Raw genomic sequence first — 57,671 nt, forward strand, 5'->3', positions numbered from 1 at the left:
GGCGGGAATGTCGGGCGTGATGAGCTCCCGGTGAAAGATAGCGCGGTGCGGGCCGACGCCCTCTCCATGCGCGAGATTTTCGGCGAATTCGACCGGCACGGCGGTATATTCAAAACCGAAGCGCGTCGGATAACGCCCCGTCATCATCGCGGCACGCGACGGCGAACAGGTCGCATTCGCGGCGTAGGCGGTGGTAAAATTGACGCCTTCGTGCGCGAGCGCGTCGATATTCGGCGTCTTGACCACGCCGTCCGCGACACCACCGCCGTTGAGGCTGATATCATTATACCCAAGGTCGTCGGCGACGATCAGGATGATATTCGGCGGAGGTTTACCGTCGGCTGCCTTTGCAGGCCCCTGCTGCCACGCGACTACGCGGTTCGGCTGCACGGGGTCACGCCAGTCCTGAAGAATGCCCGGGATGCGGTATTTATTCGCCTCGAACGCCCAATATCCGCCAGCCCCTGCCAAAGCCAGCACGCCGAGTGCGACCCATTTTTTCTTCATCCTCGTCCCCTATCGCGTCCTGTCGGCTTGTATCGAAACTATTGACACTATATGTGTCACTATATTGGTCGATACGCAAGATTGTTTGACCCCGGCGTCAAGCCGGGCCAGCAGGGACGCCATGGCGACAGGGTTAGGGAAATCGAACGCGCAAAAGGTCGAGGCCGATCGGGTCGACGGCCGGCGCGAGCGTGGGCGGTCGAGCCACAAGCGCATTGTCGAGGCGATGATGGAGTTGATCGTTGCCGGCGACCTGTCGCCGAGCGCGGCGCGCGTCGCCGAAGAAGCGGGCATCGGCCTGCGCACCGTATTCCGGCATTTCGACGATATGGATGCGCTCTATTCCGAGATTACCGGAATGATAACCGAGCGCGTGATGCCGATCGTCATGGCGCCCTATCCCGACCAGCCCTGGCGCGCCAATGTCCGCGAACTCGTTCGGCGTCGCGTCCGGGTGTTCGAGACGACCCTGCCCTTCCGGCTCGCCGCCAATATCAAACGCTATCAGTCGCCCTTCCTGATGGGCCAGTACAGCCGGGTCGTTATGCTCGAACGCGAACTCATCCTGCGCCTGCTTCCGGGTTCGGTGCTTACCGATCGGATCGCAGTCGAGGCGCTATGTGCTGCGCTGTCGTTCCACACGTGGCGCACGCTGCGCCACGATCAGAGCCTGTCCGCCGAAGAAGCCGGAACGGTGATGGGCCAGATGGTCGAGGCGATAATGGCGACGATCGCCGAAGACGCCTGATGCGGAAAGGATCGGTTCTGCTCTCGCTGGTACTGCTCGGCGCGCTTGCCGCGTGCGGCGGGGCGGAGGACGCGAAGGTCGCCGAAGCAAAGGCGCCCGAATGCCCGGCGATGCCGGCACAGGATTATGTCTGGATCCCGGGCGCGACCTTCGCGATGGGCGCCGACGCGCAATTGCCCGAGGAAGGGCCGGCGCGCGATGTCACTGTCGCGGGTTTCTGGATTGCGACGCACGAGGTCACGAACGCCGAGTTCGCCGAATTTGTGAAGGCAACGGGATATAAGACGCTCGCCGAGCAGGATCCGCCGAAACTGCCGGGCGCTCCGCCCGAGATGCTGATCCCCGGGTCGGCGGTGTTCACCGCGCCGAACGACGGCAATCCGAACTGGTGGCGCTGGGTCGTCGGCGCTGAGTGGCGACATCCGGCGGGGCCCGAGACGAACATCGACGGACGCGACCGCGATCCGGTGGTGCAAATCGGCTATGATGATGCACTCGCCTACGCCAAGTGGAAGGGCAGAACGCTGCCGAGCGAGGAGCAATGGGAGCTAGCCGCGGCGACCGGCGGAGCCGATCGTAACGTTCCGGTCGGCAAGGACGGCAAACCCCGCGCCAACTATTATCAGGGCAGCTTCCCGGTCCGCGACATGGGCACCGACGGCTTTACCAGCCGTGCGCCGGTCGCCTGCTTTCCCGCCGACGAGCATGGCGTCCACGATTTGATCGGCAATGTATGGGAATGGACGACGAGCAAGGCGGGCGGTGAGAATAATGTCATCAAGGGCGGCAGCTTTCTGTGCGCAGCCAATTATTGCGCGCGCTATCGTCCTGCGGCGCGCCAGTTCCAGGAACGAGGCCTAGGCACCGACCATATCGGGTTTCGCCTGATCGACACGGCGCGCCCGGCGCCGGCGGCGCCAGTGCCAGACAAGGGCTGACAGCAGCACGGCGATCCCGCCGACCCACAGGCCGAGGCGGATCAACCGCGGCTTGCCCTGATGTTCGAAGGCATAGGCGTTTATCTGCTCGTCGGCCGTGTAGCCCGCGGGCATGTCGAGCACACCATTCGCTTTCGCATAGGCGCGATAATCGGCCATCATCGCGGTGAACCGGTCGGGCTCGGCGGCGGCAAGATCGCGCGTTTCCCCGGGGTCGGTCTTGAGATCGTAAAGCCGCCATTTGCCGTCGCCGGTCGGCGCAAGGTTGCGCACCAGCTTGTAATCGCCGCGAAACAGCGCCGCATTGCCTGACAGTTCATAGCCGAGCGGCGTGTCGCCATGGACGCTGCCCGCTCCGCCCTGCAGCATCGGCACGAGGCTGCGCCCGGTGACAGGCTCGACCGCCTTACCCTGCCAGCTTCCGCCATGGCCCGGTACGCCCGCAAGCTCGGTCAGCGTCGGCAAGATGTCGGTGACATGAGCAAGACCGTCGTTGATCGTCCCCGCGCGAATGCCGGCGTGCCCCGGCCATGCGATGATGAGCGGCACCCGCAGGCCGCCCTCGGTCGCGCTGAATTTATATCCCGACAGGGGCGATGCTGCAGCGCTCGCCCAGCCCGGCCCGATCGCGGCAAAGCTACCGCGCCGGCCGATATTGGCGGTCGCGAGGTCATATTGCATACCGAGGAACAGCCGGTTGCGCAGGCTGCTGAACGGATTGGTCGGCTCGGCACCATTGTCCGAGAGGAAGACGAAGATCGTATTCTCGTAATCGCCCGTGGCTTTAAGGTGAGCGACGAGACGTCCGACCTCACGATCCATCGCGGTCGCCATACCGCCATAAGCCTGCATCACGCGCACGGCAGCGGCGCGCTCTTCGGCGTCGAGTTTCTGCCAGTCGGGGGTTGTCGCCATCGTCACGATCGGCATGCCCGCGGGGACGATGCCGAGCGCCGCGGCCCGCTTCGCCCGCGCTTCGCGGAGCGCGGTCCAGCCGTCTTTGTACATAGCCGAATAGCGCGCGATGTCGCTGTCGGGCGCCTGCACCGGGATATGGTTGGCAAGGAAGTTGATCGACGCGAGGAAGGGTTTGCCGCTTTTGCGGTCGGCCTCGATATAATCGATCATCCGCTGCACGACGAAATGCGACGAATAATAATCCTTGGGCAGGGTCGCCGGCCTGCCATTCTCGGTCCAGGCGGCGGTGTCGTACATGCCCTCGATCGGGCGTTGTTCGAAATTGTCGGCGCCGGCATCGGCAAGGCTATAGGCACGGTCGTAGCCGCGTGCATGCGGCAGCCGCTTGGCATCGCTGCCGAGATGCCATTTGCCGGTGAGGTAAGTGCGGTAGCCCGCGGCCTTGAGCAACTGCGCGATCGTCACGACGCGAAGGTTCATGACCGTGTCGTAGCCCGGCTTGCCACGATGTTCGTCGGGGATCGTCTCGGGCATGTTGCCGAGGCCGTTGCGGTGGTTCATCACCCCCGTCTGGAGCATCGCGCGCGTCGGCGAGCAGGACCCCGCGACGTGGAAATTGGAAAAGCGCGTCCCTGCATTTGCGAGCGCGTCGATGTTCGGCGTCGCGATTTCGGAGCCGAAAGAGCCCACGTCGGAGAAGCCCCAATCGTCGGCGAGCAGGATGACGATATTTGGGTGCTTCGGCACCGGTTTGACGGGTTGCGCCTGCGCGGGCGCCAAGGCGGTCAGGGCGCCGATTGCGATGATGGCAGCACGCCGGGACCCGCCTAAGCGACCCGGCATTTAGTGGTCCTCCTGCGCACTGCCATCACTCCCACCCCCTCGGGATGTGACACTTACTATGTCAATATATTGCCGAGTCAATGGGGGCGATACACAGGTCTTTAACCTTAACGTTCGCGATATTCCGGCGCGCGTTTTTCGAGGAAGGCGGCGAGCGCCTCGCGATGGTCTGCGGTCGCCGAAAGGATCACCTGCTGGCGGTCCTCGATAGCCATCGCCGCTTCGAGGCTCGGCGCGTCGATGTTGAGATTGAGCGCCTGTTTCGACAGCCGCAAGCCATAGGGCGACGTCGCCAGCATTTCGTCGGCGAGCGCGAGACCGCGATCGAGCAACGCCTCTTCCTCGACGATCTCGCTGACGAGGCCCGCGCGCAGCGCGCGGTCGGCGTCGATGAAGCGGCCGGTCAGGATCATCTCGGACGCAAGGCTTGCGCCGACGAGGCGCGGCAGAAAATAGCTCGACGCCATGTCGCAGCCGCCAAGGCCGATACGGATATAGGCCGCGTTCGCCTTGAACGACGGCGCCGCGTACCTGACGTCCGAAGCGAGCAGCAACGACAGCCCGCCACCGCAGGCAGCGCCATGGCCAAGCGTGACGATCGGCTGCGGGCACGCGCGCATCTTGCGATAGATATTGCCGATGCTGGTCTGGGTGCGCAGCGTTCGAAGCACCGGAGTTTCGTCCGACGACCGGTCTTCCTGAATGTCGAGCCCCGCGCAGAAACCGCGCCCCGCGCCGCGCAGGACAACGACGCGGACGTCGGTGCGGTCGGCAAGCCCCCCGAAATAGGCGTTGAGCGCGTCGACCAGCCCCTCGTTCAGCGCATTGAGCCGTTCAGGTCGGTTGAGTGTCGCAATCTCGACCGCGCCGCGGCGTTCGACCAGCAGCTCGCTCACAGCGTCTGCCCGTCGTCGACGGTAATGACGCTGCCCGTGATGCCGAGCGCGGCATCGGAGCAGAGGAGGAGCAGCGGCGCGTGAAGATCGCTCGGCGGCCGCATCCGCTGGCGCGGGAAGCTCTTCACCATCGCCGCGCCGGTCTCGCTTTCGAAGAGCTCGGCGGTCATTTCGGATTCAAAATAGCCTGGCTGGATCACATTGACGCTGATCCCGCGCCGCGCCCATTCGCGCGCCAGTGCCTTACCCAGATGCCGCACCGCCGCCTTGGTCGCGCCATAGACCGAGGTCGCCGGAAAGATTTTCTCGGCGGTAATCGAACCGATCAGGACGATGCGGCCATGCTGTTTCTCACGGCTTCCCGCCTTGTCGAGCCGCTTTGCACCCTCGTTCGCGGTCAGGAAGACGCCGCGGACGTTCGCGGCGAGCAAGAAATCGACGTCGTCCACCGTCAGGCTCATCGCCATCTTCTCGGTCGCGACGCCCGCGTTGGCGACGATCGTGTCGACGGGTCCGAACGCCGCTTCGGCAGCGTCATAAGCAGCGATCGTCGATGCCTCGTCGGTAACGTCCATGCTAACGGCAATCGCCTGCCCACCAGCCGCCTCGATCGCGGCAACCTGCTCGGCAAGCTTGTCGGCACGGCGCGCGGCAAGCACGACCTTTGCGCCCGACGCCGCCAGTGCCTTGGCGAAACCGGCGCCAAGGCCCGAGGACGCCCCGGTCACCAGCGCCACGCGTCCGGTGAGGTCAAACTTCGGTTGCTCCGCCATCATTATCCCTTTCCTTCGTTTCCTATGCATTGACCCTGATTGACGTTCACGTCAACCGGACGCGCGGAGTTCCTGAAAAACCGCAAAAATGCTGTTGACGAGATATATTTGTTCTCCTATTGTTCTCATGTGCACACCAAACCTCATCCCCCGTCGCGGCTGCCGAGCGCGGCGGGCGGGGGATAAAGGGTCCCTTCCTTCTGCATTCACCGACCATTGTGTTTTGGACCGGTGGCAAGGGCATTCAAGCTTTCGGGCTGACACAATCTCCATCATTGATCGCGGGCTCAAACACCGTCACAAAAGGCCTTGTGGGATTGGACGAGACAGGGGGCCTTCAAATGACACCATCGTTCGACCTAGGCATGGACCGGAACTGATCCGATGCACGCCGTCGAAGCCTTCGAACTCGTCCTCGGGCTGCTCGCACTTGTCATCGGGCTGCACTGGCTTGCGCTGAAATTGCGTTGGCCGCCCGCGACCGCGCTGCTCGTCGGCGGCGGCGGCCTGGCCTTCATTCCCGGCCTGCCTGCGATCTCGCTCGATCCTGAGCTGGCGCTCGTGCTGTTCCTCCCGCCCCTGTTGATGGACGGCGCCTATTTTACCGCGCTCGGCCGCTTTCGTCGCCACCTTCCCGGCATCCTGTCACTCGCCGTCGGGGCGGTGGTGTTCACGACGCTCGTCGTCGGCGTGGTCGTGCACCTAATCCTTCCCGACCTGCCCTGGGCCGCCTGTTTCGCGCTCGGCGCGATTGTATCGCCCCCCGACGCGGTGTCGGCGCGCGCGGTTCTGAAAGGCGTCCACCTGCCGCGGCGACTGGAAGCCCTCCTCGAAGGCGAAAGCCTGCTCAACGACGCCACCGGCCTGATCCTCTTCCGCTTCGCCGTCGCCGCAACGCTCAGCGGGGTGTTCCACACCGGCGAGGCGATCCAGAGCTTCGCGTTCGTGGCAATCGGCGGCGTGGTCGTCGGCGCCTTGGTTGCCGCAGGCTGGATATTCCTCGCCAAGCGCCTGCAGGATCGCATGCTGATCATGCTGATCACGATCCTCCTCTGCTGGGCCGCCTATATCGCCGGCGAAGCCGTGCATGTGTCGGGCGTCATCGCGACCGTAACCTCGGGTCTCGCGATGGGGTGGTACCAACATCAGATATTGTCCGCCGACGTCCGCCTTCGCGCCAATTCGGCGTGGTTCATCATGGTGTTCGTCCTCGAAGCTCTCGTGTTCATTCTGATCGGCTTTTCGCTGCGCGGCGCGATCGAGCGGATCGGCGGGATCGGGGCGATGCCGCTGTCGTGGACCATCGTGATCGCCGCCGTCGTGATCACTCTTACCATTGCCCGCTTCGTCTGGATTTTCGGTTCGGAAGCCCTCCTCGGAATCGCGCGCAAAGTGGGGCTGGAACGCGCGCGACCGTTGGGGTGGCGGCAGGCGACGGTTCTGAGTTGGACTGGGATGCGCGGCGTCGTTACGCTGGCGGTTCCGCTGACCCTGCCCGTCGACATGCCCGGCCGCGACCTGATGCTGATCTGCGCCTTCGCGGTGATCTTTGTGACCGTGGTCGTGCAGGGATCCAGCCTCGGCATGCTGATTCGCGCGGTGAAGCCGGTCGACTCCGACCCGCCCGCAAAAATGGCGATGCCCGCCGCTGAAGCCGCGATGGCGCGCGCGCGGTTCGCTGTCGTCGAAAGGCTCGCGTATGACGAGAATGGAACGCTGATCCATCCGATGATGCTCGAAGAACATCGCAAGCGGATGAATTTTATGGAGCGTTACGAGGCAGATGCCAGCACCGCGATGGACGGGCTACGGTCGCATTTCGACGTCCTGCTCCAGGCGATCGCGGCGGGGCGCGCCGAACTGATCCGAATCCATCGCGCCGGATTGATCGAAGACGAGGTCATGCACGAACTCGAACGCGACCTCGACGTCGAGGAACTGGCGATGACGCTGCAGCGCGGCGAGCCAACCTAGCGCGCCGTTGACTGGGAGTAGGGGCGTGTGGTGGGGGCCGTGGCCCATGCTGTGTCGGGCTTTGCCTGCATTGTGAAGCGAAGCGTGCCGCCGCTGCGGATTTCGGCGTCGGAAATCCAGCTACGCGTCAGCGGCTTGCCGTTGAGTTCGACCTTGCCGACATAGCGGTTCGCGTCGGACAGCCCGGCGGTCTCGACGGTGAAGCGCTTTCCGCCCGGCAGGTTCAATACCGCGCGGTCCACGAACGGCCGGCCGATCACATATTGGTTCGACCCCGGCGCGACCGGATAGAAACCGAGGCCGGTGAAGACGAGCCATGCCGACATCTGGCCGAGGTCGTCATTGCCCGACAGCCCGTCCGGGGTCGGCTTATACTGGCTGTCGACGATCTGTTTCAGCCGCTCCTGCGTCCGCCACGGCGCACCGGCATAGGCATAGAGATAGGCGACATGGTGGCTCGGCTCGTTGCCATGGATATATTGGCCGATCAGCCCCGCGATATCCTCGGCATGGCTGTAATCGAGTTTTGAATTGTCGTAATCGAACATGGCGTCGAGCTTCGCGACCGTCTTTGCGTCGCCGCCGAGAATGCGGAAGAGCGCGGCCTGATCCTGCGGAACGAACCAGCTATATTGCCAGGCATTCCCCTCGGTATAGTCGGAGCCATAGTTGATCGCCGTCGGGTCGAACGGGGTGCGGAAGCTGCCGTCGGCCTTGCGCGCGCGCAGCCACCCGGTCTTGGCATCGAAGCTGTTCCGCCAGTAACCGGCGCGCTTGTAGAAGCGGTCGGCAATGTCCTTGCGGCCCATCTTTTCGGCCATCCGCGCGATCGTCCAATCGTCATAGGCATATTCGACCGTCTTCGACGCCGCCTCGGGCTCGCGGTCGATCGCGACATAACCGAGCTTCATATAGTCGCCGAGCCCGCCGTAGGGCGCATATTCGGCGCTCGCGACCATCGCGTCCAAAGCCTCGTTCGCGTCGAAATCGCCCACGCCTTTCATATAGGCGTCGGCAATGACCGGGACCGCGTGATAGCCGATCATCGTCCAAGTCTCGCGGCCGTGGAACTGCCACACGGGCAGAATGCCATGCGGGCTGTGCTTGCGGCTCGCGACGAGCGATTTGACGATATCGCTGTTGGTTTCGCCGGGCTGGACGAGCGTCAGCAAGGGATGTTGCGCGCGGAACGTATCCCACAGCGAAAAGGTCGAGCGGAAAGTGAAATCCTTTGCGGCGTGGACCTGATCGTCGGGACCGCGATAGCGCCCGTCGACGTCGCTCCACACGCTGGGCGCGAGCAAGCTGTGATAGAGCGCGGTGTAGAGGTTGGTGCGCATCGGCGCGGGCGCTTCGATCTGGAGCGCACCGAGCGCCTTGCGCCATTCACCTTCGGTACGCGCGCGGACGGCGTCGAAGCCCGCACCTTCGGCATCGAGGTTGGCGACCGCGCCGGCCTCGTCGACCCCGGAGAGCGCGACACGGACTTCGAGCGGGCCGGTCAGCGCGCCGAAATCGAGCCGTGCTTCGAGCGCCTTGCCGAGCTTTTCGGCAAGCGCGTCGCTGCCGCGGCCAGGCGCCTGAAAGCCCTTATACGCGACCTTCTCGTCGCGATCGAGGAGGGCGTGGGATTTGAGCGGCGCCGAGAAGCGCATCGCGAAGAAGAGCTTGCGCCCCGGCGCCCAACCGCGCGTCTCGCGAAAACCGGTAAGCGTGCCGTCGGGACGGAGATGCAGCCCCGACCAGAGAATCTTGCCCGGATAATCATAGAGCGACGAACGGAGGTCGAGCAGCAGATGCGCGTCCTTGCCCGCTGGGAAGCTGTAACGGTGGATGCCGACGCGCGTCCCCGCAGTGAGTTCGGCGCGGATTCCGCTGTCGGCGAGCGTGACCGCATAATAGCCGGGGCTCGCCTTTTCGGTCGCATGGTCGAAACGCTGGCGATAGCCCGAACCCGGAACTTTGGGATCGCCCGGATCCAGCTTGACCTCGCCGATCTGCGGCATCAGCAGCAGGTCGCCGAGGTCTGAATGGCCGGCACCCGAAAAATGGGTGTGGCTGAACCCCTGGATCGTCGTGTCGTGGTAACTGTAGCCGGCCGCATGATCGTAGCAGTCGCGGATCTGGCACGTCGCGTCGGTGTCGGGCGATAGTTGGACCATACCGAACGGCGCAGTCGCGCCCGGGAAAGTGTGGCCTTCGGGGCCGGTACCGATCATCGGATCAACGAAGCTGAGCGGATCGGGCGCCGGCTGCTCGGCGAAGGATTGGATCGGCAGAAGGGCGAGCAGCGCGGCAGCGGTGGCAAAGCGTTTCATCGTCCCTTTGTGCCGCGAAGGTCCGGTGCTGTCCAATCGCGAAAGGGGCGGCAGCGCGGCTTTGCTCATGCCGGCGCGCCCACCGCATCCATCGCGAGCGCAATCGCGCCGAGCGGCCCCGCCATCGTTCCGAGTTCGGGCGCGGTAACATAAGCGCCGTCGCCCGGAATCTGCATATATCCCGAAAGGCTTTCCTCCAGCCGCGCGTTGATGCGCGGCAGGAGTTGCGGCTGGCCCGCGAGGACGCCGCCGCCCATCGCGACGCGCATCGGGCCGGTCGTGCAGGCGAGTGAATGGACCATTGATGCCAGCGTGTGCACGATCGGTTCCCACACCGGGTCGTCCTTTGCGATGTCCGCAAGCGGGCGGCCGCCCAGTCGTGCATTCAATGCGGTGCCCGAGGCGAGCCCTTCGACGCAATCGTCGTGAAAGCGGCACGCGCTGGACGCCTTGTCGCTGGCAAGGCGCGGCACAAGGATATGACCGATCTCACTGTGGCTGAATCCGCGCGTCGGTTTGCCGTGGACGATCAACCCCACGCCGACGCCGGTGCCGACGGTGACATAAGCGAAGTCGTCGAGACCGCGCCCGCTGCCCCAGCGGATTTCGGCGAGCGCGGCGCCGTTGACGTCGGTGTCGAAGCCGATCGGCACCGCGAACGCAGCCTTCAGCGGACCGAGCAGATCGGCGCCTTCCCAATCGGGTTTGTTCGTCGCGCCGACCTGGCCATAATCGGCGGCGCGGGGGTTGAGTTTGATCGGGCCGAAGGACGCGATGCCGAGGCCGCAAAAACCGTGCTCCGCCGACCAGCCGTCGAGCACCGCCTTGATGGCCGGCAGCGTTTCCCACGGCGCGGTCGTCGGGATCACCTGCCGGTCGCGGATATCGTCGGGCCCCGCGGCAAGGATGCAGACGCATTTGGTACCGCCGAGTTCGACGCCCGCGAAGAGTCGCTGGTCAGCCATCAGCACCGCCCCCCCGCGCAGGGAATGGGCTGGCCATGCTGGGTCGGTACGCGCCGGATCACGGGGAGAATTCCAATCTTTTCTGTCTTTTTGGGCATAGTGGCTGTTTGATGAAATCATCCGGGCGTCGAGCCGAACGAAGGCGGACGGTCGGCCTTGGCGGTGCCGAACTGCGAAGGCTTGGCACCCATTTCGAAGACGAGTTCGCCGCCGCCGATCAGGTCGGCGTGCGCGATCCAGTTCTTGCTCCAGGGCTTGCCGTTCCAGCGGACCGACTGGACATAAGGATGGTCGGGCGCATTGCCCTCGGCACGGACCGTCAGCGTCTTGCCCGCGCCCACCGTCACCTCGGCAACGTCGAACAGCGGCGATCCGAAGACGTAGATCGCGCTGACCGGATCGACCGGATAGAAACCGAGCGCCGAGAGGATGAACCAGGCGCTCATCTGACCGCAATCGTCATTGCCGATCACCCCGTCGGGGTCGTTCCTGTACATTTCGACGAGCAGCCGCCGGACCATTGCCTGCGCCTTCGCGGGCGCGCCGCAATAGGCGTACATATACGCGACATGATGGTTCGGCTCATTGCCGTGCGCATATTGGCCGACGAGCCCCGAAATGTCGGGCGGCGCATTGTCGGGCAGGGTCGAGGGCGCGTTGAACAGGGCGTCGAGCTTTTCCTCGAACGCCGCGTCGCCGCCGAAATGCTCGATCAGGCCGTAGATATCGTGCTGGTTGAGGAAGGTCGCCTGCCAGCCGTTCGCCTCCGTATAGTCGCGCCATTTCTTGACATCATGGCCGATCTGGACCGGATCATAATCCTTCCACCAGCTTCCGTCCTTGAAGCGCGGGCGTGCGAAGCGGGTTTCCGGGTCGATCACACCGCGATAGTTTTGCGCGCGCTTGCGCAGCGCCGCGGCATCGTCCTTGGCGCCCACGGCGTCGGCGAGGTGCGCCATCGCCCAGTCGTCATAGGCATATTCCTGCGTCCGGCTGACAGATTCCCACACTTCTTCGCACGGGATGTAGCCAAGGTCGTAATAGAAACCGCGGCCAAGCGTGCTGTCGATATCCTTGAAATCGCGGTCGAAGGCGCGGCGGCGGATGTTCGGCCAGGCGGCGGCATAATCGGCCTTGATGCCCTTTGCATGCGCCTCTGCGAGCACCGAGACGGCGTGCCAGCCGATCATGCATGCGGTCTCGACGCCCTGCAGCGGCCATACGGGCGGACCGGCGGGGCTCTGCGCGGTCTGGCGACAGAGATCGCGCGTCAGAAGCGCGGCCCGCGAGGGATCGATCAGCGTCAGCAGCGGGTGGAGTGCGCGATAGGTATCCCACAGCGAATAGGTGCTGAACGCTTCCTCGCCCTTCGCCGCCTGATGGAGTTCGCGGTCGAGCCCGACATAGCGGCCGTCGCGGTCGGTGAAGAGCGTCGGCGCGAGCTGCGCGTGATAGAGCGCGCTGGTCATGATGACGCGCTGCGCCTCTGTACCGCCCGACACGCGGATGCCGCCGAGCGCCTTGGCCCAGGTTCCGCGCGCGGCCTTGACCGCGCCGTCGAAATCCCAGCCCTTCGCTTCATAGGCGAGCGCGTCGCGCGCGCCCTGCACCGCGACCGCGGAAAGGCCGGTCTTGATCAGGATCGGATCGCCGCCAGCCTCGTCAAAGAAGAAGGCGACCTTGAGCCTGTTGCCCTTGATCGACGTCGCGCCATCGGGGGCCGATTTGCCGTCGTCGCCGAAAAACTGAACACGGTCGGGACGGCGCGACATCTGCATCGCGAAATGGATATGACGACCCTTGGCCCATCGGTTGACCTGCCGGCTGCCGGTCAGCGTGCCGTCCTCGCCCAAATCGAGCGAGGCCTTTTCGACGACGATACCCTTGTCCCAATCATCCTCGATCGCATGGGCGAAATCGATCAGGATGTGCCCCGCGCCCCGCCCGAAATGATAACGGTGCAGACCGCAGCGTTCAGTGACGGTGAGTTCGGCGAGCACGCCGGTTTCAAGCTTCACGCGGTAATAGCCGGGCTCGGCATGTTCGTCCGAATAGCGCTGACGAAAACCCTCGCCGGGCTTTTCGATCGTGCCGGGATCGAGCTTCAGTTCGCGCCGCGTCGGCACCACCAGCACGTCGAGCATATCGCCGATGCCGGTGCCCGAAAGATGCGTATGGCTGAACCCCATGATCGAGCCATCTTTCTGGTGATAGCCCGAGCAGGCGTCCCAGCCATGGGTATTCGTATCGGGGCTGAGTTGCGCCATCCCGAACGGCAGCGACGCGCCTGGGAAGGTGTGCCCATGCCCGCCGGTGCCGATGAAGAGGTTCGGCTTGCCGATGGCGAGGAGATCGCCCCCGCCCGCGGCGCGCGAGCAGCCGGCGGGGATCGCCCCGCCGAGCGCGAGCAAGCCCGTGGTCGCAAGAAGCCGGCGGCGGCTGGTCGTGATCATTGCCCCCTCCCCGCTCACAGCGGCCGCGCCAGCAGCGCGGGACGCTTGTCGGCGACCTCGACGATCAACTGGCCGAACAGCGCGTTGGCCCACGCGAACCAACTGCGCGTGAAGTTTTTGGGGTCATCCTTGTGAAAGCTTTCGTGCATGAAGCCGGTGCCGCCGTGCGTCGTCTTCAGCCAGCGCAGGCATTGCAGGATCGTCGCATCGTCGTCGGCGTTCATCGCGCGGGTGATGATCGACATCGGCCAGATCATGTCGAGACCGATGTGCGGCCCGCCGATCCCCTCGGCCGCGGTGCCCTTGAAGAAATAGGGGTTGCGGTCGGACCAGGCGAGCGCCGCGGTGCGCAGGAAGATCGGGTCGTTTTTGTCGACGACGTCGATCAGCGGCAGGCCCGACAGGCTCGGCACATTGGCGTCGTCCATGAAGACATAATTGCCGAAGCCGTCGATTTCATAGGCCCAGACCTGACCGCCCTTGCCGTCGTCGATCAGCGCATGCGCTTTCAGCGCGGCCTCGACCTCGGCGGCGAGGGCCTCGGCGTCGGTGGCCGCCGCATTGTCGCCGCGCGCTTCGCGGTGGACGGCGGCAATCTTGCGCATCACCGATACCGCGAACAGGTTCGACGGGATCAGGAAGGGATAGAGGCAGGCATCGTCCGACGGGCGAAACATCGAGTGGATCAGCCCGACCTTCTTCGTCGGCGCGCCATAACCGCCGAGCATCAGGCTGTCGGTCGGCTGGAGCGCGGGGCGCTGGAAACTGTATGGCCCGGGGCCGTCCTTGCGCTGCTGTTCGCGGAAGGTCGCCACCGCGAGCTTCATCGCGCGCGACCATATGTCGTCGAACGGCGCCTTGTCCTTGGTTCGCGTCCAATATTCGTGGGACAGCCGCATCGCGTAGCAGAGCGAGTCGATTTCCCATTTCCGCTCGGCGACGCCGGGCTTCATCTCGGTCTTGTCTGTCTGCGACCATTCGAGTTTCGACGGCGCGGTCGGATCCTTGTCGAACGCATTGGCATAGGGGTCGATCAGGATGCAGCGTGCCTGCCGCTGGATCAGCCCCTGGAACAGGCGCTTCAGCTTCGCGTCCTTGGCGACGAGGTGGATATAGGGCTGCACCTGCGCCGAGCTGTCGCGCAGCCACATCGCCTCGATATCGCCGGTGATGACGAAGGTATCGGGACGGCCATCGAGGATGCCCGTCTGCACCGTCGTGTCGAGCGTGTTCGGGTAACAATTCTCGAACAGCCAGGCGAGTTCGGGGTCGGCGATCTTCGCCTTTACGCGCGCGATCTCGGCCTCGATCGCGGGGCTGGTAAAAGCACGCTGCGCGGGCGCGGGGCGCTTGCTGACGAAGCCGCCAGCAGCGGCGCGTGCTGCGGCGGGCATTGCGGCCGCCAGCGCGAGCGCGCCGGCGCCGGCCATGATCTCGCGGCGGTTTGGGGTCATGGTCATCCTATTTTCCACCTGCGCTGATCGAGAAGGGCGCATCGGCGGGGGCGCTGCCCCATTGCTTGTTCGGCTTGGCGCCCATCACGAAGTCGACCGTCCCTCCTTGCGACAAAGCGCCGTGGGTGAAATAGGTCTTGCTCTGCGCCTTCCCGCCGAGCGCGACCGACTGGAGATAGACGTTCGTATTGCTGTTGTTCGCGGCATTGATCGTCAGCGTCTTGCCGTTCGGCATCGTCAGCACCGCCTTCTGGAACAGCGGGCTGCCGATCGCATATTCGCCCGTCGCCGACGCGACCGGGTAGAAGCCCAAGGCGGAAAAGACATACCAGGCCGAAGTCTGGCCGTTATCTTCGTCGCCCGGATAGCCGTCGGGCGCCGACGAATAAAGTTTCGCCATGATGTCGCGCACATGATGCTGCGTCTTCCACGGCGCACCTGCCCAATTATAGAGATAGGGCATGTGCTGGATCGGCTGGTTGCCATGGGCATATTGGCCCATGTCGACGATCTGCATTTCGCGGATCTCGTGGATCACCTGCCCATAATAGCTTTCGTCGAAGATCGGCGGGGTGGTGAAGATCGCGTCGAGCCGCTCGACGAACTTCTCGCGCCCGCCCATCAGGGTCATCAGCCCCTGGACATCCTGCATCACCGCCCAGCTATAATGGAGCGCGTTACCCTCGGTGAAGGCGTCTCCCCATTTGTAGGGGTTGAACGGCGTCGACCACGACCCGTCCTGATTGCGGCCGCGGATCCAGCCGCTCTGATTGTCATAGAGTTTGCGGTAGTTGAGCGCGCGCTCGGTATATTTCTTTGCATCGGCATCCTTGCCGAGCAGCTTGGCGAGCTGCGCGATCGAGAAATCGGCGGTCGCATATTCGAGCGTGCGCGCGGCATTTTCGTTGATCCCGACGTCATAGGGGACATAGCCGAGACGGTTGTAATATTCGGCGCCCTCGCGTCCGACCGCGGCGATGACCTTGCCCGCCTTGTCCTTCGGGCGGCCCTCGCTCGTCGTCGCATTCTTGATCATCGCTTCATAGAGCGTCTCGACGTCGAAGCCGCGCACGCCGTTGAAATAGGCGTCGGCGATCAGGTTCGCCGAGTTCGACCCGATCATCACATTGCGATAGCCGGGGCTCGCCCATTCGGGCAGCCAGCCGCCTTCCTTGTAGGTGTTGACCAGCCCCTGCATGATCTGGCTGTCGAGTTCGGGATACATGAGCGCGAAGAAGGGAAAGACCGCGCGCCACGTGTCCCAAAATCCGTTGTCGGTGAACATGTAGCCGTCGTGCACCTTGCCGTCGTACGGACTGTAATGAACGATCTTTCCGTTCGCGTCCTTTTCGTAAAAGACGCGCGGGAATTGCAGCATCCGGTAGAGCGACGAATAGAAGGTGCGAACCTTCTCGGGGTCGGGATCGGTCACGCGGATGCGCGACAATTCCTTCTCCCACGCCGCCTTCGCCTTTGCCTGTGTCGTGTCGAAGCTGTCGGTGCCGATTTCGCTGCGCAGGTTCAGCAGCGCCTGTTCGGGGCTGATGAACGACGAGGCGACACGGACATGGACCTTGTCACCCTTCTTGGTCTTGAAGCTCAGCACCGCGCCGACATGATCGCCCTCGCGCGCCAGCTCGTTCGTCGGCGCGTTCTCGCCCGCCCAGGTGCGCGCGAGCGTGAAGTCGCGGTCGAATTCGGCGACGAAATAATTGTGGAAATTGTCAGGTACGCCGCCGTTGTTGTTGCGGACATAGCCGGTGATGCGGCGGTTCTTGACGTCGACCTTGACCATCGATCCGCCCGCGAGACCATCGAGCAAAATATGCGCGTCATTGCTTTCGGGGAAGGTGAAGCGGAACTGCGCGGCGCGCTCGGTTGGCGCGACCTCCGCGGTCACGTCATAGTCGGCGAGATAGACTTTGTACGAATAGGGGCGCGCGACCTCCGCCTTGTGGCTGAACCAGCTGCCGCGCTCCTGCTGCTTGACCTTTACCGGGCCGGTTTCCGCCATCAGTGCGAAGGCGGCATAATCGTTCATCCACGGGCTCGGCTGGTGCGTCTGCTTGATGCCGCTGATCTTTTCGCCGTCATAGGTATAGCCCCAGCCGCTGCCGGGCTCGCCCGTCACGGGGGTCCAGCTATTCATGCCGAACGGCACGGCAACCGCGGGATAGGTGTTGCCGTATGACAGGCGATAGCTGGAATCGGTGCCCATCAGCGGGTTGACGTAATCGACCAGCGCGGTCTGGTTCGCGCCCGATTGCGCGAGGGCGACGGGCGTACCCATGCTGCTCAGCACGAGCGCGCTTGCGGCGGCGCTCAGCATCATCTTGCGGATCGTCTTCACTTGGTCTCTCCCCTGTTTGCCGTTCGTGTCGGCAGCGGGCGCGCTGCGACGCCCTTGTTCGTCATTATCACCGGCGCGATCGTGCCGTCGGCGTTGAAGGTCATGCGGTCGATCGCGAGCTGACGGCGCTCGCCGCTCGTCTGATCGAGCGGGCGGCGGTGGTAAGCAATGTACCAGTCGTCGGTGCCGGGCACATTGACCACCGAATGATGCCCCGCGCCGCGCGCGATCTTGAAATCCTGTTCCAGAATCTTGCCCATCGGCTTGAACGGGCCGGTGGGAGACGGGCCCATCGCATAGGCAACCGAATAGTCGGGGCCGGTCCAGCCGCCCTCCGACCACATCAGATAATAGACGCCCTTCCGCTTCACCATGAACGATCCCTCGACATAGCCGGGGGGCGTGATTTCCTTATAGGTCGTGCCGTCGGCAAACGGCTTGATCGACGTGAGGTCGTCGCCCAGCCGGACGACGTTGCAATGCTTCCAGCCGCCATAATAGAGGTAATGCTGCCCATCGTCGTCGCGGTAGACGAACTGGTCGATCGGCTGCGCGCCATTGTGGAAGGCGTCCACCAGCGGCTTGCCGATCGCATCCTTGAACGGCCCTTCGGGGCGGTCGCTGACCGCGACGCCGATACCGCCACGCTGGTCGTCCGACTGGATGTCGTTCGCGCCGAAGAAGAGATAATATTTGCCGTCCTTCTCGATCGCCGATGGCGCCCACACGGCATAAGCGGCCCATGCGACATTCTCGACGTCGAGCGCGTGGCTGTGCTTCGTCCAGTGGACCAGGTCGGGCGATGAAAAGACGTTGAAGAAGGTCTGGAAATGATAGGATGGCCGGACCGTCTTCTGCTTGCGCAGCTTTTTCTGCTGCTCATTGAAATGGTGCGAGACGTCAGGCGTCTCGCCATGATCCGAATAGGTCGGATATATCCAGTAACGGTCGCCGAAGACGCGAATTTCGGGATCGGCGTACCAGCCGGGGACGATCGGATTTTCTGCCGCGGCCATTCCGCCCGTCAGCAGTGCCGTACCGAAAACCAGCGATTTCAACCAGACACGCACCCTGCGCCGCTCCCCGTTTCGTCGATCATCATAATCTTACCCGCTCGCCCGGAAAGAGGTGGGTGGCTCCTTGCGGAGCCACCCAAGTGGGAGAGCTGGGGTATGGGCCCCATCAGAACTTGTACGAAATGCCGACGTAAGCGCGGCGCCCGAAATAATTGCTGCGGACGAAACGGTCCTTGGTGTCGTTCCCAAGATGCTGGCGTTCTTCCGACTTGGTCAGGTTGATGACCGAAGCGGTGAGCATCAGCCCGTCCATCAGCTCGTACGAAGCGTTGATGTCGACCTGTTCATAGGGGTCGGTGTAGATGTTGAGGCCCGAAGAGAGTCCTTCGACGACTTCGCCGCGGCGGTTGTACGACGCGCGCACCAGGAACTTGTCGGTTTCATAGAAGACCGACGCGTTGACCTGCGTCTTTGCGCTGCCGACGAGCGCCGACTTGCCGACCGTCTGTCCGTCGAGCGTGATGTCGGCGACCGAAGTGTCGTTATAGGTGAAGTTCACCTGCGCGCCGAGACCGAAGTCGAACGTGTGCTGGGCGTAGACTTCGACGCCCTGCGATTTGGCGTTCGAGCCGTTGGCGACGGTCGAATAGGGCTGGATCAGCACCTGTTCCCCATTCACTTCGCGCGTCACGTCGAGCACGAGCGGTACGACGAAGTCCGACACGTCCTTGCGGAATAAGCCGACGCCGAACACCGAGCCGCGCTTGAAATACCATTCGACGCCAATGTCATATTGCCAGGCCGAGAAGGGCTGGAGGTCGGCGTTGCCGCCGCTGCCCGACCAGCCTTCGAACTCGCCGAACTGGCCGCGGTCGAAGGCATATTCCGCCGAACGATAGGTCAGCGAACGCTGTGATCCGAGATCGTTGAACGACGGACGCGCGATGACCTTGGCGACGGCGCCGCGAACGACGATGTCGGGCGTGACTTCATAGACGACGTTCAGGCTGGGCAGCCAGTCGGTGTAGCTTTTCGACTGGTCGACCTGCGTGTTCACGATCACCTCGCGCTCGTCGAGCGGCCGCACCTGACAGTTGCCGTCGGCGCCGACCGGCACATTCGGATCGAACGGTCCGCCCGGACCATCGACGCAATAATCGTTGAGGAACTGGAGGCGGTCCGACGTCAGACCCGATTGCTTGGTATGTGCGACGCGGAGGCCGATGTTGCCGCGCAGCGGACCAGCCTCGAAGTCGGCCTGCACATAACCCGCGAACACCTTTTCCTTCAGGTCATAGGTGTTGTTCGGCTCGGGCACGCGCACCGACGGGCCGTAGGTGTCGTTGATATAGTCCAGATAGTTGCTGAAATTGATGCCGGGGAACAGATTTGCGTTGAACCCGCCGGCGATGTTGCCGATCGGCTGGTCATAGAAATATTCGGGCCGAGCGACCGCGCCAGCGGGCGTGTCCTGATAGCGGCGCTTGGTCGCCGGATCGGCATACCATTCGTTGCGGCCGGTTTCTCGGTGGATGCTCATTTCGCGCCATTTGCCGCCGACGCGGAACGCGCTCAAAACGCTGTCGAAACGGCGGACGAGATCGAGCTGCGCATAGCGCTGCGCGATCGCGCTGTTGGTGAAACCCGAGCCGGTCGAACCGACGTCGATCTGGGCGATCCCGTTCTTGATATTCTCCTGAAGCTCGGGCGAGAATTCCATGTTGAGATTGCCGCCGGTGAAATCCCACGAGCTCAGGAAGTTGCCGTTCTGCTCCTGACCCGTGACGGTCAGGCGCGGCTTGGCGGCGACGCCGAAGCGCATCGACGGGCCGCCGGTCGCCTTCGTCTTGCCGAATTTCAGCACTGCGTCGAAATTATCCTGGTTCCAGGCGACCTCGGTCTCGAACGTATTCGAAACCTGCTTTTCGCGGCTGTAGGAACCCGCGATCTGCGGCGTTTCCATCGTGCACGGCGGCGTATTGACGAGGCATCCGGTCCCGGCCGCAGGCACCTGGAAATTCGCCGACTGGAAGATCGTGCCGCTTTCGTCGAACGTCGGTCCGGTGAAGAAATTGCCATAACCCCATTCGGGGATCTTCAGCACATTGCTCTGCCAGTTGCTCTTATAGTCGAAGCGGAAATAATTGGCGGTGACGGTCAGATTTTCGATCGGACGCATCTGCGCAGTCGCCTGGATGCCAAGGCGTTTGCGCTGCTGCGAAAAGACTTCCGCATTGACCGACTGGGGCGCCCAATATCCCGAATAATGCTTGCCGTCCTGGCCCGTCACGCCGGTGCCGGGCCAATAGGAAATCGCGTCGTCATTCTCGAACGGATTACCGTTGACGTCGGTCGCGGGGGTGATGATGTCGTTGTTTGCGTCGCGGTCGCTCCACCAACGCCAGGTTTCGGTCGAGCCGCGGAGCTCGCGGTTTGCGCGTTCCTGATATGTCACGCCAACCAGGAAGCCGAGCCGTTCTTCGGAATCTTTCCACGAAATCTGGCCGGCGATCTGCGGGTCAAATTTCTTGGTCGTGTCCGAATAGGTACCCTCTGCGGAGACAAAGCCCGACCAGGCAGGAAGATCGAACGGACGGCGGGTGTTGAGGATGACGGTGCCGCCGACGCCGCCCTCTTCGAGCCGCGCCTCGGCCGACTTGTAGACTTCGGTGCTGGCGATGAAGTTCGACGGCAGCAGGACATAGTTGAACGAGCGCGATGGATCGCCGCTGTCGGCTCCCGCGATGAAATTGCCGTTGAGTAGCGTCAGCGTGAGGTCCGACTGAAGGCCGCGGATGCTGACGCGGCTACCCTCGCCGCCGTCGCGGGTGATGATGACGCCGGGCACCCGCTGCAACGCATCGGCGACATTCTTGTCAGGGAATTTGCCGATGTCCTCGGCGGTGATGACTTCGATCAGCGAGTTCGCTTCGCGCTTCTGCTCGAGGCTCTGCTCGATCGACTTGCGATAACCGGTCACAACGATGGCGTCGCCCGGCGCCTCTGCCGTTTCGTCCGCCGGCGGCTGCGGCGTCGGCGCGGGCGTCGCCTGCGCATGCGCCTGCCCGGCGATGCACAGCGCCGCGAGCGTGCCCGCGCTCAGCATCAGTTCGCGCACAAAACGATCGCGCCGCGCTGCTTTCGCTGAATGGATTTGTCCTGCCTTCATCACATCGACCTCCCTGTTCGAGGGGCTGTTCGCCCCCACTCGTTATTCGGCGCCTTCGGAGTCACCGAGCAGCGGATCATCGGACCCGTTGAGCCTCTATCAGAATATAAAAAACAATTTGTCAAAATAAATTTTTCGAGCCGGTGGCGAGGCGCGACGAACCGTTACAAACCCGTCACAAATGCGCATTTTTCCGCAGTTTTCCGTGGATATCGACTCGCAGCCAAAGGCAAACGGGCCCGCCATCCCCTCCTCCGGGGACGGCAGGAGCTGTCACGCTTTCTCCCGCTTCCGGTCAGTCCGGAGTCGGGGTGTTCCAAAGCGGCGCGGCGATCTTGGCCAGCGCCTCCGCCGACGCCTTCGGCACCGCGCGATCATAGGTCAAAAGACCGTTGATCTCGTCCTCCACGTCGGTCGTTTGGGTGTATACCGAGGCGCTGAGTCCATTCTCCTTCGCCTGCCGGATCACGCCCTCCATCTTGCGGCGGAAGCGCGCGAGATATTCCTTCTCGTCTCCTGCGACCTGATAGCTCCAATTGCCCTTGCCCGGTTTCCAGATATGTCCCGGCACGGGGAAACCGACCCCGCCATATTCGCCGAGCACGACCGCACGGTCGGCCTGGAGCGGCGGCGTCCTCGGCACATCCTCATAGGTGTGGATGTCGAGCATGTCGGAGTCCTTCGGCGCGACGTCCAGCCAGCCCGAATTGGCGTCGACCAGCCGTGTCGGGTCGATCCCCTTCACAAAGCGCGTCAGGGTCGCCGAATCATATTGCCCCCACCCCTCATTGTTCACGACCCACGTCACGATCGAGGGGAAAGCGCGCAGTTCGCCGATCATCTCGGACAATTGCTTCTGCTGCTCGGCCATCGTCTCCGACGGGAAGATCGCCTGATATTGGCTGGTGCCGGCGAGATATTGATCCTCCCCGCCGCCCGAGGGCATATCCTGCCAGATCAGCATGCCGAGCCGGTCGGCGTCGTGATAATAGCGCGCGGGTTCGACCTTGATATGCTTGCGCAGCATGTTGAAGCCCGCCTTTTTCAGGAAAACGATGTCGCTCTTCATCGCCTCCTCCGACGGCGGCGTATAAAGGCCGTCGGGCCACCACCCCTGATCGAGCGTGCCGTGCTGAAACAGCGGCTTGTTGTTGAGCAGGATCGCAGGCTGTCCCGCGACGCGGCCGGGCCCGACCGACACTTTGCGCATCGCGAAATAAGCGGCGACGCTGTCGCGCGGCGCACCCTCAACCTTCGCCTTCGCATAGACGCGGCGCTCATGGTCGGTGAAGCGCGAGTCATAGGCCTTGCGATCGCGCTCGGCTTCGCCCGCATAAGGATCCTCGATCGTTACCAGTTCGGCCTTGAGATCGTAGAGATAGGGGTCGCCGGGCGACCAGAGATGCGCGTTCGGGATTGCGAGCGTCGCCTGCCGGTTGGCGCGGATGATCGTCGAGGCGATCGCCTTGCCGCCCGCGCTGGCGGTCAGCCGCACCGCGTCATTGTCGTTCGCCCAGCCCGAGAGCGCCACCGCGACATCGACGGTGCCGCGGTCGATATCGGGGGTCGCACGCACCTCGGCGATGTGGAGCTTGGGCACCGGTTCGATCCACACCGTCTGCCAGATGCCGCTGACCGCAGTGTACCAGATGCCGGCGGGGTCGAGAATCTGCTTGCCGCGCGGCTGCGTGCCCGCGCTGTTCGGATCGGTGACCTCGACGATCAGTTCGTTGGCGCCGGGTTTCAGATAGGGGCTGATGTCGAAGCCGAAGGCGTCGAAGCCGCCCTTGTGCGATCCGACGACCGATCCGTTGACGCGCACCGTCGCTTCATAATCGACCGCGCCGAAATTGAGCATGACATTCTGGCCGCGCCAGTCGGCGGGGACGGTGAAGCTGCGACGATACCAAAGGCGGTCGTCGGGCGTGACCTTGCGCGCGACGCGTGAGAGTTTGGACTCGACCGGAAACGGCACGAGGATTTGGCCGTCCATCGCCGCCGGACGTTCCGCCGCCTTGGGCGCGATCGCATAGTCCCACAGGCCGTTTAGGTTGACCCAGCGTTCGCGCACCATCTGCGGGCGCGGATAGAGCCGCCACGCATTTTCGGGGGTCACCTCCCTGCCCCAGCGTGTCATCAGGTCGCTGGTGTAGACGGCGTCCCCGGCGGGCGGCGCGGCGGTTTGGGCCTGTGCCGCGACCGGCGCGAGGGCAAGAAGGGACGCGGTGATCAAGAGGCTGCGCATGGATATGTCCTGTCGAATGGGGAGAGCCCAGGACCCTTGGGGGATGGCGGGTCCTGGGCTCGCGCCCCCGCGGGGGTGGCGGGGGCGGGGGGCTGGTCAGCGCTGTCGCGACATCGACGGCGGCGCGGCGTCGGGCGCGGCGCCCCACGCCTTGTTCGGTTTGGCCCCCATGGTGAAGACGAAGGTCGCGCCGTCCTTCACATCATCGTGGCGGAACCACGGCTTGTTCCACGGTTTGCCGTTCAGCGTCGCGGACTGGATATAGACGTTGGTCGGCGAATTATTCTTCGCAACGATGCGGAGCGTCTTGCCATTCCCCATGTCGAGGCTGGCGTCGTCGAAGACGGGACTGCCGATGATATAGTCCTGGCTCGACGGATCGACCGGATAGAAACCGAGAGCAGAAAGCGCGTACCAGGATGAAGTCGCGCCCTGATCGTCCATGCCCGGATAGCCGTAACCTGCCGCGTCGCTGCCATAGGTGCGGTCGAGGATCTGGCGCACCAGCGCCTGCGTCTTCCAAGGCTGGCCGCTCCAGTTGTAATAATAGGGCGCCTGCTGGTCGGGCTGGTTGCCGTGGACATATTGGCCGATCACGCCGGTGCAGTCGCGGCAGATGCCCGTCGGATTGTAGGGCTTGGTGAAAAACTCGTCGAGCTTGGCGTTGAACGCATCGCGCCCGCCAAGAAGGCCGATCAGCCCCTGCACGTCGTGCGGCGCGAGCCACAGCGTCGACCAGCCCGACGCCTCCTTCATCATGAAATTATAATAAGGTTCTTGCGGGTCGAAGGGCGCGATCCACTTGCCGTCGGCGGTGCGCCCGCGGATGAAGCCGATCGATTTGTCGAACACATTGGCGTAGTTGCGCGCACGCTTCAGGAACATCCGGTAGTCGGCGTCCTTGCCGAGCTTTTTCGCGTAGAGCGCGAGCGCATAATCGTCCCACGCATATTCGAGCGTCTTTGCCGCGCCCGCCTTGCCCCCGGCATAGGGCGGGCTGGGATTGTGATCGGGCACGATGTCCGAAATCCAGCCCTGCTTCATATATTCGGCAAGATAGCCCCGCGGCCCCTTTGGGTCGGTCGCATTCTTGCGCATATATTCATAGGCGGCCTCATAATCGAATTCGATGCCGCGCTCCCACGCCCCGAGGTAGAGGAACACCGCATTGTCGCCATGGAACGAGGTGTTCATATAGCCTTGCTCGCGCGCCATCGCGAGTTCGGACGCCATGATGTCCTTGACGACCTCCGGCTCCATCAGTTCGAGCAGCACGATCTGGTTGCGCCCCGTATCCCAGAAGGGCACCGGCCCGTAACGGTCGTGCGTCGCGACCTGCACCTTGCCGTTGGTGTCGGCGAAATTCTCACCCTTCGCCGCGATCAAGCGCGGCGAAGCGAAAGACTGGTACAGCGTCGAGTAGAAGAGCTTCCGCTGCTTGTCGGTGCCGCCCGACACGCGGACGCGGCCGAGAAGCTGCGCCCACTGGCCCTGTGCGGCGGCGTGGACGCCGTCGAAATCCCAGCCGGGGACCTCGTCCGCAAGCCGCTGCTGCGCCTGTTCATAGCTGGTGCCATGCGCCATCTTCACGAGCACCTGTTCACCCGCTTTCGTCGGGAAGCTGACGTAGCTGCCCGAATAGCTGCCCGATATTTCGCGCGCGCCGGGCTGGACGTCGCTGGTGCCGATGCCCCAGCCCTGATTGTCTCCGGGCGCCTTACGGAAGGTCCCGAGCGCCGTGAAAGGTTTCGAGAATTCGGCGACGAAATAGGCGCCGTCGACGCTGCGACTCTCGTTCGACTTGCCGCGCACGATGCGGTCACCGACGATCTCGACCGAGCCGCCATGGCGCGGGAAGTTGACGATGATGTTCGATCGTTCGCTCGCCGGAAAGGTGAAGCGCATCACGCTTGCCCAGCGTGTTGCGGTCAGTTCGGCCTGCGTCTTGAAGCTGTCGAGATAGACCGAATAATAACCCGGCCGAGCCTTCTCGCGCGACTTGTCATAATAGGATTGGCTATATGCGGGCGGCGGCGACCAGTCGCCGACCACGGGCATGATAAAGGGTTCGGCATTGCCGCCATAGGTCGGCCCGCCGCCGCCGGTGAAACCGATCATCGTCGGGTTGGTGTAATAATAGGGGACCGGCACGCCGTTCGGATATTGAAGCTCGATATTATTGTTGACCGGCGCGGCCGCGACCGACCCGTGCGGCAGCAGCGCGGCGGGCGAGGTTTGCCCCGAATAGACGGGTTCGCCCGGCGGCGGCGCATTGCCGATCACCGCCGGATCGTCGAGCGGCGCGGTGCCGACGAGCGGATCGGCGAGTTCGACCGGCGATTGGCCGGCTTTCGGCTGCGCCGCGACGGGAGAGAGCGCGAGCATCAACGGCAACACCGCCGCCGACGATGCCAATATGGCGCCAAACTTCCGCGCGCGGTTCCAATTTCTATCGATATCCATTGCGACCCTCTTCCCTGAATATTTTCGTTGATTGCTTGGTCAGTGCGGCGAACTTGCGATGGCTTGCGCGCGCGCCGGCACCCGCGCCGCGCGCCAGCCGAACAGCGCGATGACGAGGTAACAGGCCATCGGCACCAGAAAGGCGAGGAAGCGGCTGCCGCTAGCGTCGGCGACCCCAGCGAAGACAAGCGGGACGAGCGCGCCCCCGACGATCGCCATGCACAGCAGCCCGGAGGTCGCCGACGCGGGCGCGGTCGACCGCTCGATGGTCAGCGAAAAGATCACCGGGAACATGATCGAGTTGAACAGCCCGACCGAGATGGCGAGGACGCCCGCCGCCGGACCGCTGATCTGGCTGATCGTCAGGCAGAGCAGCGCCGCGGCGACGGCCGCCACCGCAAGCAGCGGTCCGGCCGGGAGTCGGTAGAGCAGCCCCGAGCCGACAAAGCGCCCGATCATCGCGCCGAGCCAATAGAGGCTGACGAGGCTGCCCGCTTGCACCGCGCTGATCGCGAACACATCGGGCTGTTCAAGGAAATTGACCATCGCGCTGCCGATCGCGACCTCGGCGCCGACATAGAGGAAGATCGAGAGCGCCCCGGCGAGCGCCCAGGGCGAGGCGAAGGCGCTCGACACGCGCGCGCCCGTTTCGACCGGCGGCGCCGCGGCGGTGATCTCGTGGCGGACACGGTAGAGGAACATTGCGAGCACTGCGATGACCGCCGCGATGAAGATATAGGCGACGTCGATCCGGCCGAGCGAATAGGCGATCTTCGCCTCGGTCACCTGGCCGGCTTCGAAGAGCCCGCCCTGCAGCAACGTGCGAGCGGCAAGATAGGGCGCAATCACCGTGCCGAGCGAATTGAACGCCTGGCTCAGGACCAACCGGAAATGCGAGCGGTCGGGGCGGCCGAGCGATGCCGACAGCGGATTCGCCGCAACCTGCAGCAGCGTGATCCCCGACGCGATGACGAACAGACCGACGAGCACGATCGCATATTCGCGCACGATGGTCGCAAACGGCATGATCAGGCAGCCGACGATCATCGTCGCGAGCGCCGCGACGATCGAATTGGCGGCGCCGAGGCGTCCCATGATCGCCGCAGCGGGTAGCGAGACGACGCCATAGGCCATGAAGAAGGCGAATTGCGTAAGGAAGCTTTCGGTATCGCTGAGCGCGAAGATCGCCTTCACCGCCGGGATCAATATATCGTTGACCGCGGTCACCGCTCCCCAGACGAAGAAGAGCATCGTGACATAGGCGAAGGTCCAGGCGGTGCCCGAGCGGCCAGCGGTCATGCGAGCCTCCCCTCGCCGGGGTAGGCGAGCAACAGGTCGGCCCCGGTCTCGGCATCAATCCGAACCGAACCGGTGAGCGACCAGCATTCGCCCGCCGCCAAAGAGGCGCCATCGACGGTACCCTGGCCCGAAACCGGGATCAGCCATGCCGTGACGCTATCCGGGAGGTCGATCGCGCGCGTGCCGCCTGCCAGCCGTTCGAGGACGAATTTGGGCCCGTCGACGAGGATATTGCGGTCGTCGGCGACGCGGCCAGGCGAGGGATATGCGGCATAGGGCTGCGGATCGGACACCGCGATGCCGTCCTCCAGATGCAGTTCGCGAGGGCGCCCATAGTCATAGAGGCGGTATGTCGTCTCGCTGTTCTGCTGCACTTCGATCAGCGTCAGTCCGGCGCCGATCGCATGCACCGTGCCCGACGGGACGTAGAAGAAATCGCCTGCCTTTACGGGCTTCCAGTCGAGCAATTGCTCGATGCGGCCGTCGAGCGCGGCGTCGCGCAGCACGCCCGCATCGACCGGTGCCTTCGTTCCGAGCGCGATGGTGGCTTCGGGCGCAGCATCGAGGATCAGCCAGCATTCGTCCTTGCCGCGCGGCAGTCCGCGCGCATGCGCCTGCGCGTCGTCGGGATGGACCTGCACCGACAGTTTTTCACTGGTGAAGAGATATTTGATCAGGAGGTCGGGCGTGCTGTCGCCGGGCGCCTGGAACCATATCTCGCCGACCGGTTCACCGCCCGCGGGCGGATCGCGAAACGACCCCCAAAGCTGGTGGCGCCCCCAGGGCTTCTCCACGCGATGGGTCGCAAGCAATGTCGCCGGCACGAGTCTCTCCCTGTTTCCCAGCCGCCGTTCCGGGTCTGGTTTCTTGAAAACTGCCCCGGCCGACTGCTCCTCGTCAAGATAATAATGAAAATTAATTTATTTGATCGAAATCGCCTTTGTGGCATGTCCGCAGGCAATCAGGACGAGCGCCGACGCTCGATCCGTTGGAGAGAGTGGATGACAGGCAAGCGCGACAGCGAAGCATTTTCTGTACCCGGTGTACCGCACCGTTCGGGAGGCCGCGGCACCCTCGCCGCCGCGATCGGGACGGCAGCCCTCGCGGGCCTCCTCTTCGGGTTCGATACCGCGGTCATTGCCGGGGTGACGGGTGACCTGACCCACCTGTTCGCGCTCACGCCCGAAACGCGTGGCATTACCGTATCGGCGGCACTTTGGGGCACGCTGGTCGGGGCGCTGTTCGCGGGCAAACCCGGCGACGCCTTTGGGAGTCGCGACAGCCTGCGGATGCTCGCCGCCTTTTATTTCATCGCGGGGCTGGGTTGCGCACTGGCGCCAAGCTGGCCGCTGTTCCTGATCTTCCGATTCCTGTGCGGGCTCGCAATCGGCGGTTCGTCAGTGCTCGCCCCCGTCTATATCGCCGAGATCGCGCCACCGCGGCACCGCGGATCGCTCGTCGGCCTGTTCCAGCTAATGATCGTTACCGGCATTCTCGTCGCCTATCTGAGCAACGCAACGATCGCGGGACTGGTCGGTGACGAAGCCGCGTGGCGGTGGAAGCTGGGCGTCACCGCCGCTCCTGCCCTGCTCTTCTTCACCCTGCTGTTCGCAATCCCCAACAGCCCGCGCTGGCTCGTCACAAAGGGGCGCCGGCCCGAAGCGGGGGTCGCCCTCATACGGATCGGCACGCCCCCCGATGCAGCCGAGGCCGAGCTCCGCCGCGTCGAACAGGCGCTAGAACGCGACCCGCCGGGTGAAAAGCTGTCGTGGCGCCACCATCGCCGGCCGATGATGCTCGCAGTCCTCGTCGCGATGTTCAACCAGCTCGCGGGCATCAACGCCGTTCTCTATTATCTGAACGACATCTTCGCGCGCGCCGGTTCGCTTTCGCCCGACCGTCAGGCGGTGCTGATCGGCATCGCCAACCTCGTGTTCACACTCGTCGGCATGGCGTTGATCGACAGGATCGGACGCAAGACGCTGTTGCTCGCGGGCGCCGCCGGCATGACCCTGTGCCTCGCCGCCGCTGCGGCCGTCCTGTTCGGCTGGGTCGGAAACGGGATGATGCTGCCCGCGCTTATCGGCTTCATCGCCTTCTTCGCGACCAGCCAGGGGGCGGTCATCTGGGTCTATATCTCGGAAATATTCCCGACCCCCGTCCGCGCGCGGGGCAGCGCGCTCGGCGCAAGCACGCATTGGCTGATGAATGCGCTGATCGCGGGTATCTTCCCGATATTGGTGGCCTGGTCGCCCGGGGCGCCGTTCGCGATCTTCGCCGCCGCGATGATCGTCCAGTTCATCGTCGTCGCCGCAATCTTCCCCGAAACACGGGGCGTCGACCTCGACGAAATGGCCCAGCGGATCGAGTAGAGGCTCAGCGCCCCGCCTGCATCAAGATCGATTCGGATGGCAGGACATTGTCGAGGAACGGAATGATCGCAGCGCCGATCGCCGACGCATCGTCGGCCGCCTCGGCGCGGCGCACGGGCGCGACCACGGGAAGCTGGCGCCCCGCCATCCGCGCATTGAGCCGCTCGACGAGGGCATCGACCAATTTGCCCGGAAGGCGTCCGCCGATGAGGATCGCGGCTGGATTGATCAGGCAATTGACCGCGATCAGCGGCTGAACCAGCACGTCCGCGGCATCGTCGAGCCATTGTACGATCACCGCCTGCTGATCCGCCGGGCCGTCGATCAGCCCTTCGGGACCATCGACGACATGTCCGGCGGTTTCCAGTCGCGCATAAAGCGCCGACAGCGACACCGTATCCTGCACATTCGCGCCCTCGCCGCGCGCGGGATCGGGCATCGCCCAGACCTCGCCCGACCGCGAATCGGCACCGCGGACATAGCTGCGGTCGATGACGAGCCCCCCGCCGAGACCCGCACTGATGAGTAGATAAAAGAAGCTCGGCAGCGCGATACCGTTGCCCAAATGCACTTCGCCGAGCGCCGCCGACGCGGCGTCATTGTCAGCGTGGAGCGGCCAAGGGAGCACTTCGCCGAGCAGAGCGCCCAGATCGATACCGTCCCACGCGTCATATTCGGCCGGCCGGTGCGGCAAAGAGATTCGCCCGAGATCGTCGGGCAGCGCGACGCCAACGCCGAGGATGCGCGTCCGATCGACGCCGCCCTCTTCGAGCAACCCGGGCAGGATATCGCGGACATGATCGACGACCGTTCCGGGCAGCGCAAAGGCGATCTCGCGCGTATGTCGGCTGCGAATCTTGCCCGCGAGGTCGAGCGTCACCAGCGTGATATGGTCGCGGTCGATATTGAGGCCGATCGAAAAGGCGCCGTCGGGATCGATGACGATCCGCATCGCGGGCTGGCCGCGCTTGCCCTGCAGCCGCCCTGCCGGCTTGACGAGCCCCATGTCGATCAGCCGCTTGGTGATGTTGACGATCGTCGGCGGCGTAAGCCCGGTTACGCGCGCCAGATCGCTGCGCGTCGTTTCGTCGGTCAGGCGGATGGCCTGCAGCACGATCCGCTGATTATAATCGCCGGCGCGCTCAAGATTTGTACCCGACAGGCTGAGCGTCAGCCGGGCATCGCGCGCCTCGGAACCACTTTTTGTCGATTGCCGCCGGTCAAGACCCGGAAGATTAAGGGCCATCGCTGATTGTCCTTCAAGCTGGTCCGAATGCCCGGCGCCCCCCGCCAAACAGATTCGATCATAAAGTATAGGCGCTTTAATAATTCGATTTTAGATAAAGCGGAGCACTGCCCTCCTGTCAATGACGGGCGGTGCAGATCATTGGCCGCGCACATCTTTTATCGCTTGATCTCAACCAGAGTTGAGGTTGCAGAGGGCGTGCAACACCGATTTTCGCTGGAGTGAGCATGGATAGTCAAACCCCCGCCGGCCGCCTTGCCGTATGGCGCGATCTGCTTTCGGGCGGGCGTGGCCCCGCGCTCGCGCTGATCCTGCTCGGCTGCTGGGTTGTGGCGGCCGATTCGCTGGTGACCGCGACGATCATGCCGAGTGTCGGCGCAGCGCTCGACGGCTATGCCTGGTTCGGCTGGGCGGGATCGGGCTTCATGACCGGACTTGTTGTCGCGGGCGCGTCGGCGGGATGGCTGGCCGAGCGTATCGGCCTGCGCGCAGCGATGATCCTTTCCGGCATCACCTTCGCGCTGGGTTGCGCGATGAGCGCCGCAGCGCCCGGAATCGCCCTGTTCCTCGCGGGCCGTGTGGTGCAGGGCGCGGCGGCGGGCTGGATCGGCGGGCTGATCTATGTCGCCATGGCGCTGCTGTTTCCCGGCCGCCATCTGCCGCGGGTCTTCGCGCTGTGCACTGCGACCTGGGGGATCGCCACGCTGGCCGGCCCGCTGCTTGGCGGCGTTTTCGCCGACGCGGGCCTTTGGCGCGGCATATTCTGGCTGTTCGCGGCGCAAGCGATCCTGTTTGCCGTGGCGAGCTGGTTCCTCGTTCCACCCCCCACCGATCGCCGCACCGACAGCGCGCTGCCGCTCTCGACCATGTCGCTCGTCGCACTCGGCATCGGCGCCGTCGCGACCGCGGGCGTAACGGGGGGGCTGTTCGTCCCGGCGCTCCTGTTGACCGGGGGCGTGCTCCTGCTCGGGGCAGCGTTCGCTATCGATCGCACCAGCGATAACGGGCTGCTTCCGCGCCGCAAAAATGCCTTCCCGCTGGGCGTCGCCTATCTGACCTATTTCGCCACCACTGCGGCAGGCACCGCTTTCGCGCTCTATGCACCCGCCATGTTGCAGATCAGCGCAAAGCTGAGCGCACTGGAGGCGGGTTATGTCGTCGCGATCGAAGCACTGGCCTGGACGCTGGCGTCACTCTCCGTATCGGGCGCGCCGGCGCGCTGGCAGGCGCGGCTGATCGTGATCGGGGCAGCCGCGATCCTTGCGGGCAATATCGGAATTCCCCTGTCGATGGCACGCGAAAGCCTGTTCGCCACGGGCGTCTTCGCGGCGATGCTCGGCGGCGGCTTCGGCATTTCATACGCGTTTCTGGGCCAGCAGGTCATCGGATCGTTCGACGACGCATCGCGAACGCGCGGCTCGGCCGCGATCGGTACCGCGCGCAATGCGGGTGGAGCGATCGGTGCGGCGATCGCCGGAGTGGGCGCGAATGCTGCGGGCTTTGGCGAAGGGCTCAGCAGCGCCAACCTCTCGGCCGTCGCCTGGGGCGCGATCGGGATCGGCATCCCCTTTGCGCTGGCCGGACTGATCGGCGCGATCCGGCTTGCCCGGCCCCCAACGCCCTTGCCCGCCCCGGCCTGATGAAAGTCGCCGAAATTCAACCCGGATGCGCGGCACATCCAGTCGGCCGCGCACGCAGCAGGGCACGGCCCACGGCGACACCGGTCGTCCGCCCGTCATCGACCGCCAGCGCGCCGTTGACGAATAATTTGCTGACACCGACGCTCAATTCGCGCGGGCGCACATAATCGGCGCGCGGCGCATATTGGTCGGGGTCAAAGACGAGCACATCGGCGAAATAGCCGGGACGCAGATAGCCCCGCCGGTCGAGCTTGTAGATGTCGGCGGTGCGCCCTGTCGACTGGCGGATGAAAGTCCCGAGGTCGATGACCTTCCGTTCACGGACATAGCGGACATATTTTTCGGGAAAGGTCGCGAACATGCGGGGATGGCCGTCCGATCCGTCGGACGATGTCACCATCCACGGCTGCTTCATCAACAGGTCGACGTCGGCCTGCGCCATGTTGAACGAGGCGACCGCAGCGCCGCCGCCTGTCCGCCGCTGATCGTCGGACTCGATACTTTGCCGGATGATGCGCAACGCCGCGTCGCGGCTGTCCATCTTCCATGCCTCCGCAACCTCGGCGAGCGTCTGTCCGGTCCAGGGAAAGCCCTGTGCAATGAGCAGTAGTGCACCCGCCCCGCCGCGCCGACGCAGATTCTCCTGCATCTCGCCGCGAATCCGTTCCAGCGTCGCAGGATCATCGAGCCGCCTCAACAAGGCAGGTCCACCGCCATCGACCGCCCAGCGCGGCAGCAGCGACGCGTCGAGGCTGGACCCCGACGCCAGCCATGGATATTGATCGGCCGTCACATCCACGCCTGCCTTGCGGGCGGCGTCGATCGCTGCGATCACCGCGCCAGCCTGTCCGTGGACGTCGACGCCGAGCGCCTTAAGATGCGCAAAATGGACGGGCATTCCTGCGTGTCGCCCGATGCCGATCGCCTCCTGCACCGATCCGAGCAGGCCGATGCTATAGCTCGATTCATCGCGCTGATGCGTGTCATAGATGCCGCCGCGGCTCGCCGCCTCGCGCGCAACCGCCACGACCTCTTCGGTCTTGGCAAAGCTTTGCGGTGCGTAGAAGAGACCGGTGGAAAGCCCGACGGCGCCCTCGCACATCCCCTTTGCCACCAGCGCCTTCATCCGGTCGAGTTCCCCAGGGCTCGGCGCACGTGCATCCTGACCGAGCACACGCTGCCGAACCGGGCCGAATCCGACGAAGGGAACGATATTAGTGCCGATTCCCGACGCCGCCAGCTTGCCGCTATCCTCGGCAACATCGGGGGTACCCGACCCGTCGACCCCAATCATCACGGTGGTGACGCCCTGAGCCAGCCACGCCGCGTTGACGCGCACGGCCTTGTCGGGCGAGCGGATGAAGCTGTCGGCATGGGTGTGCGGATCGATGAAGCCGGGGGCGACAATCAGGCCCTTCGCATCGATGATCCTGGGCGCCGAATAGCGGCCCGACTTGCCGACATAGACGATCTGGTCACCGCGAATGGCGACATCGCCGACAAAGGCTTTGCCCTCACCCCCGTCATAGATCGTGCCGCCGCGGATGATCACGTCGACCGTCTGGTCCGCCTTTGCGGCCGCGCCCGAAACACAGAGAAGCGCCGCAACCGCCGAGAGCGAGCCGATCGTCCGGCGGACGGATGGTGAAGCAAACGACATCGGCATGACCTTTTCGCGGGAACGACCGGCGACGAGATGTCCCCAATAAGCGTCGGACGTCCAGAGTGCGTTGTTGCACCCCCTATAACCCGATGGCATATAGATCGAAGCCGTCGCAAATCCTTGGCGGAAACAATGGGGTATTCGATACTCCTCCACCGCAGCCTTGGGGCCATGACGCGATGAACCTGCGCCAGATCGAGATATTCCACGCGGTCTTCCTGCACGGCACCGTCAGCGCCGCCGCGCGGTCGCTCAACGTGTCCCAGCCGTCGGTGACGAAGGTGCTGCGCCATGCCGAACGCTCGATCGGATTGACGTTGTTCGAACGGTCAAAAGGGCGGCTGATCCCGACGCAGGATGCGCACACGCTGTTCGCCGAAGTGTCCGATATTCAGGACAGGGTACGATCGCTGCGGCAGGCGTGCCAGAATTTGCGGCACGGGCGCGGCGGGCTGCTCCGCATCTCGGCGCTTCCCTCGCTCGGTCTCGGCGCGGTGCCCGAGGCGGTGTCACGCTTCCTTGGCGACCATGATGACATCATGTTCGACCTCCAGACGCTCCATCACGATGAAATGGTGCGCAAGCTTTACGAGCATGAAACCGACATCGCGATCAGCTTCGAGGTGCCGTTGTCCGCGCCTGTCGCGCATCAGGTGATCGGCGAGGGCGAGTTGGTCGTCATCTACCGCGAGGAGGATCTGCCCGGCGCGCCGCCGAGGCTGCACCTCGACGAGCTGTGCGGACATAAGTTCATCAGCCCGGTCCAGGGCGGTCCGATCGGGCGGATGCTGTCGAGCGAACTCAGCCGGCTCGAGGTCGAACTCGACGAGGTGGTTTCCGCACGCACCTATTATGTCGCTGCGGCGCTGGTGAATGCCGGGGTCGGCATGGCCATCGTCGACAATTTTACCGCGCAGGCCGCGCTGCCACCCGGCCTTTCGAGCCGGCCGCTACAGCCCGCGATCACCTTCGACATCAATGCCGTCTATTTGCAGAACCGGCCCCCGTCGAAAACGGCATCGGCATTCCTCGCGGTGCTTGCGACCGTGCTCGAGGCGTTATAGCATCAGGCTATAGGATATGAGGCGCTAGATATTGGGGCGCCGCCGCTGCCGGGGGTAGGATCGGCTTTTCCATCGTTACGCAGGTTGCCCTGACCCATGATCGAAACGCCTTATCTTCTTTATCTCGGTCACTCGACCGACCCCGCCGACATCAAGACCTCGCGCGGGCTCGCGGTGTTCCGGCCCGACATTTGCGTCGGCGAATATCGCCATGACGACTGCCCGCTGACCCTGAACCTGCCGCGCATGGATTTTGCCGAAGCGCATGCGACCGGTGCGCGCACGCTGGTGCTGGGCATTGCAAATGCCGGCGGCAAAATGGGCGAGCCGCTGATCCTCGACGCGCTCGCCGCGATGGAGGCGGGGCTCGACATCGCATCGGGGCTGCACCAGCGACTGAACGCCCATCCGCGGCTGGCCGAAGCCGCCGCGCGACTCGGCCGCAAGCTCCACGACGTGCGCGACCCGCGGCCCGACATTCCGATCGGCAATGGCAAGAAGCGCGCTGGCAAGCGGTTGCTGACCGTCGGCACAGATTGTTCGGTCGGCAAGATGTACACCACGCTCTGCCTCGCCAGCGCGCTCGAAAAGCGCGGGGTTGCGGCTGATTTCCGTGCCACCGGGCAGACGGGCATCCTGATCGCGGGCGACGGCGTGCCGCTCGACGCCGTGGTCGCAGACTTCATCTCGGGCGCAATCGAACAGGTTTCGCCGGCGCGCGATGACGACGGCTGGGACCTGATCGAGGGACAGGGCTCGCTCTATCACCCCTCTTTCGCCGGCGTGTCGACGGGGCTGCTGCACGGCGCGCAGCCCGACGCGATCGTCCTCTGCCACGATCCGGTGCGCCCGCACATGCGCGGCCTGCCCCACTATCCGCTGCCCGGCATCGCCGATACGCTGGAGGCCAATCTGCGTGCGGCACGGCTGACCAATGCCGATGTGCGGGTGGTCGGCATCGCGCTCAACACCTCGGCGATGCCCGAGGATGAGGCGCGGGCGCTGTGCGCAAAGACCGAGGCCGAGTTCGGGCTGCCGACGAGCGACCCCTATCGCTTCGGGGTCGAGACGATCCTCGACCGGCTGCTCGGGGTCGAGGTCGCCGCGCCCGGCGTCGCCGAAACCGCCTGACGCACCCTCGATGCACCGCACCCTGACCGTCGTCGGCGAGACATTTCCGCTGCACACGCCCTTTCGCATCTCGCGCGGGGTGAGGACCGCCGCAGAGGTAGTGACCGTCGCCATCGCGCAGGACGGCATCACCGGTCGCGGCGAATGCGTCCCCTACCCGCGCTATGGCGAGAATGCCGAGAGCACCGCGCTCGCGATCGAGGCCGTGCGCGGCGCGATCGAGCAGGGCGCTGGGCGGCAGGAGGCGATGCAATTGATGCCTGCGGGCGCCGCGCGCAACGCGGTCGACTGCGCGCTGTGGGATCTAGAACTGCGGTTGGCGAACAGCGACATCGCGACATCGCTGGGCCTAGAAAAGCCGCTCCGCCCGATCGTCACCGCGATGACGGTCAGCCTGGATGCGCCCGACCGTATGGCCGCAGCGGCAGCGGCGCTCGCCGACGCGCCGCTGCTGAAGATCAAGGTCGACCGCAACGATCCCGCCGCCGCGCTCAGAGCTGTCCGCGCAGCGGCGCCGAAGCCCAAAATGATCGTCGATCCCAACGAAAGCTGGACGATCGCCGAGGTGCGCGACTTGCAGGGGCTGATGACCGATCTGCGCATCGACCTGCTCGAACAGCCGCTCCCCGCCGACGCCGACGCCGACCTTGTCGGTTTCCGGTCGGCAATCTCCATCGCAGCCGATGAGGCGGTGCATGTCGCGGCCGATCTCGAGGCGTTGCCCGACGGCTATGATGTGGTGAATATCAAGCTCGACAAGACCGGCGGGCTGACCGCCGCACTGGAACTGGCGGAAGCGGCGCGGGCGCGCGGATTGGGCGTGATGACCGGTTGCATGATCTGTTCGTCATTGTCGATCGCCCCTGCATGGGCCATTGCGGCGCAGAGCAGCTTCGTCGACCTTGACGGGCCGCTGTGGCTTGCAGAGGATCGCGTGGACGGTGTCAGCGCGGCGAACGGTATCATGGCGCCGCCAAAGCCCGGCTTCTGGGGCGGCATGTGATACGATAAAGATATAGGGGGCGGATGACAGACTTGCTTCGTCGCTGGTTCGCCGTGCCGCTGTGGCAACGCGTATTGGGCGCGATGGTCGTCGGCGTGCTGCTGGGACTTTTGTGGCCTGCCGCGACCGGCGCGATCGCCTTCATCGGCGAATTGTTCGTGCGCGTGATCCGGATGCTCGTCGTCCCGATCGTCTTCATCAGCATTGCATCGGGCGTTACCGCGCTCGCCGACCCGCGCAAGCTGGGCTCGGTCGGCGCGCGGACGGTCGGGCTGTTCGCCGCAACCACCTTTTGCGCGGTGTCGATCGGCATGATCGTCGGCCTGCTGCTCGAACCCGGACAGGGCGCCGCGCTCGGCAACGCCGTCCCCCACGCGCTGGGCGAGGCCAAGTCGCTGCACGACCAGTTGATCGGCATCGTGCCGGTCAATATCGTGCAGGCGCTGGTCGAGGGCGACATGCTCGCGATCATCTTCTTTTCCATCCTCTTCGGCTTCGGCGTCATCCTTGCGGGCGAGGCGGGGCGGCCGATGGCCGATCTGCTGCAATCGGCGGGGCAAGTGCTGTTCCAGTTGGTGCGCATCGTCATGGAGATCACCCCTTTTGGCGTGCTCGCACTGATCGCAAAGGCGGTCGCCGATAATGGCGTCGCGGTGTTCGCCAACATCGGCTGGCTGGCGGTCGGGGTCGCAGTCGGCGTGATCCTGCAGATATTGATCGTCCATCTGCCACTGATCGCCTTAGTCGCGCGGCGGCCCGTCCTCCGCTTCTATCGCACCATCGTCGACGCGTTGGCGGTCGCTTTTTCGACCGCATCCTCGGCCGCCACCCTGCCCGTCGCACTGCGCATCGCGCTGGAAGATCTGCGGATAGCGCCCGGGGTCGCCAAGACCGTGCTGCCGATCGGCGCGAGCATCGGCAAGGATGGCACCGCCATGTATGTCGGACTGCTCAGCATCTTTGCATTGCAGGCGGTCGGCGTCGAACCCGACCTGTCGATGCTGGCGATCGTTCTGCTCACCGGCGCGCTCGCCGCCTTTGGCACTGCGCCGATCCCGTCGGCGTCGCTGTTCATGCTTGCGGCGGTCCTCTCCGCCGTCGGCGTGTCGGCCGAACAGACCGCGCTGGTCGTCGGCTTCGTCCTGCCCTTTGACCGGCTGCTGGACATGACGCGTACCGTCGCAAGCGCGAGCGCGAACCTGACGGTCACAAGCGTCGTCGCGCGCTGGGAAAATGCGGTCGAGCCGGAGGGCAAGGCGTGACGGCGGCGGCGGCGGAAGCTGTGGCGGGCGTCCTCGCGGGCGACTTGCCCGCCAAGCCGTCGGCACGTCGCCTGCTCGGTCTATATCTGTTGCTCGGCTTTTCGGCGGGGCTGCCCTTTTACATGTTCAACGCGGTGCTGACGCTGCGCCTGTCGCGGCACGGCGTCGACATCGTGATCATCGGCTTCTTCGCGTGGATCGCGTTGCTGCCGACGTTCAAATTCGCCTGGGCGCCGCTGATCGAGCGATACGATATCCCGGGCTTTTCGCGCTTTTGGGGGCGGCGGCGCGGATGGATCATGCTGTCGCAGCTCGGCATCTTCCTGTCGATGATCGCGATGGCGTTCACGTCGAGCGACAAGAGCCTGCCGCTTACCGCCCTGTTCGCGATCCTGCTCGCCTTCTGGACGACAACGCTCGAGGTCGCCGCCGACGGCTGGCGCATCGAGCTTGCGCCGACGCAGACCGAACAGGCGCCGATCGTCGCCGCCAACCTGTGGGGATATCGCAGCGCGATGGTCGCGGCGGGCAGCGGCGCGATATTGGTTGCGGCCTGGGCGGACTGGACCTGGGCCTATCTGGTCATTGCGGTTGCCGCCTTCCTGCCCTTCCCCATCCTCGCGGCGATGCGGCCCGAACACGAAGGCACCGAGGGCCGCATGCAGTCGCTGGTTGCTGGCGCGCTCGCCAGCCTGCTCATTCTGCTTGCCGCCACTCTCGTCACCACCGGCATCGGGTGGGCGCTACTTTCGGCCGCACAGGGCGTCGGCATTTCGGCCAGGACCAATGTCACGCCTGTCGTTCTGGCGATCGCGCTGTTGCCCTTCGTCGCGCTGGCGCTCGCGCTACCCCGCATTCGCCGCCTGCCCGCCGAAGCGCTGGACTCCGTGTCGACCTTCGCCGCGCCCTATGTCGAGCTGTTCTGGCGGTATGGGACGCCCGTGCTCGCCGTCCTTGCCTTTGTGTCGCTCTATCGCATGGGTGACGTGCTCACGCTGACGCTTTCGCACCCGCTGTGGAACGACAAGGGTTACAGCCTGCACCAGATCGGCGTTGCTGACGGCGTCGTTGCCTTGTCGGCGAGCATGGCCGGTGTTGCGCTCGGCGGCTTTCTGTCGACACGAATGTCGCTCGGCTGGACGCTGGGGATCGGCGCGGTGACCGCGGCGGCGGGCAACTGGATCTATGTCTGGCTGTGGCACAGCGATCCTTCGGCCTTTGTCCTCTATTCGTCGGTCGCGATCGATCAGTTCGGCAACGGCTATGCGGGTGCGGTCTTCGTCGTTTATCTCTCGATGCTCGTAAGCCCGAAATATCCGGGCGCCCAATATGCGCTGCTGTCGGGCTTCGCCTTTCTGCTGCCACGCCTGCTTGCTGGTGCATCGGGGTCGATGCAAACGCAGATCGGCTATGATGGTTTCTTCCTGCTGTCCGGGGCGTTGAGTTTCGCGGCGATCTTTTTGCTGCCCGTCATCGTGCGCGTAAAAGGACGCGTTCGCGCATGACGATCGAGGCCGTCTGCGAACAGGGCTTCGCGCCTGCACTCGAAGCCGTCGAAGGCGGCCGCATTCCCGGCGCCGCGCTCGGTCTGGTCGGCGCCGATGGCGAGACGGCGGTGCGCCTTGCCGGAAATGCTGCCATCGTCCCCGAATGCGAAGCGCTGACGCGCGATCACTGGTTCGACCTTGCGTCGCTCAGCAAGGTGATCGCGACCACCACGATGATCCTGACGCTCGCCGAACAGGGGCGCCTCGACCTCGACCGGCCGCTGACCGACGCGATACCGGACCTGCGCCAATATGACGTCGCCGGCGCTGCGGAGAGACGGCTGACCTTTCGCGACTGCCTGATGCACCGCAGCTTTCTGCCTGCGGTTGAACCCATCTATACCTATGGCGATGATCCGGCGCGGCTGCGTGCGTTTGTCCTGCAGCGCGAATGGCGGCACGGCCCGCCGGTCTATTCGGACATCAACTTCATCCTGCTCGGCATCGCGATCGAGCGCATCACCGGGGCACCGCTGTCCGACTGGCCACTCGGTGAGGGACTGGGGTTCGGTCCGCCGCCCGGCCCCGCGGTCGCGACCGAGGATTGCAGCTGGCGCGGGCGCGTGATGAAGGGCGAGGTCCACGACGAAAACGCATTCGCGCTCGGCGGTGCGCCGGGTCACGCAGGGCTGTTCGGCACCATCGACGGCGTGCTGAGCTTTGCGCGCGCAATGCTCGATGGCTCGATGCTTTCTCCAGCGATGCTGGCAGAGGTGCGCACGGCGAACGACCGCCACCGCACGTGCGGCTGGGAACGCGCTTTCGCCGGATGGCACGGCGGCGATGCCTGTTCGGCCGACACGATCGGCCACACCGGCTTCACCGGTACTGGCCTGTGGATCGATTTCGAGCGCGGGCTCGGTTGGGCCCTGCTTACCAATCGGGTCCACCCGACCCGCCACGCCGACAGCGGCATCGTGGCGCTGCGCCCCGCGGTGGGCGAGCGCGTCATTTCAGCCTGGGACAAACGGACATAATATGACGCCATCGATCGGACGCTTCGCCTTCACCTCCGCCCTTGCCCTGTCGCTGTCGCTGTCGCTGACGGCCGCCAAGGCGCAAACGAGCGCAGCGCCCAAGCCGCTGCTGGCGACGGTTGAGCAGAAACTCGCCGAAGGTCCGCCGGGCTCACGCTTCGGCATGTTGGTCACGACGCTCGACGGCGAAGTGCTGGTGTCAATCGCGCCCGACCAGCGTTTCATCCCTGCGTCGAATACCAAGATGTTCACGACCGCGATCGCCTATGCCGAACTGCCTTTGCTCCAGCGGACCGCAAAGGGCACCGGCGTTCGGCTCGAAGAGCGCGGCGGCGTTTCCGATGTCGTGCTCCATGGGCGAGGCGATGCGCTGCTGTCGAGCGCCGACGACTGCAAAACCGACTGCCTGCAGACGCTCGCCGACGCGGTCGCGGCAAAGACGCGCCATGTGCGCAACATCGTCGGCGACGATAGCTGGTTCCCCGACGAACGCTGGAGCCCGGGGATGAGCTGGAACAATATCCAGTCGCGTTACGGCACCGGCGTGTCAGCGTTGACGCTCGACGACAATGAACTGGTGGCGAAACTGAAGCCCGGCGCGATCGGCGCCGCGCCGATAATCGAGGCGACCGGCTATTTCATAATCGAAAATCTGGTGACCACCGTCGCCGGGAAGGCTGAAGGTATCGAAGCGTTCCGTATGCCGAACAGCCGCGTCCTCCGCCTGACCGGCACCCTCGGCGCGGAGGTCGCGCCGATGACATTGCGCTATGGTATCGACGATCCCGCACACTACGCCGCCTGGCGCCTCGGCGAACTGCTGCGCGCACGGGGTGTGCGTGTCGATGGCGCGATCGAGGCCCGCCACCGCCCGCTGACCGCGGCCGACGATCCCGAAAACCGCAAGGGCGCAGTCGCCACCCTGCCCACCGAGCCAGCGATGCTCGCCGAACTGCCCGCGCCGTCGCTCGCCGAAAATATGGTGCGGATCAACAAGGAGAGCCAGAATCTCCACACCGAATTGATGCTGCGGCGCGTCGCCCGGCAGGCAGGCAGCGGTTCGATCGCCGATGGACAGGCGGTGATGCACAAAGTGATGACCCAGGCTGGGCTGCCGGAGGCGGGCTATCACTTTGCCGACGGCTCGGGGATGTCGAGCTACAACCGCATCAGTCCACGCGCCGCCGTCGGCTTGCTTAGCTGGATCGCACGCCAGCCGTGGGCAGCGGCCTGGCGCGCGACGCTGCCCATTGCCGGGCGCGACGGCACGCTCCAAAGCCGCTTCAAAGGCACGATCCTCGAAGGCAAGGTCTTCGCCAAGACCGGATCGCTCAATGCGTCGCGCGCACTGTCGGGATATCTCACGACGCGCAGCGGCAGGACGCTGATCTTCTCGGCTCTGGCCAACGACATGCCCGAGGACACCGACAGCCAGGCGACCGCCGCGGTCGATCGCGCACTCGTCGCCATCGCCGAAGCGCTTTAGGGCGGCGTCAGGACCAACCGCCCTATGGCGTGGCGGTCGACCGCCGCCTTGCTGTACCACAGTGGCTGCATCGCACCGGCAAGCCAGAACGGATAAAAGTCACGATAGCGCGGCGATCGGGGATCGGCGGACTGGCCGGGCAACAGCAGGAATCGGCTGTTGTCCCACGCGCCGACGTCGGCAACGAACAAATAGCTCGCGCCATGCGACACGTCGAAACCGCGCTTGGCATTGAAGCCGCGCGCCATCGGCGTGGTCCCATCGCCGCCCGAGCGGCCGCCCTCGATCTTCGGGAAGGCGGCGGCAATCGCGGGATGCGATGCCGCCAGCGGGTGCGCGATCGTGACGCGGTGCAGGTCGCCCCACCGCCAGCTCGCCGGATCGGCACCCCCAAGTTCGACTGCCCTTTTCCAGCCGGCCGCCAGCGCGCCGTCGACCAGCGCGTCGCGCGTCGCGGCGGGATCTGCCCCAAGGCGCTTGTCGGTCGAGGCAAGAATATGAAGCATCTCGGACAGGTTGACCGACGGAACCAGATCGCGCGCCGCGGCCGGCACGACCCGGTCGTAAAAGGCCGTCGACAGCGCAGGCATCACCATTTCATAGAGCAACGCCGCGGCGCTATCCGCCTCGATCCCGCAATTCCAGCGCCGTAGCAGCGCCGCCGCGGGGGCAGCGTCCGGCGACGGATTGGCGGGAAGCAGCTTCAGCAAAGCCCGCGCGGGGAGCGACTGAACATCATGCTGAAGCGCGATGCTATCCTCGATCCGATGTTTGCGCTGGGCGCTGAGCACCTCGGCAATGCGGTTATAACGAAAGGGATCGCTCCAGCTAAAGCTGATGATCCGCTCGCGATAGGGATAGCCCGCCGGAATGTTCATCTGGTTGGCCGAGGCGAACCAGCCTTCGCTCGGGTTATAGACATGCGGCATATCCTCGACCGGCAGGATGCCGGTCCAGTCGAAATCGCCGTCGCCGGGCGCCGGGAACAACCCGTCATGCTTCGGCCGGCGCGGGACGAAGCCGATCGTCTGCCAGCCGGTGTTGCCATCGATGTCGGCATAATGGTGATTGGTCGGCGACACGTGCAGCTTGAACGCCTGCCGAAGCGACGCCCAATCCTTTGACAGGTTGATCGCGATGATCGCGAAACGCTGATTGGCGCCCGGCAACATGCTGACCGTGGCAAAGGCAACGGCCCGATTGCGCGCGGCATCCTCCGACACGATCGGACGGCCCGCCGCATAGCGCAGCGTCACGCGCTCGGACGGCGCACCCTTGACTGCGATCTCATCCTCGAACGTCTCGAACGCCGTCCACTTGCCCTTGTGCCAATAGCGGCCCGGATCGCCCTCCTTCGTCCGCAGAATGAACAGGTCGGTCTGGTCGATATGGAAATTGGTACGGCCGAAAGCGAAGCGGTCGGTGTGCCCCTGCATGATCCCGGGCAGCCCCGGCGCGCCCGCGCCGATGACGTCGAGCCCCGGCGCCGACAGGTGGCACATGTGCCGCGGGCTGGCGCGGCCGATGCCGAGATGCGGGTCGTTGGCGAGGATCGGCCGCCCGGTCGCGCTGCGCGACGGCGCGATCGTCCAGGCATTGCTGCCGAGCGCGAAGCGGTCGCCCCGGCGCGCTTCGGGGTCGAGCTGCGCTTCCTGCACGGGATCGAAGGCTGCCGGCCGGTTCGCCGGATCCAATATGCCAAGATCTGTCTCGCTCACCGCCGCGCAGTCGAGCCCTTCGGGAACGGTGAAAGACCATGCGGGGCGCAGCGGCGCCATCAACTTGTCGATGTCGAGCAGGCCGCGCGCCTGCAGCCCCGCCCGCCGCACTTCGTCGTCGGCGTCCCCCATGCCGATGCCGCGGTTGCGCACGAGATCGGCGATATCCCAGCGCAGCGGGCTGATCCCGAGGATGCCATATTCAAGCGGCAATTGTGCAGGATCCGCGGCAAGTTCATCGATCCGCGCATTGACTCCGGCGACATAACCGCGCGCGCATTCCAACACGTCGGGGGGCAGCGCCGCCAATTCCGCCTCGATGTCGCCGCGATACAGGAAGAGCCGCGCAGCCTTGTCGGCGGCGACGAAGCGCGGGCCGAAAGCCTCGGCCATCCGCCCCATGTCGCGGCGATGCTCCATGTCGATCTGGAACAGCCGGTCGCGCGCGACCAGATAGCCTTGTCCGAAAAAGGCGTCGTGCAGCGAGGCGGCGCGGACGTGGGGCACGCCCAGTTCATCCTCGATCACCTCGATCGGCGCGCGCGCGCCGGATAGTTTGATGCGGCGGGTATCGCCCTTGATCCGGGGTTTCGCCAAAAGGCTGCCCGGCATCGCGGCAAGCGCGACCGAAGCCAGCAGGAACGCACGGCGCTGGATCAAAAGGCCCTCCCCGTTTATGAACAGAACGAACGTCGACCCTATCGCAGCACGACAAGCAAAGGCCATAGCAAGCGGGCCGCGTCCTATAACTGCAAGCTATCCGCGTGGGCGCCGCGCATTCCGGCAACCCCATATCTTCAGGCTATATGTCCATATCGCGAGGTTAGCCGCGAAGCTGTTGACCGGTTGCAGCCACCCTGTAACCTCGCTGTAACTAAATCGGCTATCGGCGCGCCCTGACTGCGACAACAGCCGGAGCATCACTGAAACAATATAAGAAGGCGGAGCGAACATCCGCCGAACGAACAGGTAGGACAAATAGGGCAGCCAACCCGGTATAAGGCCGGGGCACGCCTTGGGCGGCGTGTGGCTCGACCCTTTGGGTTAAAAAGGGGACTGCTGACATGCGTAATTTTGAACGAATTCGTCGACCGCTGGGCCGCACGGGCCGGATCGGAGCGGCGATGACCGCCATCGCGCTGGTCCATGGTGCCCCGGCGCTGGCGCAGGAGGCGACCGCCGCCCCGGACAGCGTCGAAGCCGTGCCGGTCGAACAGATCGTCGTCACCGGATCGCGCGTCACGCGCGACGGCTTTGAGGCGCCGACGCCGGTCATGGTGCTGACGCAGGAAGATATCCAGAACACCTCGCCGACCAACAACATCGCGGACTTCGTCAACCAGCTACCGGCACTCGCGGGGTCCATCCGTCCGTCGAACTCGCGCCTTGAGCTCAGCAACGGCATCGCCGGCATCAATGCGCTCAACCTGCGCAGCCTCGGCACCGTACGTACGCTCGTGCTGATCGACGGACGGCGGTCCGTGGGTTCGACCGCCAGCGGCGTGGTCGACATCAACACGATCCCACAGTCGCTGGTGGAACGCGTCGAAGTGGTCACGGGCGGTGCCTCGGCCGCCTATGGCTCCGACGCGGTCGCGGGCGTGACCAACTTCATCCTGAAGAAAGACTTCAGCGGACTGAAGCTGTCCGGCGATGTCGGCGTGACCGACGAGGGCGACGGCTTCAACTACTCGGCGAGCATGGCCGCCGGCGTCAAGTTCGCCGACGGTCGTGGCCGTCTGATCGTCGCGGGCGAGATCGCGCACTCCGACGGCATCTTCGAGGTCGATCGCGACTGGAACCACACCGGCTTCGTACGGATCCAGAACCCTGCCTGGACGGCCAACAGCACCGTGCCCCGTTACCTGCTCCGGACCCAGGTCGGCGCGGCGAACTCGACGCCGGGCGGGCTTATCACCGCTTCGACCGGAGGCACGGCAAATCGCCTGTGCGGAACCTATTTCGGACAGGGCGGGTCGATCAATCAGTACCAGTTCGGCACGTTGACCTTCCCTTCGCCGGCCTGCTCCGCCGTGCCGCAGTTGACGCAAGGCGGCGACTGGCGGGTCAATGATTCGGGCCGCCGCATCGGCCTCAGCCCGGAAGAAGACCGTTATGGCCTCTTCGGCCGGCTGAGCTTCGAGGTCAGCGACGGGGTCACACTTTTTGCAGAAGCCTCATACAATCGGCAGAAAACACTGTTCAACGCGGGTCCGAACCTGATGACCGGCCTTTCGCTGAATGCGACGGGTTGCGGCACGGCGGCGACTGCGGCGGCGGCCCCGACAACCTGCAACGCTTTCCTCTACAACACGCTCGGGCCAGCCGGGCTAACCGGCCTGACCAGCGCCACGCTGGCGACGACCGCCGTCGACTTGCCCGGCCGCGGATCGAACAATGAACGCAAGGTGCAGCGCTATTTGATCGGCGCAGAGGGCGAGTTCGAGGCTTTCGGAAAGTCGGCGAATTGGGACGTCTATGCCCAATACGGCCGCGCGGAGTTGCACGAGCAACTGACCAATATCCAGCAAACGGTGAAGAGGAACAACGCGCTCGCCGCCGTGTTCGCGCCGGCCGGCAATCCGAACAATCTTCCGGTCGGTTCGATCCAGTGCCTGATCAACGTCAACGCCAGCACGGCGGATGACGATCCCGCCTGCCGCCCGCTCAACCTGCTGGGCATTGGCGTCGCGGATCCCGCTGCGATCGACTATATCCTCGGCGATCCGTTCCGCGATCAGACACTCGAACAGACGGTGATCGGTGCCAACCTGTCGCTCACGCCTTTCGCGACCTGGGCGGGCGACGTCAGCATCGCGATCGGCGCCGAGTACCGCAAGGAGGAGATCGACGGGTTCGTGCCCGCCGAGTTCCAACCCATATTCAACCCAACCACCGGCGCATCGACCAGCGTGTGGTCGGTCGGCAACTTCCGCCCCAGCAAGGGCAGCTACAACGTCAAAGAGGCCTATCTCGAAACCGTGGTGCCGCTGGGCTTTGGACTCGAGTTCAACGGGGCGGTGCGCGGCACCGACTATTCGACCTCGGGCTATGTCACGACATGGAAGCTGGGTGCGACCTGGCAGCCCATCGACGACATTCGGCTGCGCGTCACACGCTCGCGCGACATTCGCGCGCCCAACCTTAACGAGCTGTTCCAGGCGGGTACCGCCAACACCTCGACCGTCACCAACCCGTTCTTCCCGGGAGCGGGGCCGGGGACCGGCACTTATGGCTCCAGCCTCTCCTACCTGGGCACGATCACGGGCAATCCGAATCTGAGGCCGGAGAAGGCGGACTCGTGGAACATCGGGGCGGTGTTCACACCCCGCTTCATTCCCGGTTTCTCCCTGTCGGCCGACTATTTTGACATCAAGGTGAAACAGGCGATCGACAGCCTCAGCGCGGACGACATCGTCAACCGCTGTTTCGAGGGGCTGGCGGACTTCTGCGCGGCAATCACGCCCGACCCGGCGAATCCCTCGCGCGTCCTGATCAGCCGCCAGCCGGTCAATTTCTCCAGCCTGGTCATGCGCGGTGTCGATCTGGAAGCGGCGTATCGGATGCCTCTCGCCGGCGGCAATTTCACCCTGCGCGGCCTGGCGACGCGCTATATCGACAACATCGTCACAACCGGAGTGCCCGGCTTCGTGCCGCTCAACTCCGTCGGGACGCTGGGGGTCGGCACGGGCACGCAATCGATCACGCCGAAGTGGATCTACCGCTTCACCGCGGCCTACGACACCGACGACTTCTCGCTGACAGCGACGGCGCGCGGAGTGAGCGACGGCCGGTACGATGCCACTGGCATCGAGTGTGGGACCACCTGCCCGATTTCGACCAACCAGTTTCCGACCTATGAGGACAACAGCATCGGCGGCGCGACCTACGTCGACCTCAACGCGACGTTCAAGTTCGACGCGATGAGCAAGGGCGACGCCGAATTCTTCGTCAACGTCACCAATGTGTTCGACTCCGACCCGATCCTGCTGCCTGAAACCGGTCTGGCCGCGAACAGCACCTATTCGGATCTGCTCGGCCGGTCCTTCCGCGTCGGCGTTCGCTTCAAGACGAAGTGACGCATCGCGAATGAAAGAAGAAGGGAGGGACCTACGGGTCCCTCCCTTTTCTTTTGGGGCGGTATTCGATCGGCTTTCGATCGCATCAAAATTTGGCCGATTGCGGACGGTCGGGCATCGTTCGCCCGTGCCAACGACTTCAGCCCGAACGACCGCACGAAACGCCGCGCCGCGCCGCTTACTCAACGCTTCAGCTCGTTAGAGTGGCGACCGGACCGCGTCGATGCCTGACGACTGAGCATTTCGTCAGAAATATCAGGCGGATAGTTCAGAAATTGGATGAAAATCCGCACCGGCTGGCTGGGGCGGCAGGATTCGAACCTGCGCATGGCGGCATCAAAAGCCGCTGCCTTACCGCTTGGCGACGCCCCAATGCGCCGGTGCGAGCGCGTCTATAGCGCCTCTCCGCTACTTGGCAAGCAGCGGGTCAGAGCCGGGTGACCCAGCCATAGGGATCTTCGGCGCGGCCGCGTTGGATATCGACCAGTTTGGCTTTGAGGCTTTCGGTCACCTGTCCCGGGCCGCCTGCGCCGATGGTAAAGCTTGCGTCGCCGCGCGTAACCTTGCCCACCGGCGTCACCACTGCGGCGGTGCCGCAGGCAAAGCTTTCGGTGAGTTTGCCGCTTTCCGCATCGGCCTGCCACTGATCGATCGCATAGGGTTCCTCGCGCACCGTCAGGCCGGCGTCGCGGGCCAGCGTGATGATCGCGTCGCGCGTGATGCCGGGCAGGATGGTGCCGGTCAGCGGCGGGGTCACGATGCTGCCGTCGTTGAAGACGAAGAACATGTTCATGCCGCCCAGTTCCTCGATCCAGCGATGTTCGGCGGCGTCGAGGAAGACGACCTGGTCGTGCCCCTTGGCGATCGCCTCACGCTGCGCGACGAGACTGGAGGCATAGTTGCCGCCGCATTTGGCGGCGCCGGTGCCGCCCGGTGCGGCGCGGGTATAATCTTCCGACACCCAGAGCGAGATCGCGGGAGCGCCCGATTTGAAATAATTGCCGACCGGCGAGGTGATGACGAGGAACTGATATTCGGAGGCAGGCTTGACGCCGAGGAAAACCTCGCTCGCGAACATGAAGGGGCGCAGGTACAGCGCACCGCCGTCGACCGGCGGGAACCAGTTCGCATCGGCGGCGACCGCTTCCTTGACCGCGGCGATGAACAGTTCCTCAGGCAGTTCGGCCATCGCCATCCGGCGTGCGCTCGCGTTGAAACGCGCGGCATTTGCCTCGACGCGGAATAGCGCCATCGAGCCGTCGTCGAGGCGATACGCCTTCAGCCCTTCGAAGATTTCCTGCGCATAATGGAGCACTGCGGTCGCGGGATCGAGCGACAACGGCCCGCGCGGCATCACCTGCGCATCGTGCCAGCCCCGCCCCTCGGCATAACGGATCGACACCATATGATCGGTGAAGACGCGTCCGAACGCCGGATCGGCGATCGCCGCCGCCCGTACATCGTCCGCGATCAGATTGGAGTGCGGCAGATGGGTGAAAGCGGGAGCGGACATGCGAAAACACCTGTGTTTGCTGGTTTATGGAGCGCGCCTCTTGCCAAAGACCGGCGCCGCGCGCAACGGTAGCGACTATGCCGGATGAGAATTTTCTTTCACAAGTACCCGCTGCCTCTGCTCTTTTCTTGCGCGAAGACGAGGTGCGTCGGGGCATCGAATTTCTGTTTTTCGCGCACGCCTCGCTGTGGCGTGCGATCGACGCGCGGCTCGCCGAAAAGGAGCTCGGGCGTGCGCATTACCGCGCACTCTATTTCATCGCTCGGCAGCCGGGGCTTACGATTTCGGACCTGCTCGCCTTGCTTGGGATCACCAAACAGTCGCTGGGCCGCGTCGTGAAGGAATTGGAGGCGCGGGAGTTTCTGACGACGCGTCCGGGCAACCGCGACCGGCGAGCGAAGGAACTGCGCCTGACCGACGCCGGCCGAGCGGCCGAGAGCGTGATTTTCACGGCGCTGCGCGACACGATGAGCCGTGCCTATACCCATGCAGGGCAACAGGCGGTGACCGGGTTCTGGCAGGTCAGCGAAGCACTTGTTCCCCCGCGCGAGCGCCGCCGGATCGCGACGCTCGGCAAGGAGGGCTAGCTCAACTTTCGCCGCGGGCGATATCGGCGAGTTCGCGCCCGCGGTCGCGCGCGGCGCGTAATACGTTGGTAAGCAACGCGGCGAGCTGGCCTTCGCTGTCGAGCACATCCAGCCCCGCCTGCGTCGTGCCGCCCTTGCTCGCCACCTGCGCGATCAGCACACCGGGCTTTTCGCCGCTGTCGGCAAGCAAAGCGGTCGCGCCGCCGAAGGTCGCGGTGGCGAGCGCCAGCGAATCCTCGGCCGACAGGCCCAGCCGTTCGCCCGCCGCGGCATAGGATTCGATCAGGCGAAAGACAAAGGCGGGACCGCTGCCGGTGAAGGCCGTCACGAGATCCATCGTCGAATCGTCGGCAAGCCGCACCGTCTTGCCGAGCGGATCGAGCAGCGCATTGATCGCCTTGTCGTCGGCATCGCCCGATGTGGCGACCGCCGACACGCCCGCGCCGATACGTGCGGCGAGGTTGGGCAGGATGCGGACCTGTGCCCCGGCGTCGGGGAAGCGGGCGGCGAGATCGGCGAGCGAGACGCCCGCGAGGATCGACAGGAGATGGACCTGACCGGTCGCGAGCGGCGCGAGTATCTCGGCGACGTCGCCCAGTTGCTGCGGCTTCATGCCAAGCATGATCCAGTCGGCGCTACCGCCCGCGGCCTGCCACTCGCCCAGCGATTCATGCTGGACGATGCTGGCGCGCGGCGCCGCAAACGGGTCGACGATCGCGACCAGCGCCGGGTCGAGCCCCGCCGCCAGCCAGCGATCGAGCATTGCGCCCGCCATATTGCCGCAGCCGACCAGCAGAAGGCGGCCGGAGAAATTCCGCAATGCTTTGGTCATAGGTCCTTCTTTTCTTGTCCTACCGACAGCTCGTCTCGGGCCCCGACAACAGGTCGAGACAACGGCCGTCGATCTTGCTCGTATCGACTGGAAGGCCGATCACCGACGCCAATGTCGGCATGATATCCACGGTCATCACCGCATTGGGCTGTTCGAAACCGGCGAGCCCCTTGCGCCAGAAGAGGATCGGCACGCGGCGATCATAATCCCACACCGACCCGTGCGTCGCGACATAGCCGATGCCCGATTCGGGGATCGGGGTGACTCGCGGCTTCAGCGCGATGATGAAATCACCCGACCGCTGCGGATTATATGAAGCACGCAGCTTGTCCATCAGGCTCCACGTATCGGGGGCGCGCTTCGAGATCGGATGCGCCTCCAACTGGTCGCGCGTGACCACCGCTTCGATCTGCGGGTGCGCGCGCAAGCGGGGCAGAATCTCGGCAAGAATGGCTTTGCGCTGCGCCTCGGTCAGCGTCTTCGCGAAATAATAATCGTCGCCGTCGCCATAGAGAATGGGCTGCGGCAGGCCAAGTTTCTCGGCAATTTCCTTTCCGATTGCCCCGGGATTGAGCGCCTTGTCGATACGCTGCGCATCGGGCCAGGCGTTCTGACGGTTGCGTTCGGGCAGGTCATGGCCGCCATGGTCGGCGGTCAACGCCACAACATAGTCCATCCCCGCCGCATCAAGCCGAGCAAAAAAATCACCGAGCTCGCGGTCGAGCCCCGCCATCTGGATGCACATCTCGCTGCCCTCGGTGCCGGTGCTGTGCCCGACATAGTCGGTCGCCGACAGACCGACGATGAGGAGGTCGGTGGTGCTGCCTTCACCCATCTTGCGCACCTGACGCAGCGCTGCCGCAGTCGCAAGCACTGCGCCGTCGGCCTCCGGCGACGCCATGAATTTGCGGAAGTCGCCAGCGTCGCGCGCCATCCGCCCGGTGCCCACCGTCGCGCCCTTATCACCAACCGGGATTGCGATATCGTGCGCCACACAATCCGCGGGTAGCGCCAGCGCCGTGCGCGGCTGGTTAATCGCGGCAGCAATCGCGGCGCTCGCCTGCTGCGCGGCTGGCGACAGCGTCGTACCGCGATAGCTGGTGAGCCCGGTGGGTGCGAGCCACATCAGTTCGTCGGCTTGCCGGCCGCCCATCATGATCGCCGAGCGGTCCTTGCCCGACACCGAAACCACCTGCGCCTTCGGATCGCGCGCCTTCATCAGGTCGCCGAGCGTCGGGACGAGCAGATGGTTCACCGACGGCGCATATTCGCCGCTTTTCGAGGTCGCCCCCGCGACTGTCTCATCCTCGGCGCAATAGACGCGCTTGTCGGCGCGCGCGACCGACAGGTCGAAATAATTATTGGCCACAATGCCCGTGTGCGCCGGATGATTGCCGGTCAGGATCGTCGAATGGCCGGGGCAGGTCTCGGTCGCACCATGCGCCTGATAGCCCGACGGAAAAACGATGCCCGATGCAAGCCGCGCAAGGCCGCCGGTGAAATGCCCACGATATTCGGCGAACAGGTCGGCTGAAAACTGGTCGACCGCGATCATCACGACAAGCTTCGGCGCCGGCGTCGCGGCCGTAACCTTTTGCGCCGGCGGGGCCGAATTCTGCGCGAGACCGGTTCCGGCAGCGGCGACACAAAGCACGGCGGCAAGGGCAGTGGACAGATATTTCAGCTTCACGGACGGCTTCTCCAAATGATGGTGGGGTGTCGCCCCAAAAAGCGCGGGCTGTCCTCTCGTCGAAAGCCGCCTATATGGCAAGCCTTCGAACGACGAACGGGCGCGGGCTGAGCATGAATTTGAGAAGTGAGGCTTTTGTGACACGCGTATTGCGCGCCCTGCTGGCATTGCTGGCGCTGACGCTAGTCACCATGAGCACGGCGCACGCACAATCGACCCATATACAGCCAAAACTGGTCGCCGAGTCGGCAACGCCCGCTCCCGGCGGCAATATGACGCTCGCGCTGACGATGGCGCCTGAAAAGACATGGCACGGCTATTGGGTAAATGGCGGCGACGCGGGCTTCGGCCTGTCCGTCGAATGGAACGCGCCCGAGGGCGTGACGATCGCCCCCTTCCGTTACCCGGTGCCCGACGCGCTGATCCTCTTTGGCATGATGAACCATGTCTATGAGCACCCCTATGCGCTGCTCGCCGAAGTTCAGGTCGACAAGAGCGTCGCGCCGGGCACCGACCTGACGCTATCCGGGGTCGCCAACTGGCTCGCTTGTACAGACAAGGTGTGCGTGCCCGAAAAAGCCGTAATTTCGGTCGCACTGAAGGCAGGCGATGGCAAGGTCGCATCCGCCGAGCGCACCCGCTTCGACGGCTGGCGCGCGCTGCTGCCGCAGCCGCTCGATCGCCACGGCACGTGGGAGCGGCGCGGCGACATGGTGCGCTTTGCCATCCCCCTCCCCGCCAGCACCGCGATCGACGCGCCGCATCTGTTCGTCGAGACACAGGACGTCGTCGACTATGCCGCGCCGCAAAGCTTCAGTCGCAATGGCGACCACATCATCGTCGAAACGCGCGTGAAGGGCGACAAGGCGGGGCCGATTTCGGCGCTACTGAAACTCGGAGCCGGGCGCGGTCTGTCACTGACGCTCGAACCCGGCACGGTTCCCGCGAAGGGCGAGGGGATCGCCGGGAAAGCCGGCGGCATCGACATGGGCCTGTTCTGGACCGCGCTCGGCGGCGCAATCCTTGGCGGGCTCATCCTCAACCTGATGCCGTGCGTATTTCCCATATTGAGCCTGAAGGCGCTTAGCCTTGCGCGTTCGGGCGGCGATGCGCGCAGCGCGAAGGTCGAGGCGCTAGCCTATACCGCCGGCGCCATCGTTACCGCATTGCTCCTCGGCGGCGCGCTGCTTGTGTTGCGCGCCGCGGGCGAGCAGGTCGGCTGGGCGTTCCAATTGCAGCATCCGGTCAGCGTATTGGCGCTGCTGCTCCTCGCGCTGGCGATCACGCTCAATCTGCTCGGGGCATATGAACTGCCGTCCTTTGGCCGTGGACAGGCGCTCGTCGACAAGGGCGGTGCGGCAGGCGGCTTCTGGACCGGCGCGCTGGCCGCTTTCGTCGCGACGCCGTGCAGCGGGCCGCTGCTCGGCGCGGCGCTGGGCGCGACACTGGTGCTGCCGGCATGGGCCGCGCTGCCGATCTTCGGCGGGCTGGGGCTGGGGCTCGCCCTGCCCTTCCTTGGGGTCGGCTTCGTACCTGCGCTGCGCAATCGGCTGCCAAAGCCGGGGCCATGGATGGACCGTTTCCGCAAATGGATGGCGCTACCGATGGCGCTCACCACCCTCGCGCTGGCATGGCTGCTGTGGCGCCAGCTTGGTAGCGGTGCGCAGTTGATGTGGCCAACCCTTGCGGTCGCGATGGCGTTCGTCCTGCTCACACACTACGGGTCGATTCAGCGCGGCGACCGGCGGTCGTGGCTGCTGTTCGCGTCCGGTCTGCTTCTGCTCGTCAGCCTCGCGGGCACGGTAACCGAAGTCGCCGAGGCCGAACGCACCGCCGACGGCGCCGGATCGACCTTTTCGGCGGATGCGCTCGCCAAGGCACGCGCCACAGGCAAGCCCGTCTTCGTCTATTTCACCGCCGACTGGTGCCTGTCGTGCAAGGCGAACGAGGCCGGCGCGATCAACCGCGAGACGGTGCAACAGGTCTTCGAAAAGGCAGGCGTCGTCACGCTCGTCGGCGACTGGACCAACGGCGATCCGGTCATCACGCGCACGCTGGCGGAACATGGCCGCAACAGCGTGCCGCTCTATCTCTGGTACGCGCCCGGCGCCGCCAAGCCCGAAATCCTGCCGCAGATACTGACTCCGGGCCTGCTCGCCGACAAGGCGAAGCGCTGATGGCGAAGCAGCGCGCCGACCAACTGCTCGTCGACCGCGGCCTGGCCGAAAGCCGGACGCGCGCGCAGGCACTGATCCTTGCGGGGCTTGCCTTCGTCGGCGACCGCAAGATCGACAAGGCTGGGCAGCAGATCGCCGACGATGCAGAGATCAGCGTCAAGGGCCGCGATCATCCGTGGGTGTCGCGCGGCGGGATCAAGCTCGACCATGCGCTGAGGCATCTCGGCTGGGACGTCAGCGGTGCGGTTGCGATCGACGTCGGATCGTCGACGGGCGGCTTTACTGACGTGCTGCTCAGCCGCGGCGCGGCGCGCGTCTATGCGGTGGATTCGGGGACCAATCAACTCGCGTGGAAGCTGCGGCAGGACGAACGCGTCATCGTCCACGAACAGACGAGCGCGCGCATCCTGACGCCCGCCCACATCCCCGAACCGGTCGACCTGATCGTCTGCGACGCCAGTTTCATCGCGCTGTCAAAAGTGCTGCCCGTACCGATGTCTTTCGCAAAAGAAGGCGCGCATATGGTCGCGCTGATCAAGCCGCAGTTCGAGGCGGAGCGCCACGAGGTGGGCAAGAAGGGCGTCGTTCGCGATGCCGCCGTGCATGCACGCGTTTGCGCCGAAGTGCGGGACTGGCTGACCCGCGAAAACTGGGAGGTCGCCGACCTCGTCGAAAGTCCGATCACCGGTCCGGAAGGAAATGTCGAATTTCTGATCGCTGCAGTGAAGCGAGCCGCTTGACGCTGCGCCGCACAATCGCGACACCAATGCAACGGATTCGCGTGTGGGGGATAATGCGGACATGACCGAAATCGCAACGCCGGGACAGCTTCGCATGTCCTATCTGCGCTGGGCGCTCGTTACTGTGCCAGCGATCGTGCTTGCGGGCAGCCTGTCGGGGCTCTTGTCGAACAGCGGTTATGGCAATCGCTGGTTCGCATCGCTCGACTTGCCACCGATCACGCCGCCGGGCTGGGTGTTCGGCACCGTCTGGCCGATCCTCTACATCTGCCTCGGCCTGTCGCTCGCGATGATCCTCCATGCGCGCGGCGCAAAGGGGCGCGGCTTCGCGCTGCTGCTCTTCTTCGTTCAGCTTTTCGCTAATTTCGCCTGGTCGCCGCTTTTCTTTGGGCAGCATCAGGTGACGACCGCGCTCTATGTGATCATCTTCATCTTGATGGTGACCATCGCGACGGCCTTCGCATTTGCGGCAATCCGCAAGGCGGCGGCGTGGCTGCTGGTGCCCTATATGATCTGGCTAAGCTTTGCCGCGATCCTGAATTTCCAGATCGATCAGCGCAATCCCGATGCCGAAACCCTTGTCCCCGCCGCCGCCAGCACCCAGATAAGGTGACGGCAAGGGGACAGACCCCGACGAAGGAATATGAGACATGCAAAGCGAAAACCGCTTTTTCGACGACCTCGCCAAGATGGTGAACGGCATTGCCGGAACCGTCGCCGGTGCAGGCCGCGAAGCCGAATCCGCGATGCGCGACCGTGCCAAGGAATGGGTTGGCCGCATGGATTTCGTCAGCCGCGAGGAATTTGAGGCGGTGAAGCAGATGGCCGCGACCGCGCGCGCCGAAGCCGAAGCGTTGAAGGCACGGCTCGACAAGCTCGAAGGCGTGGCGAAGCCGGCGGCGGCTCCGAAGGCTGCGGCGGCGCCGAAGGGCGCAACAAAGCCGGCTGCGACGAAACCGGCCGCGAAGCCTGCGGCGCGCAAGCCCAAGGGCTGACGCGCCAAGCGCGCGGTCCATTATGCACAATATATTCCCCGGATGGCACGGGACGCGGACTCGCGTCGCGGCGCCATCCGGGCTAAGGCGCGCGCATGAGTGACGATATTTACGACGATGATGACGGCCAGGACGCGGCACCGATGGAGATGCTGGCATCCTATTTCGCCGCGCACGACTGGCCGCACGAGATGGTCGGTGAGGACGAGATTGTCGCCACTGCACAGGGCAGTTGGACAACTTATGAACTGCGCGCGGTGTGGCGTGCCGACGACGGGGTAATCCAGCTCCTCGCTTTCCCCGACATTCGCGTCGTCGAGGACAAACGCGCCGTGGCGCATGAAGCGCTCGCGCTGATCAACGAGCAATTGTGGCTCGGCCATTTCGAACTGTGGTCGAACAGCGGCACGATCCTGTTCCGCCACGGTATGCTGCTCGGCGCCGACGCGTCGCTGCCGCTCGACCTCACCGAGACGCTGATCGAAAGCGCGATCGACGAATGCGAGCGCTTTTACCCGGTGTTCCAGTTCGTGCTGTGGGGCGGCAAATCGCCCGCTGAGGCGCTCGCCGCGTCGCTGATCGAAACGCGCGGCGAGGCGTAAGCCCCTACCGCTTCTCGA

The 57,671-nt window shown here is 64.7% G+C and carries 41 protein-coding genes and 1 tRNA gene (2 of these 42 cut by a window edge); 19 read left to right on the forward strand and 23 right to left on the reverse strand.

Features of this window, described 5'->3' with window-relative positions; all coding sequences use genetic code 11:
• Nucleotides 1-507, reverse strand: partial view of a sulfatase-like hydrolase/transferase gene (locus tag SC1_RS15705; RefSeq protein WP_062184755.1) — the 5' end (the start) only. 1,128 nt of this gene lie to the left of the window's left edge; 507 of the gene's 1,635 nt are visible here — the first part of the coding sequence; it begins with the start codon at nucleotides 505-507; the stop codon falls past the left edge of the window.
• A 121-nt stretch (nucleotides 508-628) separates the two neighbouring features.
• Here SC1_RS15705 and SC1_RS15710 point away from each other — a divergent pair, with 121 nt between their 5' ends.
• Together SC1_RS15710 and SC1_RS15715 are read left to right on the forward strand one after the other, a co-directional pair.
• Nucleotides 629-1,255 (forward strand): TetR/AcrR family transcriptional regulator, encoded by a 627-nt coding sequence (locus SC1_RS15710; RefSeq protein ID WP_062184758.1) that lies wholly within the window; start codon nucleotides 629-631, stop codon nucleotides 1,253-1,255.
• Nucleotides 1,255-2,193: a formylglycine-generating enzyme family protein gene (locus tag SC1_RS15715; RefSeq protein WP_062184761.1), complete on the forward strand. Its 939-nt coding sequence runs from the start codon at nucleotides 1,255-1,257 to the stop codon at nucleotides 2,191-2,193. The genes SC1_RS15710 and SC1_RS15715 overlap by 1 nt, the downstream gene beginning before the upstream one ends.
• On the opposite strand, the gene SC1_RS15720 is transcribed toward SC1_RS15715, so the two are convergent.
• The 3 genes from SC1_RS15720 to SC1_RS15730 all read right to left on the reverse strand — a co-directional run bounded on the left by SC1_RS15720 (nucleotide 2,113) and on the right by SC1_RS15730 (nucleotide 5,623).
• The gene (locus tag SC1_RS15720; protein WP_083435958.1) at nucleotides 2,113-3,954 is read right to left on the reverse strand and encodes an arylsulfatase; all 1,842 of its coding nucleotides are present in this window, start codon (nucleotides 3,952-3,954) and stop codon (nucleotides 2,113-2,115) included. The two genes, SC1_RS15715 and SC1_RS15720, sit on opposite strands and share 81 nt — an antisense overlap.
• Nucleotides 3,955-4,061: 107 nt before the next feature.
• Nucleotides 4,062-4,850, reverse strand: a complete 789-nt coding sequence (locus tag SC1_RS15725) for an enoyl-CoA hydratase/isomerase family protein (protein ID WP_062184764.1) — start codon at nucleotides 4,848-4,850, stop codon at nucleotides 4,062-4,064.
• The gene (locus SC1_RS15730; RefSeq protein WP_062184766.1) at nucleotides 4,847-5,623 is read right to left on the reverse strand and encodes an SDR family NAD(P)-dependent oxidoreductase; all 777 of its coding nucleotides are present in this window, start codon (nucleotides 5,621-5,623) and stop codon (nucleotides 4,847-4,849) included. Before SC1_RS15730 ends, SC1_RS15725 begins: the two co-directional genes overlap by 4 nt.
• Before the next feature lie 384 nt (nucleotides 5,624-6,007).
• On the opposite strand from SC1_RS15730, the gene SC1_RS15735 reads away from it, so the two are divergent.
• The gene (locus SC1_RS15735; RefSeq protein ID WP_062184769.1) at nucleotides 6,008-7,597 is read left to right on the forward strand and encodes a Na+/H+ antiporter; all 1,590 of its coding nucleotides are present in this window, start codon (nucleotides 6,008-6,010) and stop codon (nucleotides 7,595-7,597) included.
• Here SC1_RS15735 and SC1_RS15740 read toward each other — a convergent pair.
• The 11 genes from SC1_RS15740 to SC1_RS15790 all read right to left on the reverse strand — a co-directional run bounded on the left by SC1_RS15740 (nucleotide 7,594) and on the right by SC1_RS15790 (nucleotide 28,153).
• A complete protein-coding gene (locus tag SC1_RS15740) occupies nucleotides 7,594-9,915 on the reverse strand; it encodes a GH92 family glycosyl hydrolase (protein WP_062186817.1) in 2,322 nt (773 codons plus the stop codon). The genes SC1_RS15735 and SC1_RS15740 overlap by 4 nt on opposite strands.
• Before the next feature lie 65 nt (nucleotides 9,916-9,980).
• The gene (locus SC1_RS15745; protein WP_062184771.1) at nucleotides 9,981-10,880 is read right to left on the reverse strand and encodes an ROK family protein; all 900 of its coding nucleotides are present in this window, start codon (nucleotides 10,878-10,880) and stop codon (nucleotides 9,981-9,983) included.
• Nucleotides 10,881-10,996: 116 nt separating this feature from the next.
• Nucleotides 10,997-13,333 carry a GH92 family glycosyl hydrolase gene (locus tag SC1_RS15750; protein ID WP_062186819.1) on the reverse strand — a complete coding sequence of 779 codons (2,337 nt, stop codon included), beginning with the start codon at nucleotides 13,331-13,333 and terminating at the stop codon, nucleotides 10,997-10,999.
• Nucleotides 13,334-13,347: 14 nt separating this feature from the next.
• Nucleotides 13,348-14,787, reverse strand: coding sequence for a glycoside hydrolase family 125 protein (locus SC1_RS15755; RefSeq protein WP_062186824.1), 1,440 nt, complete (start codon nucleotides 14,785-14,787; stop codon nucleotides 13,348-13,350).
• Between the two features lie 7 nt (nucleotides 14,788-14,794).
• A complete protein-coding gene (locus tag SC1_RS15760; RefSeq protein ID WP_062186822.1) occupies nucleotides 14,795-17,119 on the reverse strand; it encodes a GH92 family glycosyl hydrolase in 2,325 nt (774 codons plus the stop codon).
• Nucleotides 17,120-17,133: 14 nt separating this feature from the next.
• Nucleotides 17,134-18,207: a glycoside hydrolase family 43 protein gene (locus tag SC1_RS15765; protein WP_238586747.1), complete on the reverse strand. Its 1,074-nt coding sequence runs from the start codon at nucleotides 18,205-18,207 to the stop codon at nucleotides 17,134-17,136.
• A gap of 112 nt (nucleotides 18,208-18,319) precedes the next feature.
• Nucleotides 18,320-21,322 (reverse strand): TonB-dependent receptor, encoded by a 3,003-nt coding sequence (locus SC1_RS15770; RefSeq protein WP_062186828.1) that lies wholly within the window; start codon nucleotides 21,320-21,322, stop codon nucleotides 18,320-18,322.
• 295 nt (nucleotides 21,323-21,617) lie between these two features.
• A complete protein-coding gene (locus SC1_RS15775) occupies nucleotides 21,618-23,567 on the reverse strand; it encodes a glycoside hydrolase family 2 protein (RefSeq protein ID WP_202966823.1) in 1,950 nt (649 codons plus the stop codon).
• Between the two features lie 96 nt (nucleotides 23,568-23,663).
• Entirely contained in the window at nucleotides 23,664-26,030 is a 2,367-nt protein-coding gene (locus SC1_RS15780; RefSeq protein ID WP_062184774.1) for a GH92 family glycosyl hydrolase, read from the reverse strand.
• Nucleotides 26,031-26,069: 39 nt separating this feature from the next.
• Nucleotides 26,070-27,329: a sugar MFS transporter gene (locus SC1_RS15785; protein WP_062184777.1), complete on the reverse strand. Its 1,260-nt coding sequence runs from the start codon at nucleotides 27,327-27,329 to the stop codon at nucleotides 26,070-26,072.
• On the reverse strand, nucleotides 27,326-28,153 hold the full coding sequence (locus SC1_RS15790) for a class I mannose-6-phosphate isomerase (RefSeq protein ID WP_062184780.1): 828 nt from the start codon (nucleotides 28,151-28,153) through the stop codon (nucleotides 27,326-27,328). The genes SC1_RS15785 and SC1_RS15790 overlap by 4 nt, the downstream gene beginning before the upstream one ends.
• Before the next feature lie 177 nt (nucleotides 28,154-28,330).
• On the opposite strand from SC1_RS15790, the gene SC1_RS15795 reads away from it, so the two are divergent.
• Complete coding sequence (locus SC1_RS15795; RefSeq protein WP_062184783.1) at nucleotides 28,331-29,701, forward strand: sugar porter family MFS transporter; 1,371 nt, start codon at nucleotides 28,331-28,333, stop codon at nucleotides 29,699-29,701.
• A 4-nt stretch (nucleotides 29,702-29,705) separates the two neighbouring features.
• On the opposite strand, the gene SC1_RS15800 is transcribed toward SC1_RS15795, so the two are convergent.
• Nucleotides 29,706-30,947: an ROK family transcriptional regulator gene (locus SC1_RS15800; protein WP_062184786.1), complete on the reverse strand. Its 1,242-nt coding sequence runs from the start codon at nucleotides 30,945-30,947 to the stop codon at nucleotides 29,706-29,708.
• 227 nt (nucleotides 30,948-31,174) lie between these two features.
• Here SC1_RS15800 and SC1_RS15805 point away from each other — a divergent pair, with 227 nt between their 5' ends.
• Nucleotides 31,175-32,587: an MFS transporter gene (locus tag SC1_RS15805; RefSeq protein WP_062184789.1), complete on the forward strand. Its 1,413-nt coding sequence runs from the start codon at nucleotides 31,175-31,177 to the stop codon at nucleotides 32,585-32,587.
• Between the two features lie 16 nt (nucleotides 32,588-32,603).
• Here the strand turns inward: SC1_RS15805 and SC1_RS15810 are convergent, their stop codons facing one another.
• Nucleotides 32,604-34,247, reverse strand: a complete 1,644-nt coding sequence (locus SC1_RS15810; protein ID WP_370568751.1) for an amidohydrolase family protein — start codon at nucleotides 34,245-34,247, stop codon at nucleotides 32,604-32,606.
• 182 nt (nucleotides 34,248-34,429) lie between these two features.
• Here SC1_RS15810 and SC1_RS15815 point away from each other — a divergent pair, with 182 nt between their 5' ends.
• The 7 genes from SC1_RS15815 to dacB all read left to right on the forward strand — a co-directional run bounded on the left by SC1_RS15815 (nucleotide 34,430) and on the right by dacB (nucleotide 42,720).
• Complete coding sequence (locus tag SC1_RS15815) at nucleotides 34,430-35,314, forward strand: LysR family transcriptional regulator (protein ID WP_062184794.1); 885 nt, start codon at nucleotides 34,430-34,432, stop codon at nucleotides 35,312-35,314.
• A 96-nt stretch (nucleotides 35,315-35,410) separates the two neighbouring features.
• Entirely contained in the window at nucleotides 35,411-36,445 is a 1,035-nt protein-coding gene (gene dgcN, locus SC1_RS15820) for an N-acetyltransferase DgcN (RefSeq protein WP_062184797.1), read from the forward strand.
• Between the two features lie 10 nt (nucleotides 36,446-36,455).
• Nucleotides 36,456-37,448, forward strand: coding sequence for an N-acetyl-D-Glu racemase DgcA (gene dgcA / locus SC1_RS15825; protein ID WP_062184800.1), 993 nt, complete (start codon nucleotides 36,456-36,458; stop codon nucleotides 37,446-37,448).
• A gap of 23 nt (nucleotides 37,449-37,471) precedes the next feature.
• Nucleotides 37,472-38,710 (forward strand): dicarboxylate/amino acid:cation symporter, encoded by a 1,239-nt coding sequence (locus SC1_RS15830; RefSeq protein ID WP_062184803.1) that lies wholly within the window; start codon nucleotides 37,472-37,474, stop codon nucleotides 38,708-38,710.
• A complete protein-coding gene (locus SC1_RS15835) occupies nucleotides 38,707-40,215 on the forward strand; it encodes a permease (protein WP_238586748.1) in 1,509 nt (502 codons plus the stop codon). Before SC1_RS15830 ends, SC1_RS15835 begins: the two co-directional genes overlap by 4 nt.
• Nucleotides 40,212-41,234 (forward strand): serine hydrolase, encoded by a 1,023-nt coding sequence (locus SC1_RS15840; RefSeq protein ID WP_062184805.1) that lies wholly within the window; start codon nucleotides 40,212-40,214, stop codon nucleotides 41,232-41,234. The genes SC1_RS15835 and SC1_RS15840 overlap by 4 nt, the downstream gene beginning before the upstream one ends.
• A 1-nt stretch (nucleotide 41,235) precedes the next feature.
• The gene (gene dacB / locus SC1_RS15845) at nucleotides 41,236-42,720 is read left to right on the forward strand and encodes a D-alanyl-D-alanine carboxypeptidase/D-alanyl-D-alanine-endopeptidase (protein ID WP_062184808.1); all 1,485 of its coding nucleotides are present in this window, start codon (nucleotides 41,236-41,238) and stop codon (nucleotides 42,718-42,720) included.
• On the opposite strand, the gene SC1_RS15850 is transcribed toward dacB, so the two are convergent.
• Entirely contained in the window at nucleotides 42,717-45,098 is a 2,382-nt protein-coding gene (locus SC1_RS15850; protein WP_062186834.1) for a penicillin acylase family protein, read from the reverse strand. The two genes, dacB and SC1_RS15850, sit on opposite strands and share 4 nt — an antisense overlap.
• Nucleotides 45,099-45,502: 404 nt before the next feature.
• Here SC1_RS15850 and SC1_RS15855 point away from each other — a divergent pair, with 404 nt between their 5' ends.
• Nucleotides 45,503-48,517, forward strand: coding sequence for a TonB-dependent siderophore receptor (locus tag SC1_RS15855; protein WP_062184811.1), 3,015 nt, complete (start codon nucleotides 45,503-45,505; stop codon nucleotides 48,515-48,517).
• Between the two features lie 297 nt (nucleotides 48,518-48,814).
• Here the strand turns inward: SC1_RS15855 and SC1_RS15860 are convergent.
• Nucleotides 48,815-48,889 (reverse strand) — tRNA-Gln (locus tag SC1_RS15860).
• Nucleotides 48,890-48,944: 55 nt separating this feature from the next.
• Nucleotides 48,945-50,030 (reverse strand): branched-chain amino acid aminotransferase, encoded by a 1,086-nt coding sequence (locus SC1_RS15865; RefSeq protein ID WP_062184814.1) that lies wholly within the window; start codon nucleotides 50,028-50,030, stop codon nucleotides 48,945-48,947.
• A gap of 77 nt (nucleotides 50,031-50,107) precedes the next feature.
• On the opposite strand from SC1_RS15865, the gene SC1_RS15870 reads away from it, so the two are divergent.
• A complete protein-coding gene (locus SC1_RS15870; protein WP_062184817.1) occupies nucleotides 50,108-50,617 on the forward strand; it encodes a MarR family winged helix-turn-helix transcriptional regulator in 510 nt (169 codons plus the stop codon).
• 1 nt (nucleotide 50,618) lies between these two features.
• Here the strand turns inward: SC1_RS15870 and proC are convergent, their stop codons facing one another.
• Nucleotides 50,619-51,449 carry a pyrroline-5-carboxylate reductase gene (gene proC, locus SC1_RS15875; protein ID WP_062184820.1) on the reverse strand — a complete coding sequence of 277 codons (831 nt, stop codon included), beginning with the start codon at nucleotides 51,447-51,449 and terminating at the stop codon, nucleotides 50,619-50,621.
• 19 nt (nucleotides 51,450-51,468) lie between these two features.
• Complete coding sequence (locus tag SC1_RS15880) at nucleotides 51,469-53,139, reverse strand: alkaline phosphatase family protein (protein WP_370568752.1); 1,671 nt, start codon at nucleotides 53,137-53,139, stop codon at nucleotides 51,469-51,471.
• A gap of 113 nt (nucleotides 53,140-53,252) precedes the next feature.
• Between SC1_RS15880 and SC1_RS15885 the strand changes: the two genes are divergently transcribed.
• From SC1_RS15885 to SC1_RS15905, 5 genes are all read left to right on the forward strand, one after another.
• The gene (locus tag SC1_RS15885) at nucleotides 53,253-55,316 is read left to right on the forward strand and encodes a protein-disulfide reductase DsbD (protein ID WP_062186838.1); all 2,064 of its coding nucleotides are present in this window, start codon (nucleotides 53,253-53,255) and stop codon (nucleotides 55,314-55,316) included.
• Nucleotides 55,316-56,056, forward strand: coding sequence for a TlyA family RNA methyltransferase (locus SC1_RS15890; protein ID WP_062184825.1), 741 nt, complete (start codon nucleotides 55,316-55,318; stop codon nucleotides 56,054-56,056). The genes SC1_RS15885 and SC1_RS15890 overlap by 1 nt, the downstream gene beginning before the upstream one ends.
• A gap of 61 nt (nucleotides 56,057-56,117) precedes the next feature.
• Nucleotides 56,118-56,669: a TspO/MBR family protein gene (locus SC1_RS15895; RefSeq protein WP_062184828.1), complete on the forward strand. Its 552-nt coding sequence runs from the start codon at nucleotides 56,118-56,120 to the stop codon at nucleotides 56,667-56,669.
• Between the two features lie 37 nt (nucleotides 56,670-56,706).
• Complete coding sequence (locus SC1_RS15900) at nucleotides 56,707-57,051, forward strand: accessory factor UbiK family protein (RefSeq protein ID WP_062184831.1); 345 nt, start codon at nucleotides 56,707-56,709, stop codon at nucleotides 57,049-57,051.
• A gap of 95 nt (nucleotides 57,052-57,146) precedes the next feature.
• Nucleotides 57,147-57,653 carry a YbjN domain-containing protein gene (locus SC1_RS15905; RefSeq protein WP_062184834.1) on the forward strand — a complete coding sequence of 169 codons (507 nt, stop codon included), beginning with the start codon at nucleotides 57,147-57,149 and terminating at the stop codon, nucleotides 57,651-57,653.
• Between the two features lie 4 nt (nucleotides 57,654-57,657).
• Here the strand turns inward: SC1_RS15905 and SC1_RS15910 are convergent, their stop codons facing one another.
• Nucleotides 57,658-57,671, reverse strand: the 3' portion of a protein-coding gene (locus SC1_RS15910) for a right-handed parallel beta-helix repeat-containing protein (protein WP_062186840.1). It continues 940 nt past the right edge of the window; only the last 14 of its 954 coding nucleotides appear in the window; its start codon lies off the right edge, out of view — the gene reads right to left on this strand; it ends in the stop codon at nucleotides 57,658-57,660.

The organism is Sphingopyxis sp. C-1 (assembly GCF_001047015.1).
In the GTDB taxonomy this organism is placed as follows: Bacteria; Pseudomonadota; Alphaproteobacteria; order Sphingomonadales; family Sphingomonadaceae; genus Sphingopyxis.

Coding starts and splice junctions, on each gene's coding strand:
- SC1_RS15710 (WP_062184758.1), top strand. CDS start 629: ATGGCGACAGGGTTAGGGAAATCGAACGCGCAAAAGGTCGAGGCCGAT.
- SC1_RS15715 (WP_062184761.1), top strand. CDS start 1,255: ATGCGGAAAGGATCGGTTCTGCTCTCGCTGGTACTGCTCGGCGCGCTT.
- SC1_RS15720 (WP_083435958.1), bottom strand. CDS start 3,954: ATGCCGGGTCGCTTAGGCGGGTCCCGGCGTGCTGCCATCATCGCAATC.
- SC1_RS15730 (WP_062184766.1), bottom strand. CDS start 5,623: ATGGCGGAGCAACCGAAGTTTGACCTCACCGGACGCGTGGCGCTGGTG.
- SC1_RS15735 (WP_062184769.1), top strand. CDS start 6,008: ATGCACGCCGTCGAAGCCTTCGAACTCGTCCTCGGGCTGCTCGCACTT.
- SC1_RS15740 (WP_062186817.1), bottom strand. CDS start 9,915: ATGAAACGCTTTGCCACCGCTGCCGCGCTGCTCGCCCTTCTGCCGATC.
- SC1_RS15745 (WP_062184771.1), bottom strand. CDS start 10,880: ATGGCTGACCAGCGACTCTTCGCGGGCGTCGAACTCGGCGGTACCAAA.
- SC1_RS15750 (WP_062186819.1), bottom strand. CDS start 13,333: ATGATCACGACCAGCCGCCGCCGGCTTCTTGCGACCACGGGCTTGCTC.
- SC1_RS15755 (WP_062186824.1), bottom strand. CDS start 14,787: ATGACCCCAAACCGCCGCGAGATCATGGCCGGCGCCGGCGCGCTCGCG.
- SC1_RS15760 (WP_062186822.1), bottom strand. CDS start 17,119: ATGATGCTGAGCGCCGCCGCAAGCGCGCTCGTGCTGAGCAGCATGGGT.
- SC1_RS15770 (WP_062186828.1), bottom strand. CDS start 21,322: ATGAAGGCAGGACAAATCCATTCAGCGAAAGCAGCGCGGCGCGATCGT.
- SC1_RS15775 (WP_202966823.1), bottom strand. CDS start 23,567: ATGCGCAGCCTCTTGATCACCGCGTCCCTTCTTGCCCTCGCGCCGGTC.
- SC1_RS15780 (WP_062184774.1), bottom strand. CDS start 26,030: ATGGATATCGATAGAAATTGGAACCGCGCGCGGAAGTTTGGCGCCATA.
- SC1_RS15785 (WP_062184777.1), bottom strand. CDS start 27,329: ATGACCGCTGGCCGCTCGGGCACCGCCTGGACCTTCGCCTATGTCACG.
- SC1_RS15795 (WP_062184783.1), top strand. CDS start 28,331: ATGACAGGCAAGCGCGACAGCGAAGCATTTTCTGTACCCGGTGTACCG.
- SC1_RS15800 (WP_062184786.1), bottom strand. CDS start 30,947: ATGGCCCTTAATCTTCCGGGTCTTGACCGGCGGCAATCGACAAAAAGT.
- SC1_RS15805 (WP_062184789.1), top strand. CDS start 31,175: ATGGATAGTCAAACCCCCGCCGGCCGCCTTGCCGTATGGCGCGATCTG.
- SC1_RS15810 (WP_370568751.1), bottom strand. CDS start 34,247: ATGTCGTTTGCTTCACCATCCGTCCGCCGGACGATCGGCTCGCTCTCG.
- SC1_RS15815 (WP_062184794.1), top strand. CDS start 34,430: ATGAACCTGCGCCAGATCGAGATATTCCACGCGGTCTTCCTGCACGGC.
- dgcN (WP_062184797.1), top strand. CDS start 35,411: ATGATCGAAACGCCTTATCTTCTTTATCTCGGTCACTCGACCGACCCC.
- dgcA (WP_062184800.1), top strand. CDS start 36,456: ATGCACCGCACCCTGACCGTCGTCGGCGAGACATTTCCGCTGCACACG.
- SC1_RS15830 (WP_062184803.1), top strand. CDS start 37,472: ATGACAGACTTGCTTCGTCGCTGGTTCGCCGTGCCGCTGTGGCAACGC.
- SC1_RS15840 (WP_062184805.1), top strand. CDS start 40,212: ATGACGATCGAGGCCGTCTGCGAACAGGGCTTCGCGCCTGCACTCGAA.
- dacB (WP_062184808.1), top strand. CDS start 41,236: ATGACGCCATCGATCGGACGCTTCGCCTTCACCTCCGCCCTTGCCCTG.
- SC1_RS15855 (WP_062184811.1), top strand. CDS start 45,503: ATGCGTAATTTTGAACGAATTCGTCGACCGCTGGGCCGCACGGGCCGG.
- SC1_RS15865 (WP_062184814.1), bottom strand. CDS start 50,030: ATGTCCGCTCCCGCTTTCACCCATCTGCCGCACTCCAATCTGATCGCG.
- SC1_RS15870 (WP_062184817.1), top strand. CDS start 50,108: ATGCCGGATGAGAATTTTCTTTCACAAGTACCCGCTGCCTCTGCTCTT.
- proC (WP_062184820.1), bottom strand. CDS start 51,449: ATGACCAAAGCATTGCGGAATTTCTCCGGCCGCCTTCTGCTGGTCGGC.
- SC1_RS15885 (WP_062186838.1), top strand. CDS start 53,253: ATGAATTTGAGAAGTGAGGCTTTTGTGACACGCGTATTGCGCGCCCTG.
- SC1_RS15890 (WP_062184825.1), top strand. CDS start 55,316: ATGGCGAAGCAGCGCGCCGACCAACTGCTCGTCGACCGCGGCCTGGCC.
- SC1_RS15895 (WP_062184828.1), top strand. CDS start 56,118: ATGACCGAAATCGCAACGCCGGGACAGCTTCGCATGTCCTATCTGCGC.
- SC1_RS15900 (WP_062184831.1), top strand. CDS start 56,707: ATGCAAAGCGAAAACCGCTTTTTCGACGACCTCGCCAAGATGGTGAAC.
- SC1_RS15905 (WP_062184834.1), top strand. CDS start 57,147: ATGAGTGACGATATTTACGACGATGATGACGGCCAGGACGCGGCACCG.